At 44.5% G+C, this 57671-nt stretch carries 56 protein-coding genes, 1 tRNA gene, 1 rRNA gene, 1 other RNA gene and 1 pseudogene (1 of these 60 running past the window's edge); 28 read left to right on the plus strand and 32 right to left on the minus strand.

Going from position 1 to position 57671, the window contains the following annotated elements; genetic code table 11:
• Positions 1-107: 107 nt before the first annotated feature.
• The 7 genes from DX073_RS08795 to DX073_RS08825 form a co-directional block, all read right to left on the minus strand.
• Positions 108-1636: ribosomal RNA gene (locus DX073_RS08795) — 16S ribosomal RNA — on the minus strand.
• 402 nt (positions 1637-2038) lie between these two features.
• Positions 2039-2115, minus strand: a tRNA-Met gene (locus DX073_RS08800).
• Between the two features lie 77 nt (positions 2116-2192).
• Positions 2193-2646, minus strand: an RNA gene (gene rnpB / locus DX073_RS08805) — RNase P RNA component class A.
• Positions 2647-2894: 248 nt separating this feature from the next.
• Positions 2895-3595, minus strand: a protein-coding gene (locus DX073_RS08810) for an IS1 family transposase (protein ID WP_228707437.1) whose coding sequence is annotated in 2 segments (ribosomal slippage) — positions 2895-3247 and positions 3247-3595 — 702 coding nt in all. Because the reading frame shifts where the segments join, the coding sequence is not laid out codon by codon here.
• Between the two features lie 55 nt (positions 3596-3650).
• A complete protein-coding gene (locus DX073_RS08815; protein ID WP_115007575.1) occupies positions 3651-4220 on the minus strand; it encodes an SMP-30/gluconolactonase/LRE family protein in 570 nt (189 codons plus the stop codon).
• Positions 4207-4413 (minus strand): hypothetical protein, encoded by a 207-nt coding sequence (locus DX073_RS08820; RefSeq protein WP_115007577.1) that lies wholly within the window; start codon positions 4411-4413, stop codon positions 4207-4209. Before DX073_RS08820 ends, DX073_RS08815 begins: the two co-directional genes overlap by 14 nt.
• A 272-nt stretch (positions 4414-4685) precedes the next feature.
• Positions 4686-5018, minus strand: a complete 333-nt coding sequence (locus DX073_RS08825) for a hypothetical protein (protein ID WP_220186741.1) — start codon at positions 5016-5018, stop codon at positions 4686-4688.
• Between the two features lie 752 nt (positions 5019-5770).
• Here DX073_RS08825 and DX073_RS08835 point away from each other — a divergent pair.
• Both DX073_RS08835 and DX073_RS08840 read left to right on the plus strand, forming a co-directional pair.
• Positions 5771-6157 carry a hypothetical protein gene (locus DX073_RS08835; protein ID WP_115007581.1) on the plus strand — a complete coding sequence of 129 codons (387 nt, stop codon included), beginning with the start codon at positions 5771-5773 and terminating at the stop codon, positions 6155-6157.
• A 184-nt stretch (positions 6158-6341) separates the two neighbouring features.
• Positions 6342-6725, plus strand: a complete 384-nt coding sequence (locus DX073_RS08840) for an MBL fold metallo-hydrolase (RefSeq protein ID WP_115007583.1) — start codon at positions 6342-6344, stop codon at positions 6723-6725.
• Between the two features lie 62 nt (positions 6726-6787).
• Here the strand turns inward: DX073_RS08840 and DX073_RS08845 are convergent, their stop codons facing one another.
• The 4 genes from DX073_RS08845 to DX073_RS08860 form a co-directional block, all read right to left on the minus strand.
• Entirely contained in the window at positions 6788-7825 is a 1038-nt protein-coding gene (locus DX073_RS08845; RefSeq protein ID WP_258556830.1) for an IS110 family transposase, read from the minus strand.
• A 206-nt stretch (positions 7826-8031) separates the two neighbouring features.
• Positions 8032-8343: an ArsR/SmtB family transcription factor gene (locus DX073_RS08850; protein WP_115007585.1), complete on the minus strand. Its 312-nt coding sequence runs from the start codon at positions 8341-8343 to the stop codon at positions 8032-8034.
• 102 nt (positions 8344-8445) lie between these two features.
• Positions 8446-8946, minus strand: a complete 501-nt coding sequence (locus tag DX073_RS08855; protein ID WP_115007587.1) for an isochorismatase family protein — start codon at positions 8944-8946, stop codon at positions 8446-8448.
• 19 nt (positions 8947-8965) lie between these two features.
• A complete protein-coding gene (locus tag DX073_RS08860) occupies positions 8966-9814 on the minus strand; it encodes an MBL fold metallo-hydrolase (protein ID WP_115007589.1) in 849 nt (282 codons plus the stop codon).
• Positions 9815-9970: 156 nt separating this feature from the next.
• Between DX073_RS08860 and DX073_RS08865 the strand changes: the two genes are divergently transcribed.
• The 8 genes from DX073_RS08865 (at position 9971) to DX073_RS08900 (ending at position 18222) form a co-directional block, all read left to right on the plus strand.
• Positions 9971-10774 carry a WG repeat-containing protein gene (locus DX073_RS08865; protein ID WP_115007591.1) on the plus strand — a complete coding sequence of 268 codons (804 nt, stop codon included), beginning with the start codon at positions 9971-9973 and terminating at the stop codon, positions 10772-10774.
• Complete coding sequence (locus DX073_RS08870) at positions 10771-11727, plus strand: GlxA family transcriptional regulator (protein WP_115007593.1); 957 nt, start codon at positions 10771-10773, stop codon at positions 11725-11727. The genes DX073_RS08865 and DX073_RS08870 overlap by 4 nt, the downstream gene beginning before the upstream one ends.
• Before the next feature lie 82 nt (positions 11728-11809).
• The gene (gene parE / locus DX073_RS08875) at positions 11810-13702 is read left to right on the plus strand and encodes a DNA topoisomerase IV subunit B (protein ID WP_115007595.1); all 1893 of its coding nucleotides are present in this window, start codon (positions 11810-11812) and stop codon (positions 13700-13702) included.
• Position 13703: 1 nt separating this feature from the next.
• Positions 13704-15203: a tRNA lysidine(34) synthetase TilS gene (gene tilS / locus DX073_RS08880; protein WP_115007596.1), complete on the plus strand. Its 1500-nt coding sequence runs from the start codon at positions 13704-13706 to the stop codon at positions 15201-15203.
• Between the two features lie 46 nt (positions 15204-15249).
• Positions 15250-16092 (plus strand): pyrroline-5-carboxylate reductase, encoded by an 843-nt coding sequence (gene proC / locus DX073_RS08885; protein WP_115007598.1) that lies wholly within the window; start codon positions 15250-15252, stop codon positions 16090-16092.
• A 341-nt stretch (positions 16093-16433) separates the two neighbouring features.
• Complete coding sequence (locus DX073_RS08890; protein WP_228144909.1) at positions 16434-16931, plus strand: YggT family protein; 498 nt, start codon at positions 16434-16436, stop codon at positions 16929-16931.
• A 134-nt stretch (positions 16932-17065) separates the two neighbouring features.
• A complete protein-coding gene (locus DX073_RS08895) occupies positions 17066-17314 on the plus strand; it encodes a DUF2789 family protein (protein ID WP_115007601.1) in 249 nt (82 codons plus the stop codon).
• Between the two features lie 143 nt (positions 17315-17457).
• Positions 17458-18222, plus strand: coding sequence for a sulfite exporter TauE/SafE family protein (locus tag DX073_RS08900; protein ID WP_115007603.1), 765 nt, complete (start codon positions 17458-17460; stop codon positions 18220-18222).
• A gap of 58 nt (positions 18223-18280) precedes the next feature.
• Here the strand turns inward: DX073_RS08900 and DX073_RS08905 are convergent, their stop codons facing one another.
• The 8 genes from DX073_RS08905 to ileS all read right to left on the minus strand — a co-directional run bounded on the left by DX073_RS08905 (position 18281) and on the right by ileS (position 28158).
• A complete protein-coding gene (locus DX073_RS08905) occupies positions 18281-21400 on the minus strand; it encodes a S8 family serine peptidase (protein ID WP_115007605.1) in 3120 nt (1039 codons plus the stop codon).
• Positions 21339-21560: a hypothetical protein gene (locus DX073_RS08910; RefSeq protein ID WP_115007607.1), complete on the minus strand. Its 222-nt coding sequence runs from the start codon at positions 21558-21560 to the stop codon at positions 21339-21341. Before DX073_RS08910 ends, DX073_RS08905 begins: the two co-directional genes overlap by 62 nt.
• 426 nt (positions 21561-21986) lie before the next feature.
• Positions 21987-22754: a hypothetical protein gene (locus DX073_RS08915; RefSeq protein WP_115007609.1), complete on the minus strand. Its 768-nt coding sequence runs from the start codon at positions 22752-22754 to the stop codon at positions 21987-21989.
• Positions 22755-23026: 272 nt separating this feature from the next.
• On the minus strand, positions 23027-23569 hold the full coding sequence (gene lspA / locus DX073_RS08920; RefSeq protein ID WP_115007611.1) for a signal peptidase II: 543 nt from the start codon (positions 23567-23569) through the stop codon (positions 23027-23029).
• Between the two features lie 90 nt (positions 23570-23659).
• Entirely contained in the window at positions 23660-24421 is a 762-nt protein-coding gene (locus tag DX073_RS08925) for a DUF1963 domain-containing protein (protein ID WP_115007613.1), read from the minus strand.
• Positions 24422-24515: 94 nt separating this feature from the next.
• Positions 24516-24836 (minus strand): hypothetical protein, encoded by a 321-nt coding sequence (locus DX073_RS08930; RefSeq protein ID WP_115007615.1) that lies wholly within the window; start codon positions 24834-24836, stop codon positions 24516-24518.
• 60 nt (positions 24837-24896) lie between these two features.
• Entirely contained in the window at positions 24897-25259 is a 363-nt protein-coding gene (locus DX073_RS08935) for a hypothetical protein (protein ID WP_115007616.1), read from the minus strand.
• Positions 25260-25335: 76 nt separating this feature from the next.
• Entirely contained in the window at positions 25336-28158 is a 2823-nt protein-coding gene (gene ileS / locus DX073_RS08940) for an isoleucine--tRNA ligase (RefSeq protein WP_115007618.1), read from the minus strand.
• 182 nt (positions 28159-28340) lie between these two features.
• Between ileS and DX073_RS14325 the strand changes: the two genes are divergently transcribed.
• The 7 genes from DX073_RS14325 (at position 28341) to DX073_RS08970 (ending at position 33074) form a co-directional block, all read left to right on the plus strand.
• Positions 28341-28511 carry a hypothetical protein gene (locus tag DX073_RS14325; protein ID WP_181814411.1) on the plus strand — a complete coding sequence of 57 codons (171 nt, stop codon included), beginning with the start codon at positions 28341-28343 and terminating at the stop codon, positions 28509-28511.
• Between the two features lie 135 nt (positions 28512-28646).
• The gene (locus tag DX073_RS08945) at positions 28647-29219 is read left to right on the plus strand and encodes a c-type cytochrome (RefSeq protein ID WP_115007620.1); all 573 of its coding nucleotides are present in this window, start codon (positions 28647-28649) and stop codon (positions 29217-29219) included.
• Positions 29220-29561: 342 nt separating this feature from the next.
• Positions 29562-30389, plus strand: a complete 828-nt coding sequence (locus DX073_RS08950) for an HpcH/HpaI aldolase/citrate lyase family protein (RefSeq protein WP_115007622.1) — start codon at positions 29562-29564, stop codon at positions 30387-30389.
• 182 nt (positions 30390-30571) lie between these two features.
• Positions 30572-31057, plus strand: coding sequence for an FKBP-type peptidyl-prolyl cis-trans isomerase (locus tag DX073_RS08955; protein WP_115007624.1), 486 nt, complete (start codon positions 30572-30574; stop codon positions 31055-31057).
• A gap of 64 nt (positions 31058-31121) precedes the next feature.
• Positions 31122-31559 carry a hypothetical protein gene (locus DX073_RS08960; protein ID WP_147279712.1) on the plus strand — a complete coding sequence of 146 codons (438 nt, stop codon included), beginning with the start codon at positions 31122-31124 and terminating at the stop codon, positions 31557-31559.
• Between the two features lie 29 nt (positions 31560-31588).
• Positions 31589-32071: a hypothetical protein gene (locus DX073_RS08965; protein WP_115007629.1), complete on the plus strand. Its 483-nt coding sequence runs from the start codon at positions 31589-31591 to the stop codon at positions 32069-32071.
• A gap of 16 nt (positions 32072-32087) precedes the next feature.
• Positions 32088-33074: a WG repeat-containing protein gene (locus DX073_RS08970; RefSeq protein ID WP_115007631.1), complete on the plus strand. Its 987-nt coding sequence runs from the start codon at positions 32088-32090 to the stop codon at positions 33072-33074.
• Between the two features lie 10 nt (positions 33075-33084).
• On the opposite strand, the gene DX073_RS08975 is transcribed toward DX073_RS08970, so the two are convergent.
• The 3 genes from DX073_RS08975 to DX073_RS08985 all read right to left on the minus strand — a co-directional run bounded on the left by DX073_RS08975 (position 33085) and on the right by DX073_RS08985 (position 36652).
• Positions 33085-33858 (minus strand): lysophospholipid acyltransferase family protein, encoded by a 774-nt coding sequence (locus DX073_RS08975; protein ID WP_115007633.1) that lies wholly within the window; start codon positions 33856-33858, stop codon positions 33085-33087.
• 117 nt (positions 33859-33975) lie between these two features.
• The gene (ftsH, locus tag DX073_RS08980; RefSeq protein WP_115008315.1) at positions 33976-35862 is read right to left on the minus strand and encodes an ATP-dependent zinc metalloprotease FtsH; all 1887 of its coding nucleotides are present in this window, start codon (positions 35860-35862) and stop codon (positions 33976-33978) included.
• A gap of 157 nt (positions 35863-36019) precedes the next feature.
• Positions 36020-36652 carry an RlmE family RNA methyltransferase gene (locus DX073_RS08985; RefSeq protein WP_115007635.1) on the minus strand — a complete coding sequence of 211 codons (633 nt, stop codon included), beginning with the start codon at positions 36650-36652 and terminating at the stop codon, positions 36020-36022.
• A gap of 116 nt (positions 36653-36768) precedes the next feature.
• Between DX073_RS08985 and DX073_RS08990 the strand changes: the two genes are divergently transcribed.
• Positions 36769-37098, plus strand: coding sequence for a YhbY family RNA-binding protein (locus DX073_RS08990; RefSeq protein ID WP_115007637.1), 330 nt, complete (start codon positions 36769-36771; stop codon positions 37096-37098).
• Positions 37099-37303: 205 nt separating this feature from the next.
• Complete coding sequence (locus tag DX073_RS08995) at positions 37304-37912, plus strand: DOMON domain-containing protein (RefSeq protein WP_115007639.1); 609 nt, start codon at positions 37304-37306, stop codon at positions 37910-37912.
• A gap of 138 nt (positions 37913-38050) precedes the next feature.
• On the opposite strand, the gene DX073_RS09000 is transcribed toward DX073_RS08995, so the two are convergent.
• From DX073_RS09000 to metX, 3 genes are all read right to left on the minus strand, one after another.
• Positions 38051-38629 carry a tetratricopeptide repeat protein gene (locus DX073_RS09000; protein WP_115007641.1) on the minus strand — a complete coding sequence of 193 codons (579 nt, stop codon included), beginning with the start codon at positions 38627-38629 and terminating at the stop codon, positions 38051-38053.
• Between the two features lie 302 nt (positions 38630-38931).
• Entirely contained in the window at positions 38932-39549 is a 618-nt protein-coding gene (gene metW / locus DX073_RS09005) for a methionine biosynthesis protein MetW (protein ID WP_115007644.1), read from the minus strand.
• A 13-nt stretch (positions 39550-39562) separates the two neighbouring features.
• The gene (gene metX / locus DX073_RS09010) at positions 39563-40795 is read right to left on the minus strand and encodes a homoserine O-succinyltransferase MetX (protein WP_115007646.1); all 1233 of its coding nucleotides are present in this window, start codon (positions 40793-40795) and stop codon (positions 39563-39565) included.
• A 142-nt stretch (positions 40796-40937) separates the two neighbouring features.
• On the opposite strand from metX, the pseudogene DX073_RS09015 reads away from it, so the two are divergent.
• A pseudogene (locus DX073_RS09015) lies at positions 40938-41676 on the plus strand (IS1 family transposase).
• Positions 41677-41902: 226 nt separating this feature from the next.
• On the opposite strand, the gene DX073_RS09020 reads toward DX073_RS09015, so the two are convergent.
• Together DX073_RS09020 and DX073_RS09025 are read right to left on the minus strand one after the other, a co-directional pair.
• Positions 41903-42643: a hypothetical protein gene (locus tag DX073_RS09020; protein ID WP_115007649.1), complete on the minus strand. Its 741-nt coding sequence runs from the start codon at positions 42641-42643 to the stop codon at positions 41903-41905.
• Between the two features lie 90 nt (positions 42644-42733).
• The gene (locus DX073_RS09025; RefSeq protein ID WP_115007651.1) at positions 42734-44134 is read right to left on the minus strand and encodes an MATE family efflux transporter; all 1401 of its coding nucleotides are present in this window, start codon (positions 44132-44134) and stop codon (positions 42734-42736) included.
• 337 nt (positions 44135-44471) lie between these two features.
• On the opposite strand from DX073_RS09025, the gene DX073_RS15070 reads away from it, so the two are divergent.
• Positions 44472-45370, plus strand: a protein-coding gene (locus DX073_RS15070) for an IS630 family transposase (protein ID WP_404932932.1) whose coding sequence is annotated in 2 segments (ribosomal slippage) — positions 44472-44787 and positions 44787-45370 — 900 coding nt in all. Because the reading frame shifts where the segments join, the coding sequence is not laid out codon by codon here.
• Between the two features lie 143 nt (positions 45371-45513).
• On the opposite strand, the gene DX073_RS09040 is transcribed toward DX073_RS15070, so the two are convergent.
• A complete protein-coding gene (locus DX073_RS09040) occupies positions 45514-47037 on the minus strand; it encodes an alanine/glycine:cation symporter family protein (RefSeq protein WP_115007655.1) in 1524 nt (507 codons plus the stop codon).
• Positions 47038-47608: 571 nt separating this feature from the next.
• On the opposite strand from DX073_RS09040, the gene DX073_RS09045 reads away from it, so the two are divergent.
• The 4 genes from DX073_RS09045 to DX073_RS09060 all read left to right on the plus strand — a co-directional run bounded on the left by DX073_RS09045 (position 47609) and on the right by DX073_RS09060 (position 50355).
• Positions 47609-48277 (plus strand): LemA family protein, encoded by a 669-nt coding sequence (locus DX073_RS09045; RefSeq protein ID WP_115007657.1) that lies wholly within the window; start codon positions 47609-47611, stop codon positions 48275-48277.
• An 85-nt stretch (positions 48278-48362) separates the two neighbouring features.
• Positions 48363-49475, plus strand: a complete 1113-nt coding sequence (locus DX073_RS09050) for a TPM domain-containing protein (RefSeq protein ID WP_115007659.1) — start codon at positions 48363-48365, stop codon at positions 49473-49475.
• 24 nt (positions 49476-49499) lie between these two features.
• Positions 49500-50012 carry a TPM domain-containing protein gene (locus DX073_RS09055; protein WP_115007661.1) on the plus strand — a complete coding sequence of 171 codons (513 nt, stop codon included), beginning with the start codon at positions 49500-49502 and terminating at the stop codon, positions 50010-50012.
• 7 nt (positions 50013-50019) lie between these two features.
• Positions 50020-50355, plus strand: coding sequence for a hypothetical protein (locus tag DX073_RS09060; protein ID WP_115007663.1), 336 nt, complete (start codon positions 50020-50022; stop codon positions 50353-50355).
• A 268-nt stretch (positions 50356-50623) separates the two neighbouring features.
• Here DX073_RS09060 and DX073_RS09065 read toward each other — a convergent pair whose 3' ends face one another.
• Positions 50624-51436, minus strand: coding sequence for a Cof-type HAD-IIB family hydrolase (locus DX073_RS09065; RefSeq protein ID WP_115007665.1), 813 nt, complete (start codon positions 51434-51436; stop codon positions 50624-50626).
• Positions 51437-51542: 106 nt separating this feature from the next.
• On the opposite strand from DX073_RS09065, the gene DX073_RS09070 reads away from it, so the two are divergent.
• From DX073_RS09070 to DX073_RS09080, 3 genes are read left to right on the plus strand one after another with little or no spacing between them, the layout of a single operon-like run.
• The gene (locus DX073_RS09070; RefSeq protein WP_115007667.1) at positions 51543-51818 is read left to right on the plus strand and encodes an FAD assembly factor SdhE; all 276 of its coding nucleotides are present in this window, start codon (positions 51543-51545) and stop codon (positions 51816-51818) included.
• Entirely contained in the window at positions 51818-52222 is a 405-nt protein-coding gene (locus DX073_RS09075; protein WP_115007669.1) for a hypothetical protein, read from the plus strand. Before DX073_RS09070 ends, DX073_RS09075 begins: the two co-directional genes overlap by 1 nt.
• Before the next feature lie 9 nt (positions 52223-52231).
• Positions 52232-53704, plus strand: a complete 1473-nt coding sequence (locus DX073_RS09080; protein WP_115007671.1) for an NAD(P)H-hydrate dehydratase — start codon at positions 52232-52234, stop codon at positions 53702-53704.
• A 526-nt stretch (positions 53705-54230) separates the two neighbouring features.
• On the opposite strand, the gene groL is transcribed toward DX073_RS09080, so the two are convergent.
• The 3 genes from groL to DX073_RS09095 all read right to left on the minus strand — a co-directional run.
• Entirely contained in the window at positions 54231-55868 is a 1638-nt protein-coding gene (gene groL, locus DX073_RS09085) for a chaperonin GroEL (RefSeq protein WP_115007673.1), read from the minus strand.
• Positions 55869-55983: 115 nt separating this feature from the next.
• The gene (locus DX073_RS09090) at positions 55984-56286 is read right to left on the minus strand and encodes a co-chaperone GroES (protein WP_078273382.1); all 303 of its coding nucleotides are present in this window, start codon (positions 56284-56286) and stop codon (positions 55984-55986) included.
• Positions 56287-56386: 100 nt separating this feature from the next.
• On the minus strand, positions 56387-57671 hold the 3' portion of the coding sequence (locus tag DX073_RS09095) for an alpha/beta fold hydrolase (protein ID WP_115007676.1). It continues 191 nt past the right edge of the window; 1285 of the gene's 1476 nt are visible here — the last part of the coding sequence; the start codon falls outside the window, past its right edge; it ends in the stop codon at positions 56387-56389.

A 57671-nucleotide genomic window follows, 5' to 3' on the forward strand; every position in this document is an offset into this window, starting at 1 on the left:
ACCCCGCCTTATCAAGGCGGTGCTCTAACCAACTGAGCTATAGACCCAATTTAACTTACTTTACTAAGAACAACTTGTTGTGAATTCTTGCTAATCAGATAATTCGTTAAGGAGGTGATCCAGCCGCAGGTTCCCCTACGGCTACCTTGTTACGACTTCACCCCAGTCATCGACCCCACCGTGGTGATCGCCCTCTTGCGTTAGGCTAACCACTTCTGGTGAGATCAACTCCCATGGTGTGACGGGCGGTGTGTACAAGGCCCGGGAACGTATTCACCGCAGCATTCTGATCTGCGATTACTAGCGATTCCGACTTCATGGAGTCGAGTTGCAGACTCCAATCCGGACTACGATTGGCTTTTTGAGATTAGCATCACATCGCTGTGTAGCAACCCTTTGTACCAACCATTGTAGCACGTGTGTAGCCCTGGTCGTAAGGGCCATGATGACTTGACGTCGTCCCCGCCTTCCTCCAGTTTGTCACTGGCAGTATCCTTAGAGTTCCCACCCGAAGTGCTGGTAACTAAGGAAAAGGGTTGCGCTCGTTGCGGGACTTAACCCAACATCTCACGACACGAGCTGACGACAGCCATGCAGCACCTGTATCAGAGTTCCCGAAGGCACTAAGCTATCTCTAGCGAATTCTCTGTATGTCAAGACCAGGTAAGGTTCTTCGCGTTGCATCGAATTAAACCACATGCTCCACCGCTTGTGCGGGCCCCCGTCAATTCATTTGAGTTTTAACCTTGCGGCCGTACTCCCCAGGCGGTCTACTTATTGCGTTAACTGCGTCACTAAGTCTTCAAGAGACCCAACGACTGGTAGACATCGTTTACGGCGTGGACTACCAGGGTATCTAATCCTGTTTGCTACCCACGCTTTCGAACCTCAGTGTCAGTATGATGCCAGGAAGCTGCCTTCGCCATCGGTATTCCTCCAGATCTCTACGCATTTCACCGCTACACCTGGAATTCTACTTCCCTCTCACCTACTCTAGTCACCCAGTATCAGATGCAGTTCCCAGGTTAAGCCCGGGGCTTTCACATCTGACTTAAATAACCACCTACGCTCGCTTTACGCCCAGTAATTCCGATTAACGCTTGCACCCTCTGTATTACCGCGGCTGCTGGCACAGAGTTAGCCGGTGCTTATTCTGTGGGTAACGTCAGGGCTTGTGGGTATTAACCACAAGCTTTTCCTCCCCACTTAAAGTGCTTTACAACCAAAAGGCCTTCTTCACACACGCGGCATGGCTGGATCAGGCTTTCGCCCATTGTCCAATATTCCCCACTGCTGCCTCCCGTAGGAGTCTGGGCCGTGTCTCAGTCCCAGTGTGGCTGATCATCCTCTCAGACCAGCTACAGATCGTCGCCTTGGTAGGCCTTTACCCCACCAACTAGCTAATCCGACTTAGGCTCATCTATTAGCGAGAGCTAAAAGCCCCCTTTCTCTCGTAAGACGTATGCGGTATTAGCGTAAGTTTCCCTACGTTATCCCCCACTAATAGGCAGATTCCTAAGCATTACTCACCCGTTCGCCACTAATCCGTCTAGCAAGCTAGACTTCATCGTTCGACTTGCATGTGTTAAGCCTGCCGCCAGCGTTCAATCTGAGCCATGATCAAACTCTTCAGTTTAATCTTTGTTTTGCCTAATTGCTTAGGACTTAATTTGTTTTGGCTCATTTATCGTGTACGTTATGTACTTACTAGCAATATTTGATATTTTTAAAAATATCTGCTCATCGTGTAAATGAATTAACTTTGAGTATTTTTGCTTGATAAATGATAATTTTTGTATTATCTTGTATTAGCAAAAATCCACACAAGTTGTTCTTAGTATGTTTTTAAATAGTGCGTGATACATCGTCTGTATCATCAATCAAGGCTGACTATTTTATCACAATGGATTTTTATGTCAAGCACTTTTTTAAAAATTTTTAATTTAATTTTCAACAATGCTTTATTGTCAGCGGAAATTACATTATATGATAATTTAAAATTAAGTCAAGGACTTTTTTAAATTCTATTAAGGTAATTTGGTGGCGATGAAGAGACTTGAACTCTTGACCTTACGATTATGAGTCGTACGCTCTAACCAGCTGAGCTACATCGCCGTTACAGGGTGCGAATTATACAGATGCTTTTATCTGTTGTCAACACCAATTTTAAAGAAATTTTCATTTTTATAAAAATAAATGGCAAACCGATAAGCCGGATTCTGTCGTGGACAATCATTCATCTAGACGCACAATCACTCATGCGTTCAAGCAACCTACCCGTATCCTAAGCGGGCAACTCATTGGATACCTATTTGGTCTTGCTACACGTGGAGTTTACCTCGCCATGAACTGTTGCCAGTCATGCGGTGGGCTCTTACCCCACCGTTTCACCCTTACCCGACCACTCAACCAAATATTCTTTAAAATTATAATTTTTGAATTTACAATAAACACTTGGTTGAGTGGTCGGGCGGTCTATTCTCTGTTGCACTGGTCGTAGGCTTTCGCCCCCTAGCCGTTAGCTAGCACGTCGCCCTATGTAGTCCGGACTTTCCTCCCTCCGACCACTTAATTTGACTAACATTTATCATAATATTAACTTTAAATCAAATTAAGTGGTCAGACGGTGATTGTCTGGTCTGCCTTTTTTATTCTAACACATTTTTATAAAAATATGTCAAATTTTCATACACAACTTGCAGAGCCTAAAACACCAATCATGTATGACGATTATTTGTACTTATACTCGCAACCTAGAAAGATTGCTAAAATTTGCAATACTGTGATAAGATAGCTAACAGACAGCTCATCAATGTTATCAATAATTATGGTTGCTTTAGATTTATTGGCACGATTCTTGCTTTGAATTGAATAAAATTTTGGGCATTGTTAAACTAAAATACATAATTCAAAGTTCCATTCCACTTAGCAAACAGTAAGTTCAAAGTGTTTTCTATCATTTTCTCGGATTTAGAATAACATTTTGATTTTCTTCTAAATCTTGCTGTGAAATGCCTAATGAGACTATTATAGCCCTCTATGGTAAAAGTTTGAGCTTTGCTTGTCATATGTTTTGATTTTGGAATGACTTCAAGGTAAGATTTCCAGTAGTCACTACAAAACAGTTGAATGTTATGGATATTCAATTGATTGTAAAGCTGTTTAAAGGTGTTGGTGTCTCGTCTGCCACAAACAAAACCTAAGATTTGTTTTGTTGTTCTGTCAATGGCAACCCAAGTCCAGCAAGCGTTTTTTTATGCTTGGTGTAGCTATGAATCTCATCAAGCTCAACGATATCTATCGCTTGATTGCTATCTTGTTTAATTTGATGTTGTTCACCAAGTTTTTTAACCCATTGATAGACTGTGCCATAACTAATACCTAATATGCGACCAATTGAGCGAAAGCCCAAACCTTCTAGATACATATTGATTGCCATTTGCTTGGTTTCTTCGCTTTTATGATGCGTTGGTTTATGTACCGAAAAGTAATGATTGCAACCTTTGCACTTATAGCGTTGTCTGCCATTGTTAAAACCTGCTTTGACAAAGTGTTTGTGCTTACATTTAGGACAACTATCAAATGTTTCGTTCATTGGTTTTTACTCTATATGGTAAAGTATTGAGCTATTTTAACTTATGTATTTGTTTTTAACAATACCACTTTTTCATATGGGCGACATAGATAAATTTGCCGTCTTTAGAGAGTTCAATGCCGTTGTTGCCGTTAAATTCGGTGCCTTGCAATTTTTCAAAGGCTTGTGATTTTGGTGTCCAGCGATAGACCGCCCCTGTGGCTTTGCCTGCAAACATTTCATCAAGCGTGTTGTCGGGGTGCATCATCACGGTGGTATAAATTGAGCCGTCCGCCCCTGATACCACTGCATTACCTGCTAAATATCTGCCCTTGTCGTCTTTGGGCATTGGTATATTGCCAAGCCAAGTGATGGTTGGTGTGGCGGTATTGGCATTGACTTCAAAAATTTCAATGGTTTCACGGGTAATGTTTTGGTCAAAACCATTGTGATTAACCGCATACAAAAGCGATTTGCCACCGCCAATCGCACGAATGCTCAAACCATGAATTTGCATTTCATCGGCGTGCGGTTGTGGCTGGCCGTTTTTAAATTGGGTAGAAGGTTTATCGGCTTTTGGAGCAATGAGCCTTTGAGTGGTTTTGCTTTGGCTGTCAATCAAATACAAACCGCTATGGTGCGTCATGCCGCTTGCGATAATCCATTTGGAATTGGGGATTTGCACCAAATCTTCGGGGGCTGTTTAGGTTTTCAATGTAGTTTAATTGAGCAACTTCTTTGGCGTTGTCAATGCTGATGAGTTTGGTCAGATTTTGCCCTGCGTGCTTGGCTGCTTGACTGGTTTGGTCGGCAAGCTGATCAATCGGCGTACACGCCACGCCCAATGTGGCAAGGGTTAGGGCAAGGGCGGTGCTGTCGAATTTTTTTTCATAAAATTTCTCTTTAAAATAAATGGAATGGGCGTATTATAAGATTTTATAATTGGCAATGGAATGGCGATTTTCGGGAATTTGGTTTTCGTTTTTGGAAAGATTATTTTTAGGCTGCCTGAAAATTTATGTTCTTAGCACCCCAACCATTTTTATCCACCCATCAAACACCTGCGGGATTTTTAAAATTTCCCCTTGTTCAAAATAATAGCGATGACTTTCTAGCGCAATGGTGGCAAAAATATGGGCTTGATAGTCCCATTTTTATCGTCAGATTTTATCCGTTTGGCGTGGGCGATAAAGGCGTTTTTTAATAAAGCGTGTATATCGTCATACAAATGATGACGGAGTGTTTTGATTTTCCAAAGTGCCAAAACGAGCCGTCTTTTTTCCAATAAGCGGTTGCCAATGATTTGCATAAATCGCACCAAATTATCGCTTTCAAAGCGTTGTTTTAAAATGCTTTGATATTCGACTTTGATTTGTTTAATCAATTTGCCCGCCAAATCGCTTTTGCCTGAATAATAATGATAAAAAGTCGTGCGGTTAATCAAGGCTTTTTCAATAAACTTCCTGCAAAACCCCGAATTAAAGAAAACCGTTATGGTTCGACAAGCTCACCACGAACGGTTTTTTCTTTTTTCAAATTATACCTACATTTTTATAATTTTATCTGTATATCCTGTTAAATACAAGGATTTTTGATATTTTACTTGTTTTTATTGACATATGTTTACTAAAACTATATAATGGGTAAATTTTAGTTAATTTATAGGGATTGATAATGGCTCGATTTTTCACAGTCTTATTGATGGTACTTGGTTTATTTGTTTTATCTTTTTCTACAACTGCTCACGCTTGTAAGAGAAATTGTAAACCAAGTCCATCTACGCAAAGCACAACAAATCAAAATTCTACCACACCAGCCTTTGCAAAGAGCTTAAAAACTATTAGATAGGCACTACGCAGATAAGGTTACTCAAAGTAGCTTAGCAAAAGATAAAAATACTGTTGTTAATAGAAAAATTGTAAATGTTCCTATTGATGTGCAAGCCATTAGAACTGGAAAAGCAAAATTCATTAACAATCAGTTTCATATCAATGGTAGGATTTATGGTCATCACGACGGAACTTTATTTCCAGTATCTGGTAATGGGTTTTATTTATTAAATAGAATTGAATACAAAACTTTGGGTGTGTACAATCAATTAGGTAATAATGATAGGTCTGAACAAATATTGAACAATATGAAGGTAGATAAAGCCACAAAAGATAAGGTTTTAAGAATATATAGAGAGATTCAATAATGATAGATATTTTTGTAGATAGCAAATATGACACCAATCAAGCAAGCAATTTAATGATGAATTTGTTTGAATTGGATAAAAGCAAGATAGTTGTTTGTCGGGCTGATGAACTAGATAAAATTACTGTTTCTGATGATATTTCTTGCTTATGTGTTATGTCAGATGTTAATGGAGATGTAAGTTTTCTGTTATCATTGCACATTATTGAGATGGATTTTGAATTATTTGTTCAAAAATTAAGTGATTTATCCGTTGTATTTCAAAATACCTTCTTTATTCCTTGTGATGATTTCAATGGTTATTTTAAAATACACAATAAATCAGTAGAAACCGTTTCTCTTGATGAAGAGCATTCTGATGGTAAGTTTGTCTATTTTGTGAACTAATCCAAATCAATCTGTAAAAACCTTAAACCCAAATCATTGATTTGGGTTTTTTTATTTTCAAATTATGCATACATTTTTCATATTTTATCTGTATATCCTGTTAGATACAAGCATTTTGGTGTTTGTGGTGGCGTAAATTTATTTATAAAATAAACGCATCACTTAATTTTAAGGAAACACAAAAATGATTAAAGTGCATTGCCTAACGACAGGTTGGGTACAAATTAAAATTCATCATCAACTGGCACGCTTTTTTGCTCGCTCTTTGCGTGTGCTTGATGTGCTGACCGATACAAAATGGTCGCCAAAATTGCCGATTGGTTGCTGGTTGATTGAATACGATGAGGGCTTGATTTTGGTGGATACGGGCGAAAGTAGCCGTGCTAATGACAAAGGCTATCAGCCGTGGTGGCACCCGTTTATGCAGTTTTGCAAACGCCGTGGTGTCAAGCCTAGCGAAGAAGTGGGCGAAGTGCTAAAAGCCAAAGGCTTTGACCCATTAAAAATAGACACGGTGGTGATGACCCATATGCACGGCGACCACGCAGGCGGATTGCCCAATATGTAGCAACTGTATCCCTAAAGAATACAGTACCACCAACCCTCATTAACTTTGTTGGCTTGTGGATGTTACTTAACGCTAAGATTAAGATGATAATCCGCTTGCCAAACACTGTCATTTCTAACAATGGCGTTAATGACGATTAGGAGTTTACGCATACAAGCGTTGATGGCAACTTTAAAGGGTTTGCCTTTGCCTATCAAACGCTCATAAAACTGTTTAAATTTGGGTTCATATTGTCTTGCCACATTGGTGGCATTGTATAAGACATTACGAACCGATTGCCTACCCCCTTTGCAATGGCTCTTGTATTTAAGTGTGCCACTTTCTTTGGGGTGTGGGGCAACGCCCACTAAGGAGGCGATTTCTTTATTGCTTAATGTACCAAGTTCAGGTAACATTGACATCAAGGTAGCGACAGTAACACCACCAATCCCCTTGATGTCTTTAAACTTTTTTGTGGTGTCATCAAAATGTTTGCTTAGGGTGTCGATGTCTTGTTCTAACTTAGCAATCTGTTCATCAAGGTAAGCAATGACTTGTTTAACACTCTCAAGCTGACTTTGATGAATTTGCCAAATACGGTTCTTTTCTTGTACACGCATTGCCACAAGCTGATGACGGCGTACTACCAATGCCTCTAAGCGTTCTTGCTCTTCGCTTGGTGGGACATAGAGCAAATGAGTAAGTTTGCTCTCATCAAGACTTAAAAACTTGGCATAAAGAGCAAGCATTTTGGCATCTTGGTTATCTGTCTTAGCATTAGAATAAGACTTAGCAAACTGGCTGGTTTTATTAGGATTGGCAATCACCACATTAAAGCCTGATTGATACAGGGCTTTGGCAAGGGGGATTTCTAATCCGCCTGTACTTTCAAGTACTACCAAAGCTAGGTTTGTGCCTGCATTGGTATTAAGATAAGCCATCGCTTGTTTGATGTCGCCCCCAGTGTTTGAAAAGGTTTTGGTTTTATCCTTACAAGAAAGTGATACCACAAAGACCTTTTTGCCCACATCAATGCCACAGTAAATGGGTTCATTGGGCTTGTTCGCTACATTGGTTTTGGTTTGCTTGGTATTTTTGGTTTGTTTAGCATTATTCATCATTAACCTGCCTTGTATTCGGTTTAGAGTCTATCAACTGTACGGTTTTGATTGATGAAAGGTTATCCACTCTTAAAGCTACGACACGAACTTAATCTTGGGTGGTTGCCCTTATGGTTCTAAGGTGCGTACAAGATGTGGATAACGGGTTTTTGCTTATTATACCTTAAAAGGGGGTATACAAAGGTGCGTATTACGCACCTTACGCATTACTCGGACAATATTTTTTTCATCAATTCAACGAGTTCGCCCATTTTTTCAATTTCATCTTTCATTGCCAAACTGTAAAAGCGTTCTTTGCCGATTTGTTCTACGCTGACGGCATTGGCAGAAAGCATAATTTTCAAATGGTGTGACACCGCAGGGCGAGACAAATGCAGATTTTCGGTAATGTCATTGACTCTCATCGCCCCATTTTCCAGCAATAATTTCAAAATCAAATGGCGGTTTTCGTCCGAAAGCACGGTAAAAATGGGAATGCAGTCTTTCATTAACTGCATTGCGTGGGTAATATCGGTCATTTTGGGCTTATAAGTTTAAAAATTTGGACTTATTATAGGCGGTTTTGGGGGAAAGTCAAGAAAAAACACCGCCTGCAATGTGCAAACGGTGTCTTTATCAATTTAAACCACTTCAATCCACGCTCTATCCGCCAACGCCCCAAGTGCGATTTGATGAATCAGCTCGGTCGGTGCGGTGCAAAGGCTTGATAATACAAGGATTTTATAGTCTTTGGCAAAGGGTGAAAGGGCGGTATGGGTAACGCAGTTTTGAGTCATAATGCCACAAATGTCCACTTGTTCAATGCCATTTTCTTGTAAGATTTCAAGCAAATTGGTGTTTAAAAAACTGTCAGCGTGTCTCTTTTGCACCAAAGGCTTATCCGCCAAAATGCCCGCAACCGATGAATGCAGTTCGGTACCGTGCGACCCTTCGGCAAACAATGGATAATCTTTTGCCATTAAATGCTGAACGCCAATGACAAGCTCTCCGTTTTGCTCGGCAGTTTTGGCGTAATTGGCGATGTTTTGAGCGATGGTGTCCACATTAAATTGGTCAAATTTGCCGTTTGCGGAAGCAAAGTATTCGTTTTGTACATCAATCACTAAAAGTGCGGTTTTCATAGGGCTTCTCCACTAAAAATTATTTTAATTCAATCACTTGCCCGTCAGCAGGAATGATGACTTTATCGGTGAGTTTCTCGCCAATCACAAATTTACGCATATCTTCACGGCTTACCGCATTATGATTGGTGGTGTCCATATGCACGGTGATGAGCTTGGCGTTTGGGGCGATTTGGCTTGCCTTTAATACATCAGCTGTCCCCATAATAATGCCGTCCGCAATGCCGTTAATGCGAGCAAAGCCCGTATTCATGACCAAATATTCAGGCTGATATTTGTGCAAGGCTTTATTCACATCAGCCGTCCACACCGTATCTCCCATAATGTAGGTAGTTTTGTGTCCGTCTTTTTTGATGACTACGCCCATTGCTTCGCCCAAAAGCTGTGCCATTTGTGGGTTGGCGTACATTTGTTCTGTGCCGTGCGAACCGCCTGTTTTGTGGAGTTCCACCCCATTAAATACCGATTTTTCGTGCAAAACTTGTACATTTTTAAAGCCTTGCGAGCGGATAAGTTTGGCAGCGCTTTCATTTTGCACAAAAATCGGCAAATGTTTGGGGATTGCTTTTTGGGCGGTTTCGTCCCAATGGTCTTCGTGGGTGTGGGTTACGATAACTGCGTCCACGCCTTTTAAAATCTCATTGGTAGACATCGGCAAATCAACCAAGGGCATACGCAAATGACTGTTAAAAGTCCCCGCAAAGCCCGCCATCGCTTCTTTTTTGGCAAAAAATGGGTCTATCAAAAAGGTTTGTCCTGCATACTCAATTTTGGCGGTAGCATTACGAATGTGCTGATAACCATCAAGGGCAAAAGCTGATAAGCTCATTGTTAAGGCAAGAGCGGATAAGGCAAGTTTTTTTAGCATTTTAAAGCTCCAATACGGTTAAGATTGGTGCGTATTTTAAAGAATTTGGGGCTGTGCTAAAATAGGCAATATTGCCAATCAACACAAGGATTTTGCCATTTTTATTTTGATGTGAAAATGGTATAATAAATCCATATTTTTTCGCAAAGGAACAAAATGAAATTTCTATCCTTTAAAAAAGTCCCCTATTTGTTGGCAATGGTATCACCTTTGTTATTTTCACAAAATAGCCACGCCGATACTTGCAAACGACCACCGAATAAACACAAACTTGATTATATTTCTTGTCCTTATGAAGGATTTTCTGTTGCTGAAAAGGGCGACAAATCAGGATTTGTGGATTTATCTGGCAATCTTGTCATTCCGTTGATTTATGATGATGTGGATTTATTTAGCGATGGTTTGGCGAAAGTTGAAAAAGATGGAAAAACTTTTTTTATCAATTATCAAGGCGATATTGTCATTCAAATTCCCAATAACATAGAAGTGATTAGTGAATTTAAAGAAGGATTTGTGGTTGTTAAGCAAAATGCCAAAATTGGCTTTATGGATAAAGCGGGTCAAATTGCCATTGATTTTCAATATGATAATGCGTCAGATTTTAGAGAAGGTTTGGCGGTTGTTGTGATGGATAATAAAAGCGGATTTCTTGATAAAACAGGAATATTGGTGATTCCATTTCATTATGATGAAACCACTAAATTTTTTAATGGCATTGCCAGTGTAAGAATTGGCAATCAATGGGGAGTAATCAATGCCAAAGGCGAGCTTGTTATTCCGATGATTTATGATTTTATTAGCGATTTTAAAGACAGTGAAACAACGGACGCCAAATTAAATGGCGAATGGATTAAAATTGACAAACAAGGCAATATTATCAAAGACAATACAGAATTGCAAAATTTTGACCAAGGTATTCGTCATCGAAAAATTCTTGAAATCTTGAATAAAAAGCAATGATTTTTAGCAACCAACCGCCAAAACTCATCCTTTACGCCCAAAACGGCTGTAATGATTTTGTCTTTAACATTCCCTTTTCACTATTTCAAGCCACTTATCAAGGACAAAAACTGTTTGATTTTGGGGTATGTAGCGACAATGGTAAGGCGATTTTTAGCGAATTTGGGGCAAAAATTGCGGCAGGTGGCGATTTGTCGCTGTTAGACAAGGCTGACATCATTGTCATTAGTGGCTTTGTGGGCGATGTACCAAATGCCAAATTATGCCAAAAATTACAAACCGCCCACGCACAGGGCAAAAAAATCATTGGGCTGTGTTATGGCACTTTTGTGCTTGCTTTTGCTGATATTTTGCACGGCAAAACGGTAGTAACCCATTGGGCGGGCGAACAAGCATTTAAAGAAAAATTCCCAAATATTCAATTGGATAGCAACCGGCTTTATGTTGATGACGGCAATATTTTGACATCGGCAGGGGCGTTTGCAGGGCTAGATTGTTGTTTGTATTTTATTCGCACGCTTTATGGGGCAAAAGTTACCAATGAACTGGCTCGGCACTTGGTCTCCGCTCCATACCGTGTGGGCGGTCAAGCCCAATTTAGCGACATCTCGCCAATTAGCCACGCCAAAGACGAAAAAATCAATGAGTTATTGCAATTTTTAAGCGACAATTTGGCGGACAATCATAAATTAGACGATTTGGCAAAACGAGTACATTTATCAACACGCAGTTTTGCTCGCTATTTTAAAAACGCCACCAATATGACTTTAAGCCAGTGGCTGACCGCCAAACGCTTGGCAAAAGTGCAAGACTATTTGGAAAGCACGGATTTGCCGATTGAAATCATCGCAGATAAGACAGGTTTTGGCACGGCAAGTAATTTACGAATGCAGTTTAAGGCGTGTTTTGGTGTCAGTCCGCAAAGTTTTAGGAAGAGTTTTGGGGCTAGCTGACTGGCAAGAATTTTAATCATCAAATTTAAATATCTGCCAAAATCGGTTACAATACCCCCTTTTTACCATTCATAAAAGCACAATGACCAACTACACCACCCAAAACCTAGAAGTCCTAGAAGGGCTAGAACCTGTCCGCCGTCGCCCCGGTATGTACACCGACACCACCCGTCCCAACCATCTTGCCCAAGAGGTGATTGATAACTCGGTGGACGAAGCGTTGGCAGGACACGCCAAGCACATTACCGTTACCCTGCACGCTGACGGCTCGCTGTCGGTGCTCGATGACGGACGGGGTATGCCCACCGACATCCACCCCGAATTCAAGCAATCAGGCGTGGAGCTTATCTTGACACGCCTGCACGCAGGGGGCAAATTTAGCACGGACAATTACGCCATTAGTGGCGGTCTGCACGGTGTGGGCATCAGCGTGGTCAATGCCTTATCCAAGCGGGTGGACGTGGTCGTGTGGCGTGATGGGGTGGAATATGACATGGCGTTTGAATATGGCACGCCTGTGAGTACATTGAATAGCAAGCCTGCTCCAAATAAGAAAAAACGAGGCACGCAGGTGCGTTTTTGGGTAGATGAGCAGTATTTTGACAACCCAAAATTTGCCATCAAATCCTTAAAACACAACCTAAAAGCCAAAGCGGTGCTATCAGCAGGGCTAAAAATTGACTTTGTGAGTGAGCCCGAACCGTCCGACAGCGAATCGTGGCAATACACAGACGGCGTGGTGCAGTATCTCACCGAACAGCTTGGCGAGCTTGCCATTATCCCTGAGGTGCCATTTTATTTTAGTCAAGAGCCGACAGGGGGCGAACGTGGTGGAGCGACTTTTGCGATAGCGTGGCTACCTGAATCAGGCACGCCCATCACGGAAAGCTATGTGAACCTAATCCCCACCGCACAAGGCGGTACGCACGTCAACGGGCTACGCACAGGCATTACGGACGCACTGCGTGAGTTTTGTGAAATTCATAGTCTGTTACCCAGAAACGTCCGCCTAACTGCTGATGACGTGTGGGACGGGGTGAATTTTATTTTGTCTTTAAAATTTGCCGAGCCACAGTTTAGCGGTCAAACCAAAGAACGCCTATCCAGCCGTGAAGCGTCCCCACTCGTGCAAACCCTTGCCAAAGACGCATTTAGTCTGTGGTTAAATCAGCACCCCGACACCGCCAAAGCCATCGCCGAGCTTGCCATCACCAAAGCAGGTAAAAGGCTCAAATCCGCCCAAAAAGTCGCCCGCAAAAAAATCACCCAAGGCCCTGCCTTGCCGGGTAAATTAGCCGATTGTAAGGGCGAATTTAAAGACGGAGCGGAGCTGTTTTTGGTGGAAGGCGACAGTGCAGGCGGGTCTGCCAAACAAGCCCGAGACCGCCATTTTCAGGCGATACTGCCCCTGCGTGGTAAAATCCTAAACACATGGGAAGTCTCACACGACACCGTGCTGTCTAGCCAAGAGATTCACGACATCGCCATTGCCATAGGGGTAGACCCAGCAAGCGACGACCTATCCGAATTACGCTATGACAAAATCTGTATCCTAGCGGACGCAGACAGTGATGGGCTACACATTGCCACGCTTATTTGTGCGTTGTTTGTCAAGCATTTTCGCTCGCTTGTGGAAGCGGGGCATTTGTTTGTCGCCATGCCCCCACTGTATCGCATTGACATTGGCAAGGACGTGCATTATGCCTTGGACGATGATGAGTTAAATGCCATTTTGAAAAAAACAAAATCCAAAGGCAAACCGCAAATTACCCGTTTTAAGGGTTTGGGCGAGATGAATCCTGACCATTTGCGTGAGACGACCATGAATCCCGATACTCGCCGTTTGGTACAGCTTGACATTGATGATTTTGTGAGTACCAGCAGTGTGATGGATATGCTACTTGCCAAAAAACGAGCGTCCGACCGCAAGGCGTGGCTAGAAAGCAAGGGCGATTTGGCGGATTTGGCGGTATAAGATGACCGCTTGCCCCATTTTGTCCGCCTTGTCCGCCCTAAATGACGTGCCTTATCCTTTATATGTGGCGTGTAGTGGTGGGCGAGACTCGCTCGCTCTGGCGTATGGCTGTTATCTGTTGTATCAGCAGGGCAGATTGGACAGGCTACCCACGCTACTGCACGTTCATCACGGCATACAACAGGCAAATGACGACTGGGCGAGACTGGTGGGAGCGTGGGCAGACGAGTATGGATTTGACTGGCAAATTTTGCCTTTAACCCTTGCCAAAAAAACCGAAACATCAGCACGCACCGCCCGTTATCAAGCACTCATGGGGGCGATGGTGGACGATGGCGTGCTATTGGTGGCGCATCATGCCGATGACCAAGCCGAGACGGTACTTATGCGACTCATCAACGGGGCGGGCGTGCAGGGCTTATCAGGCATGAGAGCATGGAGCGCCAAAACCGTACAAGGGCGGACAATGAACCTACATCGCCCCTTGCTCGGCGTATCTCGGCACGAAATTACGGCATTTGCCCACGCCCACGCCTTGCCCTATGTGGACGACCCAACCAATGACACAACCGACAACGCTCGCAGTCTTATCCGTAACGACATCTTGCCACGCCTGACCGCCCTAAACCCCAAGGTTCGCCAAAACATCGCTCGCACCGCACATCTGATGAATGACGCTCACGCACTCATCAGCGAAACGGTATTTGAATTGTTTAAGAAATGCACCCTTGATACGACCCACACGCCTTTTGTGGGCTGTTTGGACATTCATGCATTACGCACGCTGTCGGCACATGAGCAGTCGGCGGTGGTGCGGTTTTTTGTGCAAGCGGATAATCCCCTACCGCCCAGTTATCAGACCGTCAGCGACACCCTAGCATTGACCGCTCGTGATGATGGCGACCATAGCACAGAGATTTTTTGGCAAGGCAGTGATGGCGATGACATGGGTGGTAATGGCAAGGCGGTGGTGCTATGCCGTTATAAAAATACCCTGTACCGCTATCATCATGAGCTGTGGTTGTTATTACAAGATGAGATGAGCGATGACAAAATCGCCCTAAATTCCTCTAAAATTATCCTAAAACAAAACACCACATTTGCCATTTTTATGGATTTTCATGATGGTTTGCGTGAATTGTTGATGGATAAATCGGCTTATATTCGACCTGTTCGCCGTGATGAGCGGCTGCGGATTTATGAGCCGTATGCGGATAAGGATGGCAAAACCCAAATCGGCTTTACCAAATTAAGTGGTAAAAAACTCTACCAACGCCTAAGCATTCCCACATGGCACCGTGCCAATCTGTGGGGGCTGTATGTTCATGATGAGATGGTACTTGTGATGAGCATGGATAAGTGGTGGCTGACTGACAGTGCTATGTTCCATGCCTTGCGTGGGGCATTTGATGATGGACGGTGGGGGCGGACGTTGTTGGCGGTGGATAAGGCATGGGACATAGGGCATGAAAGTTTTGCACAATTAGGGCATTTCATGTAAAATGGCGGATTGGTTAGAATTTTAAAAAGGGCGATGGCAGGGCAATATGACAGACTTTCACGCATTACAAGACAAAACGGTGGTATTCATCGGTGGCGGTAATATGGCAGGGGCGATGATTGGGGGGTTATTGACCGCCAAACGTTGCCACGATTTGACCTTAACCGTTGGTGTATCAGACAAAAATGCCGATAAGCGAGAACGGTTCGCCAGTCAAGGCGTATTGACCGCTACGCCTGACACCGCCCATGAGCTGATAACCAAGGCGGATGTGGTGGTGCTTGCCGTTAAGCCCCAAGTGCTGATGGACGTTGCCCTAAGCCTTGCCCCATATTTGGCGGATAAGCTCGTCTTGTCAGTATTGGCAGGCGTGCCATGTGCGACACTCCAACGAGCCTTAGGCTGTAGACGTGTGGTGCGTGCCATGCCAAACCTACCGTCTGCGGTGGGGGCAGGGGCGACAGGGCTGTATGCCGATGAGACGGCAAGCTCGTCCGATAAGGACGTGTGCGAAGCGGTCATGACAAGCTGTGGCGTGGCGGTGTGGGTGGACGATGAGACCAAACTGCACGCTGTAACGGCGGTGGCAGGCTCTGCTCCTGCGTACTTTTTTTATGTGCTAGAACACATGACCGCCCAAGCGGTGGCGATGGGGCTGACTGCCGATAACGCTCATCGTTTGGCGGTGCAAAGCATGATAGGGGCAGGACTGCTTGCCAAAGATGGCGACCCACAGGCACTGCGTATTAGCGTAACATCAAAAGGCGGAACGACCGCACAGGCATTGGCTTCGTTGGAGCGTGATGACGTGGGCGGTGCGTTTGGGCGGGCGATGGTGGCGTGTTATGACAGAAGTGTGGAGCTGGGTGGGTTATTTGATGATAAATAATTAAAATTATGGTATTGTTAACCAACCATACCTTTGGGTAGGTTTGTAGGGGCAAATCACATTTGCCCTGTGATAAAGTGTTGATTTTTGGGCGAATGTAATTCGCCCCTACACGTCCAAATTTTAAAATATATCTTTATTGAACAATACCGATTTTTCATTTAAAAGGTGCGTGGTACGCACCTACCATACTAAAATTTAATCACAATTTGCCAATATTATTTAACCCACATCATTTTAACAATGACTGATGATAGAAACTACCACTTATGAATGAACCGATTACCATTATTTTTAATGTCGTTGTCAATTTTGCCTTAATCATTTGTTTTTTAAGGTTTATGTTTCAGTTCGCTGAGATTGACCCTAAGCACCCTTATGCCAAAGTTACCTACATGCTCTCGGCAGTGGTTACGCTGTTTGGGCGGATTTTTCCTGACTTGGGTAAGGGGCGATTTAGTACATCGGCGGTGGTGCTGATGCTACTTTTGACCTTTATCAAGATTGCAGGCATGGCGAGTATTTTGGGTAAGCCCATGACCCCGCTTGTACTGTTTTTTAGTGGCAGTTTGACGGCGATACTCTCGCTCATTGATATGTTTCAGTATATCGTGTTTGCGTCGGTCATTCTAAGCTGGGTCATCATGCTGTTTCAGGTGATGCACCCACTCATGGAGCTTATCATGCAGATGGCAGAGCCGATTGTCGCCCCATTTCGCAAAATCACGCCCAATCTGGGCATGCTTGACTTTTCGACATTGGTTGCCATTTTGGTGTTGGCACTTTTGGAGATGGGCATTCGCATTGTGGGCGGTAATATCTTGTCGGCATTGGTGTAGTTCTGCTTTTTACATTTATATAAAAATCAGCACATAAAACACACAATATCAAGCCCAAATTTTGTTAGAATTAAAAACAAGTTTAAGGACTTACCATTCATTTATATTTACTTTGGACTATTTTGGAGAATACCATGTTAGACAATGCCGAACACACCATGAATGACCTATTTGCCCAGCTCGGTTTGCCAAACTCGGATAGCGAGATTGATACTTTCATTAAAAACAATCAACTGCCTGAGAATGTGACATTGGCAGATGCCCCATTTTTAGATGAGCAACAAAGTATGTTTATTCGTGAAGAATGGAAGCTAGATGCAGTTTGGTCGCTTGTTATTGATGAGCTAAATGCAAGACTGCATGAAGAAAATAAACCTGCCTAAACTCATACAAAAAGGCTTGAAAGCACCGCTTTATGCGGTGTTTTTCGTTTTTGGAATAAGCAATGACGTATCGTGCATATTACTTTTTGGGTAAAGTTTGCGATAATTGCCCACGTTTTTATGATTTGGAATAAGGGCAGTTCATGCTATCACAATTTGATAATAATGATTGGATTATCATTGTTTTTTTTGTACTTGGGGCGTTGTTGCATGGTGTGGCAGGATTTGGCTATCCCATTGTTGGCACCGCGATTATTGCCAGTTTTTATCCGCTTAAAATTGCGGTGGCGATGGTTATTGTGCCGTGCATCATTCTAAATCTCATCATGCTTCGCACGGGTGGGGGTATTATCGCCAACATTATCAAATACAGTAAAGAGTACTTTTGGCTGTTTGTGATGAGTTTTTTGGGTGGCTTGGTTGGGGTGCGACTGCTTCTGCTGTTTCCTGATAGCTATCTAAAAATATTTTTAGGTCTGACGCTCATTGTCTATATTATTACCCAATACAGCAGATTTAGAATCACCTTTAAAAAAGACAAAGTCACCATGGCGGTGGCGGGGTTTTTGGTTGGGGTTATCGGCGGTGTTACCAATGCCATTGTGGCGTTTTTGATGATTTATCTTATCGGCACAGACCGCACCAAGCATGAGATGGTGATTGTCAATAACATGAGTATTTTGATTACCAAAGTCATTCAGCTATTTACCTTGACTCCGCTCATCATGGCATTTAGCCAAAAGCAGATGGCTATGCTTGGAATCGTGATCGTGATTTCTATGCTGTTTGTCTATTTGGGTTCAAAGGTGCGTAACAGACTCTCTCAAGAAGTCTTTGGTCATGTCATCTCGGTCGTGCTGTTTGTGCTTGGGGTATATGCGCTGTGGCAGGGGATTCGGATTTTGTGATAAAATCTTTAAAACAAAAACGGTTCAATTTGAACCGTTTTTGTTTTGCTGTCATGGCTTAGAAACGACTGCTTAGGGTAAGCTGTACACGGTCGCCGTCAGATTTTTCACTTTTAAAATAATCATAATCTAGGCTGACACGGTTTCTTGGGTCAATCTGATAGCTGGTACCAACGCTGGCTTGGATTTTGTCTTTGCCAGTCTCCCATGCATCAAAGGTTACATCGGTATTGGTGCCTGAGTAAGCACTGGTAATCGTTGCGTCTTGTTCAAAAGCGTTGTCGTATTGCAGACCTGCTTGGACTTGCCATTGGGGGTTAATTTGGTACTCGGTATCCACGCCAATGGTGCCTTGCCAACGAGTGGCGTCAATGTCTTTGACCATCACAACACCGTCATCAAAGTGGGCATTGTCATGCTGATATTGATGGTAGCTAACCCCGATATAAGGCTTGATGCTGGCATTGGGGCTTAGGGCGTATGAAGTGCCAAGATGGACACCGCCAGCATAGAGCTGACCATTATACTTTTGTTTGTTATGAGTGTTGTTTTTGGCGTTACTGCCCAACACACCTGCTTTTGCCCATAGCGTACCTTTGGCGTTATTGCCCACATCACTATTAACACCCACGGTTAGAGTGGCGACATCTGTCTCGATGTTGTGGTTGGTACTGCCGTTTTGCTCGTCCAACTCAAGGCGACCTAGGTCAAGCTGTAAGCCTAAGCCAAAACGCTCACCTGTTTTTGCCACGCCAATGCTTTGGTTGCGGACTTCACGCTCGCTTTGACTGCTTGGCAGGTCTAGCTCATATTCTTGGTAAGTGCTCTCTAGCCATACACCGTTGGCGGTGTTTGCCATGTTTTTGGCAAAATTGGTCGCTTGGGTGCCACTTTGTTCGATGGCATGAACGGCGTTATTGGCATAAAATGCAGGGTCAAGTCCAAACAGAGCTTCGTTGTACTTATTGCCAATGATGGCAGGCGTGCCAGATGTGCTAAGCAAGGATTTGTTGGTTGCTAAAGACATTGTGTTAGCAAAGTCTGTCGCAAAGGCTTTCTCGCTACCAGTCAGTGTGCCTGCATTGTCTTTGGCATCTATCTCGCTTAGCACTTTATCTAAATTTTGCTCAACTTTGGTGCGTCCGATACTGGCAGTGGTGGTGCTACCCATATTGCTTAGTTTGTTACGTTTGGCACTCACCACCACATCAGTTTTGGTGGTGGCGTCAGGCGTGGTCTTGCCGTCGGTACCAACCTTGCCGCTATATTCGGTCTTGATGATGCTAAATAGAGCATTGCTGGATTTGACGGTATCAAAAGTACCGCTTAGCTCACCTGCTCGTAGTACAGTGGTTTTTGAACCTGTCTCTTTGATCAGTGGTTCGCTTTGCTTGACTTCATCATATAGGTCAAGCGTGCCGTCCAGAGTGGCTTTTTCGGTGACGGTCAAAAGATTGCCAAATTTGGCTTTAAAGGTACTGTCATTATTCATGGTGTAGGTGCCACGAATGGTTAGGTTGCCTTCGTTATTGACCGCCCCGCCAGTTTGTCTGACATTGCCTGTTGTGCCATAGCCTGTCAGTTCGCCACCTGTGATATTGATGACTGAGTTGCCGTTATCGCCATTAATTTCAAGGGTGCCATCAGTAATGACGGTGTCGCCCTTGTAAGTGTTATTACCTGTTAGGATAAGTTTGCCATCGCCTGCTTTGGTGAAGCCATGGTTGCCTTTGATGTTGTTGGAGAAGACAGATACGGTGTCTTTGCCTGTGACATCTAACATGATATTGTCCCAGTAAAAACCACCATAGCCTTGGGTTGCAGCGATGGTGTCTAGTAGACCCCAACCGCTTTCATGAGTGATGTTTTTGCCACCGATATTTTTGACGATGGTGCGATTCTGCCAAGGTGTGTCAACTGCTTGAACGATAATTTTATTGCCTTTGTCATCTAAAGCTTCATAAGCTGGTCGGTCAGGATTGATTTCTGACTCTTTGACCTCTGCAAGTGTTAAGAATGTGGCATTTCGTGCTTTTAGGTCGTCAAAATCTTGGGCGGTACTCAAGAGGGTCTGTACCAGATTTTCATTTTTCATCCAAGGATAAGCCCCTTTGACGAGTAGAGCGGCACCCGTAACACGAGCTGTGGCAGGCGATGTGCCTTGATATGTGACTTCTGTGCCATCGTTGTCATGATGGGATGTGGTGGATGTGGCAGAAAGACACCATTCGGCCGCATCGCCACAGTAGTTGGCTTCGATAAAGTCTTCACGAGGAGCGGAGACCGCCAAAAAGCCTTTTTTAAAGTCAGGATTGAGTTTGGGGATTAATCGCTCGCCAAAGGTGTTGTTTTTGTTTTCATTGCCCGTGGCGTGAATGAGTAGGGCATCATTTTCGAGGATGAGTTCATGAATGGATTGAACTTCCTTGTATGAGCTGTTTTTGGTATCACCATTGGGTGTGGCAGTCATGGCATCTTCAAGCCAGACATTGTCACTTTGACCAGGTTCAGGGATGTAACCCCATGAGTTGTTAAAGATTTTAACCCCATGATCCTTATTTAGTTTATGCATGGCAACAAATTCATCTCCATTACCTAAATCACTATCTGTATACGAATAAATGGTGGCATTGGTCATGCCATTGTTACCTGCAATAATCGCTGCCATGTTAGAACCGTGAGAATCTTTGGGTTTTGACATCATATAAGGTAAATTCATGAAGCAGTCGTAGTTACTGCAAGCAACCAGATTATTGCCACTGAGTTTGGCTCCTGCCAAGTTAGGGTTATCAGGGCTGATGCCGCTATCAATGACACCGACAGAGAGCTTGGTGGTGTCAATGGATGTTTTTAACTCTGTGATTTTTTTGGCATATTCATTTTGATTGACACCATAAAACGCGTTGGTTTTATTCTCAACAAACTCCCCTTCAGGGCTAACCCTGTCCATACTACTATAGCCTGCAATGGTGTCTTGGGCAGGTGTGGGCTGGGCTTTGACCAATGAGTCATTGACCTTGCGAGTATGGTCAGGCTTGGCTTTTTTGATGGTGTCATCGGATATGGGAGCAACATAAGCCTTTGCTTCTGTCGTCTCTACCTGTTTACTGACAGCTTCAGTTTGTTTTTTTGATGGCTTGGGCAGATGCCAGTGCTTCTTCGGCTTTTTTGATGGCATTTTGGGCGGCGGTTACAGCTTCGTTATTTGCACTAACGGTTTTGGCATCTGTCAGTGCTTTTTGGGCATCTGTCAGTGCTTTTTGAGCTTTTTGTTCAGCATCTGCCGCTTGTGTTTTGGCGGTATCAGCGTCTTTTAGTGCTTGCTCGGTGGTGATCAAAGCATTTGCTTGCTTGGTGGCATTGTCAGCAGTTTTTTTGGTGTTGTCAAGATTGCTTATTAGCGTGTTTGCGGTATTGGCAATGCCAGTTGCGGTGTCTTTGATTTGCTTGATTTTGGCATTATTTTGATTATCTTGTTCGGCTTGATATTTGTCAAGTGTGCTTTGGGCTTGAGCGATGACAGCTTCTGCTTTTTCTTTGGCATCTGTGGCTTTTTTGGCAGTGTCATTGGCATTATTTAATGCATCTTGGGCTTTTTTAATCGCTTCTTGATTGCCTGTAGCTTTAGCGGTGTCAAGTGCTGTTTGTGCTTGTTTGACCGCTTCTTGGGCTTTATCTAGAGCATTTTGGGCGGTTTGCTCTGCTTTTTTGGCTTGGTCAATGGCAGACTGAGCAGTGTCAGGATTACCTGCTTGAGTTTTTGCTTACTCAGCTTGGCTATCGGCATTATTTAGCTCGGCTTTTGCTGTGTTGGCGGTAGCGACCGCTTCATTGGTTTGGGCGTTGGCTTTTTCGATTTGCTTGGCAATCTGCTGACTTGCATTGTCGCTTTTAGTTCGCTCGGCTTGCTTGCGTGCATTTTGAGCTTGCGTGCGAACATTTTCAGCGGTGTTTATCGCCTGCTTGGCATCCTCTACTGCTTTTTGAGCTTGGTTGATGATGTCTTGATTGGCACCAATTGCTTTGGCATCTTTTAGGGCTTGCTCTGCTTCGACAAGAGCGGTTTCGGCGTTATTTAGAGCGGTGTTAGCCTGCTGATAAGCAGCGTTGGCTTGATTGATGGCGTTGTCAGCAGTGGCAGGGTTTGATGCTTGGCTCTGTGCTTCGGTGGTTGCTTTTTGAGCTTGTGTTAGGGTGCTGTTAGCATTACCAACGGTTTGGCGAGCCTTGTTGATTTTATCAAGGGCAGCTTGTTGAGCTTTTTGTTTGGCTTCGGCTTCTTGACGTTCTTTTTCAAGACGCTCTGCTTCTTTACGTTTGGCTTCCTCTTCTGCTTTACGCTTAGCCTCTTCCTCAGCCTTGCGTTTGGCTTCTTCTTCGGCACGAATAATGCTTGGGTCGGCAGTATTTTTGATGAGATTGGCATGATGTGCGACATCAACATCATCATCAATGGCACAACCAGTTGCTGCCATGGCGACAAAGCAAGAGACAGCAAGGGGTTTTAGGATAAAAGAATGGTTGGGTTTCATGCGATTACCTATGAATATAAAAAGGGGGGTGTTCACAGGTAAATTGTAACATTTTTAAATCAGTTTTGTAAAAAAATGTGCGTTTTTTATAAAAAATTAGACAAGCGGTGGTTTTTGTTATACCAGTGAGATAAACATTGTCCATCTGATTGAAAAATAAGCAAAAACAAGTAAAGATAAAATAATGGCACTGATAAATCCATTCGTCAAACGCTTGTCAAATAAAGGCATTTTTAAAATAAAGAAGGTAAATAAGCTGTTTGTTTGATTTGTCACGATACGCCATTTTTGCGTTTACTTTCAAAAAACAACATATCCCACACTACAAGTGCCATGCCACCCATAATCGCCATATCCGCCACATTAAACACAGGATAGTGCCAAACATCATACCAATGAATATGAATAAAATCAATCACATAGCCATATAAAAAGCGATCAATAACATTACCAATCGCCCCGCCTAGCACCAAAGCAAGCCCCAATGCCAACACTTTGGCACTTTTTGGAATTTGGCGAAGATAATAAATAATAAAAGCGGAGACACCAATACCCAAAAGAGCAAAAAAATACTTTTGCCAGCCGCCTTGATTGGCAAGAAAACTAAATGCCGCCCCACGATTATACGCCAGCGTCCAATTGAATATTGGCTCTATCACAGGCACAGAATTAAATTCGGTAACGAGCCATTTTTGAAAACCGATTTTGGTCATTTGGTCAATAATTAAAACGGCAAGGGCAAGGATATAATAACCAAAGGCGGATTTGCCATTTAATTCTAAGTTGGAGGTTTTGTTTTGGGTGTTTTCTGACATAATCAATTTCTTAAAGTTTTAAATGGTAAGGTGCGTATTACACATCATTTTTTGGGCTTTGTATTTTAAAGGGTGCGTAATACATACCGTTTAACAAAAATCATAATATAAAACCCAATCGCCTTTATCATTTCTAGCAAACATTAAGCTACCGCCATCCACGACATTAAACCTTGCTTTATCATCGCTTGAAATTTGAAACATAAATTTGCAATCATTTTCAAATTCCACCCCCGATTGACAAAAAGACGGATAACCACCAAATTTATGATGATGACAATGATTATCTCCAACTATATCGTCATAATAATCCAATATATCGCAATCGTCTTTTTCTTCATCTCGCTCTTCATCATAATCATTTTCTAATTCACAAATTTCATCTTCCAAATCACTTGGCACACCGCCCCCGTCCCAAAGCGGAAAATCTTGTTCTTTAAAAGAAAAACTCAATGGAAATGGCTTTGGCGTGCCTTGCTGTTCATATTCGTATTCCACCAATTCATCATCAGCCGTATATTCACGAATAAGCCAGCCATTACCATTTGTTTCATAAACACTTGGTAATTCCTCGCCCACAAAAACCGTAAGCCAAGTAATGTGCTTTAATTCATCAGGCACAAAAGGCAAATTAGGCAAATAAAATTGAGCCAATGGATAAAGCGGTTCGCCATTATTATCAGTAACTGGTTTGGCTTCATCAGCTTTACACAAAAATACTCGCCCTATCCAATTTTCAGTTCTTTCGCCCGTTGGTTTAAAACCACCTGTTTGAAATTCGGTAATTGGCTTGGCAAGTTTGTTTTGAATTTCAACAATTTTGGCTTGAATAAAATCTGATTTTTCGCTCATTTTTAATTCCTAATTGGGTTAAATAAACGGTGCGTATGACACACCATTTAAAATAAAATATCACTCATCGCTAATTTGATAATAGGTTTGTTTTTCAATTTGTGTGGATAACCAATAGGCAATCAAAAAAACAACAAAATATAATAATATTTTCAATTATTTTATTGACTTGAAAATCAAAAATGAATTGCACAATCATCATTAAACACAACAAAAGCACCAAACCAACCAAACCCCAAGCATATTGCACAGGAAAAATTTTGTTTAATTTTTGCTCGCAATGCGGACAATGAATACTAGGTGTTGGCGTAAATTGATAAGACTTTAATTTTCCTTCAAATGGTTTTTTGATTAAGGTTTTGGGTACAAATAAATTTTGACAATTTGGGCAAGGATATTCAACTTTGGTTAGCATTTTTATTTACCTCCCCCAATAATTCTGATTGATTGGCAATAACGGTGCGTAATATGCACCTTACGGATTATCTTGGCAATTCAAAGCTATTAAAATTTTTGCCAAAATACCAACAAATACCGCAATAGATAATCCCAAAAACACCTGATTTTGCGTTAAAAAATAAATAAAGGATAACATCAAACTAATAATAACGCCAATCCCACAATAAATATAAGTATCCTTATGGGTATCTACTGTAATATCACTAATTTGAGCAGGTTCTTTATTAAATGCACCAGTTGATACACCTATAACGATAATAATGATTTTGATGATTGCCAGAGCAACAATTAACTGATAACGATTAATAACATCAGATAAAGCCAATCCTGCAAGTATAAATGCGGTAATCATTAATAATACCAATGCAAATTTTTTCATATTTATCCAATGCAATCCTTACAGTTAGCGTTATTCTAAAACGGTGCACAAACAACCTTACACACCGTTTTTATGATTAAGCAAACTTCCGCACTTCCCCCGCCCCAAACGCATTTTCCACGCATCTTGGGCAGATGTCGCCATGCTCGGCAACCGTTCCCACGCTTGGTAGGACGTGCCAGCAACGCACGCATTTCTCGCCTGTTGCAGGGGCGACTTTGACACTAAGCTCATCGCCTTTGGCAAGCGTTACTTGACTTGTGATAAACACAAATCGTAGCTCATCGCCCAATTTGGCAAGCGAGCCGTATGCCTTGTCATCAGCGACAATGTCAAGGCTTGCCGACAGACTGCTGTTGATTGTCTTGTCGGTACGGGCGTTATCCATTGCTTTATTTGCCACTTCTTTGACTGCCAAAATCGCTTGCCAATCTGTGTCCGTGATGTCATCAAGCACCACGCTTGGCAATTCATACCACTCTTGGGCAAAAATGTAGCCGTCCGTGCCTTTTAGCACTTGCCACGCTTCTTGGGCGGTAAAGGATAGGATTGGGGCAATCCAACGCAAAAGGGCGTGAGCGATGTGATAAATGGCGGTCTGTGCCGAACGGCGTGCCTGTCCGTCCGTCTTAGAAGTATATTGGCGGTCTTTGATGATGTCAAGATAAAATCCGCCCAAATCCTGCCCACAAAAGTTGGTAACCAATTGACAAACTTGGTGGAAGTCCATGTTGGTATAAGCGGTGCGAATCTCGCTTTGGACTTGGTTTGCCTTGTGAATGATGTATTTGTCAAGGCTGATAAGGCTGTCTGCTGGCACAAGGTCGGTATTTGGGTCAAAATCATCGGTATTGGCAAGCAAAAAGCGAATGGTGTTGCGGATACGGCGATACATATCGCTCACACGGTCAAAGCCTTCTTTACTCACCGCCATTTCGTAGCGGTAATCGGACGAACCAACCCACAAGCGGACGATGTCAATGCCGTATTTTTGGGCAAGTTCGGCAGGCTCAAAGCCTTGGGTATTGCCTTTGGATTTGGAGAGTTTATAGCCTTTTGCGTCCACGGTAAAGCCGTGCGTTAGGACTTGCTTATAAGGCGGACGACCGTACACGCTTTCGCTTACCAGTAGCGATGACTGGAACCAACCACGGTGCTGGTCGCTCCCTTCGAGGTACAAATCGGCAGGATTGGTGAGTTCATCACGATTGGCAAGTACGCTAAAATTGGTAGAGCCTGAGTCAAACCACACGTCTAGCGTGTCGGTGGATTTGACGTAGTTTTGGCTGTCGGTGTCATCAAGAAAATCACTAATCGGAGCATCAAACCACGCTTCAATTCCGCCTTGTTCTATTTTTTGGGCGACCTTTTCAATTAAGGTGGAAGTGTCAGGGTGCAACTCGCCAGAATCTTTGTGCATAAAAAAGGCAATCGGCACGCCCCAAGTGCGTTGGCGTGAAATACACCAATCAGGGCGACCGTTCATCATTGATTCAATGCGGTTTTGTCCCCATGACGGTGTCCACACCACGTCTGGAATGTCTTTTAAGGCTTGTTCACGCAGTCCTTTGGCTTCCATAGAAATAAACCATTGGGGCGTGGCACGGAAAATAATCGGCGTTTTGTGTCGCCAGCAATGCGGATAGCTGTGCGTGATTTTCTTGTGGTCAAGTAGGTGTTCGCTTTCTTGCAGAGTTTCAATAATTTTGGGCTGTGCCTTGTAAATATGCTCGCCCACAAAGACTTTGGCTTCGTCCAAATACACGCCATTACCGCCCACAGGATTTTCGGTGGGTAGGTTGTTGGCACGCCCCACATTATAGTCGTCCACACCGTGAGCAGGGGCGGTGTGCACAAGCCCCGTACCGCTATCGGCAGTAACGTGTTCGCCTGTGATGAATGGCACTTGGCGGTCGCTGATAAGGGGGTGTTGGGCTTTTAGGGCGGTTAATTCTGAACCTTTAACACTTGCCACAATCTCATAATTTTCTAAATTGACATTTTTGGCGAAATCTTCGGCTAGGTCTTTGGCGACAATAAAATGCCCTTTTTCGCTTTTGACAATCGCATAATCAAATTCAGCGTGGGCGGTAATGGCTTGGTTGGCGGGCAATGTCCAAGGGGTTGTCGTCCAGATGACGGCTTGCAAATTGCCTGTTAAATTAGCAGTGGCACTCAAAGCATCACGATTAACAATATCAAAGCCCACATAAATGGCATCGGATTTTTTGTTGTCATATTCCACTTCCGCTTCCGCAAGGGCAGAACCGCAGTCCAAGCACCAATTAACAGGCTTCATACCACGGACGATATGCCCGTTGTCGTAGATTTTGCCAAGCGTGCGAACGATGTCGGCTTCGGTTTTAAAATTCATCGTCAAATACGGATTGTCCCAATCACCCAGCACGCCAAGGCGTTTAAAATCCGCCTTTTGTAGCTCAATTTGGCTCATCGCATAATCTCGGCACGCTTTGCGAAATTGCGTAGCGGTAATCGGCTCGCCATTTTTATCCGCTTTGGGCGGTTGCCCCACTTTACCAAACTCATTTTCTACTTTTTGTTCAATCGGCAAGCCGTGGCAATCCCACCCTGGCACATAAGGAGCGTCATAACCATCCAAGGTTTTGTATTTGACGATGATGTCTTTTAGCACCTTGTTTACCACATGTCCTAAGTGAATTTGACCGTTGGCATAAGGGGGGCCGTCGTGTAGGACATATTTTTCACGCCCTGCACGGGCTTTGCGGATTTGTCCATACACATCGTCTGCGTGCCATTTGGCAAGCCAAGCGGGTTCTCGTTTTGCCAAATCGCCCCGCATGGGAAAAGGCGTATCGGCAAGGTTTAGGGTGTTTTTGTAGTCGGTTTGGGCTTGGTTTTGGGGGGTGTTTTCGCTCATTGTTTGGCTCGTAAATTTAAATAAAAATGGTTAATTATAGCCCAATTGGGGCGATTTATAAAGTGTTTTATTAAGTGTGAATGGGCTAAAATTTGACTTTTTAGGAGGAGTTTGGTAGATTGAGATACTATTTTTGGCAACTTGATAATAATGAAACAATTTAGCAGAAAAAGCATTTCAAAATGGACAAGGCATTTTGTGCCATCATTTTAGGATATTTTGGGATTATAAAACAAGATTATGATAATCCAATCATTGCTTTTGTTGCCATTTATATGGTGTTGGAAAGTTTGTATTATTTTTGGCAATTTTATAAAAAGAATGATACGATTAAATTTGATGATAAGTTTTAACAATTTTCTATTATAATTCTCATTCCCATTTATAAAATTCGTCAAAAATTCATCTTTACAATTTTCCGCTTTAATTCCTTACAAAAATTCGGTATATTAGTAGGATAATTATCAGCTAACTTGCAAGGTTATCTTATGAAAAATCCCAGCAAAACCCTATCATTATTATTGGCAAGTGCCTTATTTTTGACCGCTTGTGGTGGCGACAAATCTAGCGAACCCGCCCCAAAAGCCGAGCCTAGCACCCAAAAAACCGCCCCTGCCCAGCCGACTGACACTACCCCCAAAGCCGATGAAGTCGCACCAGAGACCGCCGAGCCTGTCGGGACAGACGACTCCAAAGCCGATAAAGTAGCAACCACCGACTCTGCCACATCTGATAAGACCGACAAGGGTACAGTTGAGACCGCCCAAGTGGATAATGCCGAACAAGCGAACACCGCCCCCGCCCCAGTACAGGCTCTCTCTATCGCCGAAGGTAAGGCGCGCTATGAGAAAACTTGCAAAATCTGCCACGAGCAAGGACTGTTAGACGCCCCCAAACTCACCGCCAAAGCCGACTGGGCGAAACGCTTGGATAAGGGCATAGACACCCTGCACAAGCACTCCGCCAAAGGCTTTGGTAAAATGCCAGCACAGGTTGCAGGGGACGTTACCGAAGCCGAAGTATATGCGGCGGTGGATTATATGGTAAGTCAAGTTCAGTAAATCGATGTTTATCGGATAGAATATCATTTATCCGATAAATTTAATAAAATATCACTGATTGTAATATCAATAAATCATATTGAAATAAAAACCCAATTTTGTTATTGGGTTTTTATTTGCCATTAATTCATTGAGTTTCTAATCCACTCGTGTCGTTTTCTTTTATAATTTTTTTCGGTTGCGTATTCTTTATTATTCCCTATTAATATGGCATAGGCAAATTCCATGTTTGCCATACTTTTTGTCAAGTGATGATGTGTATTGTTTTATGTCAATTTGCAAAAATAAATCATCCCCACTATAATAAATGACAATACATTTAATTTGCAAAAGGGTTTTATCATGCTTGCCTATCTATTCGTCCCTGCCACGCACCCCAAACGTATCATTAAAGCCCTAACCGACTCTGCCATAACTGCCCACGTCCATGCCATCATCATCGACCTAGAAGACGCCGCCGCCGACTGCTCGCCTAATGATGTGCGTGCTGAACTTGATGACTTGCTCGGCACTATGGAGCAAACACAGACTACGCCAGAGCTGTGGGTGCGGATACATGGGGCGTCTCATGGCGAGTTTCGTTTGGATTGTGAATGGGTGCAGTCCCACGACATCATCAGCACGGTGGTACTCCCCAAAGCCGATAACGCCCAGCAGGTCAGCCTCGCCCATGAGCTGACGGCTCGCCCCATCATTGCCATGATTGAGAGCGGGCAAGGCGTGCTAAATGTCGCTTCTATGGCAGGTGTAACAGGGCTTGTGGCGTTGAGCTATGGCTGTTTGGATTTATTGACATCGCTAGGGATTGGCAGGCATACATCGGCAGAGGTAGTTATGCTTGACAAGGTGCGGTGCGAGCTGGTGTTACACTCGCAGGCACATGGGCTAAATGCTCCGATTGAGACGATTTATCCCGATTTTGGCGATGATGACGGCTTTGCCAGATGGCTTACGCACGCTCGTGATTTTGGTTTTGGTGGCTGTCTTGTCATACACCCCAAGCAGTTGGGTGTGGTACAGGCACACAAAGTGCGTGATGGCGATGTCGCCTTTGCCAAAAAAGTGCTATCTCATCATCACGCCACAGGGCAGGCGGTGTTCGCCATCGATGGACAAATGGTGGATTTGCCCGTGATTGCTTGGGCGAGAAGGCTACTTGGTGAAGACTGATTACCAAAAGGTATAGTCTGCCAACTTTGAAACAATACTGCGTCAAACTCGCTCGTAGTACTACTTGTACAACTTCGCTCGTTTTCCTTGTCTTATTTCAAATTTGTTTGACTATATTGGCGATTTTACTATACATGGGGCTTTGTGGTAAACTAGCCCCACTTTTATTTTGGAATTTTAACATGAACATTTTACCCAGCGAAGAGATTCGCATTACAGACGGTAGCACCGTTTCGCTACATTTTGAAGTCAGCCTACCAAATGGCACAGTCATCGATAGCACCTTTGGGCGAGATGAGCCTGTAACCTTGACGGTAGGCGATGAGAGCCTACTGGCAGGCTTTGAGCAGGTACTCATCAACCTAAAAGCAGGCGACACCCGCACCGCTCATCTACCGCCAGAACAAGCCTTTGGCGAATGGAATGGCGAAAACGTACAGACCTTTCCCCGCACCAAATTTAGCTTATCCGAGCCAAATCCTGTGGTCGGTATGATGATGGAATTTGCCGATAAAGGTCAAAATACCTTGGCGGGGGTAATTTGCCATGTTGATGATAATGAAGTCAAAGTGGATTTTAATCACCCTTTGGCAGGGCAAGATGTGCTGTTTAAGGTGCAGATTTTTAAGGTTACACCAAAGGGACAAATGGCGATTGAGCTAAAATGAGCGACAACGCCCAATCTCAAAAAAGCTCGGTTATGGTGTCATTGCCATACAGGTCATCATCTTTTTGCTCTTTGTAGATGACAAGGCGATGACGCTTGGCATTGGTGCGATGATGGCAAGTTTGTTTTTTGCCCATGACAAATCCGACACCGTCAAATTTGGTATTTGGGGCGTGATTGGGCCGTTTGTTGTTTATTATTTTAATTATGGCTTGTATACTTATTCTCGTACACCTGCCAAAACGGTTTGTGGCACATTCAAAGAGTTTTATCAAAAGAGTGGATTTAAAAGGCAGGATTTGATGTTGTCGATGTATGCCACAGATGAGCAAAAAGTTTATGACTTTATGCACATTCATCGCTATCACGAACATACCGACTTTTTTAAAAATCGTTATGATAAAAATGAGTCGATTTGCGTGGATTATATCCCCATGCCAGCATTTACCCTTTTTTCGCCCCATGTATTAAAAGAAGTGCGAATTATGAATGATAAGAAATAACATCAACCACAGCAAAAGGGATATTTGTCATGTCATTTTTCAGCACAGAACATCAGCCATTTGCTATCGCCCTTATCGCCTTAGCTGTTATCATCTCAATACTTGTTGGCGACGCATTTTTTATCATCTTGGCGGTGGTGTTTTTGGGTGTGGCGACCGCACAAGGCAAACATTTAATCATAAAGATAAGTATCGGAGCATTGTCGACTACCGTTGTGCTTTATTATTTATTTTTTGGTTATTACTGGACAAGCCACGGCAATATTCATCAAGTTTGTGGGCAACTTAACAAAATCGAACATCGCCCTTTGGGCAAACAAAGTGTGCTAAGCCTGTATCTTGATGACTCAATGAGCCAAAAATCGTATCGCTTTGACCGCCTTGACAACTGGCATAGGGATGATATTTTTCGCCCGTACAAGGCAGGCGATGTGATTTGTGTCAAGTACACCAAATCGCCCATTTTGACCCGTACCTATCCCCATATTTTGATAGACATACAGCCCAAATGACAACCTAGGACAACCCATGAAAAAGCCACTCATCGCCTTATTCACCCTGCTCACACTACCGCAAGCGTGGGCGTTATCCATAGAGCCTGCCGATTGGGGCGATTTTCGTTATGATGAAAACGTGGTTTGTTCAACGTCCGCAGAAAACAGCAACATATTCGGCGTTGTCAAAAAACACGGCAAATATGGCATGGCGGACAGCACAGGTAAAGTATTGTTACCGCTTGAATATGATGACGGAGCGTGCCTAAGTGGTCATATCACTTTATCAAAACAAGGCAAATGGGGTTTGGTCGACGCTCATCAGCGTGTGATAGCACCTTTTATTTTTGATGAGCGGGTTTGGGCATTTAATGGCGTGGATAAAGTCATTATCACTGATGAGCGTGATGATGGCATATATTCGGCGGTGTATGGGGTAGATGGTAGGGTCTTGCTGGATTATCAGCGTGGTAGGCTAAATTTTGCGAGCGATACATTGATGTACTTTGACAGTCATGACAGACAGCAGGGTTTTATGGATACACAGGGCAATATCATCTTGATGGGGCGTTATGATTGGGTAAAGCTACTGGACGATAAAGCAGGCGATGAGCGGTTTTTGGTGAGCGTGGATAACCAAGCCATGATGATAGACCGCCACAAAAACGTATTTACACAAGACTATGACAACATGGAGCCTTTTGATGAGCAAGGCATATCAAGAGTTCATTTAGATATGAATGGTCACAGTAACGTTGGCTTTGTAGATAGACATGGCAAGCTGATTGTTAGTACGTTGGCATCTCCTAATACGTTTGATAAAGAGATTAGCGGTCATGAATGGCAACTACGCACGGACGGTGGGCGGTGTACGCTATTTTTGCAAGACCTTGCAGGGCGAGCAGTCAACAACCCAAAATTTCCTGATAAACCCTGTCGGCTACTTGCCACGCCCAACCAAACACCCAGTCAAGAACCCACACCAACGCATGGGTTGTGGGATAGGCTCTGGCGTAGGTAAAAGGGGATTATTAAGCCTTTAACACCCGTCTATGTAGCTGTGCTAAGCCGTCTTCCATCGCTTTTTGTAATAGTTCGGTCAGCTCAACACGGGTCTTATCTTCGGGCAAAATCGGTGCAAGGGGCAACACATACGCCTTAACCCCATCGCTGTCTGCCACTCGTCTTAGGCTCTCTGCCATCGTGCGTTTGTCATAATACGCACAGTCATCTGACAATGTACCGTCTGCATTGACATAAGCAATCACCATAGGACAAATGGGTAAGCCTGTATCCATGCTTGCTTGTAATAATTTGCCATGGATTTTTTTGATTTGTTTGCCGTCTGTGGTGGTCGCTTCGGGGAAAAATACCACCGATGAACCGCCACGCAAAAAGTCAGCAATTTGACGTGCCACACCGTCAGCGTCCCCCGAACCACGCTTGATAAAGAGTGTTCCGCCTGCTTTGGCAAGTTTGCCAAAAATAAACCACTCGCCAATCTCCGCCTTTGATAAAAAGAACACAGGAGCGACCGATCCCACCACAGGAATATCCAGCCAAGAGATGTGATTGGATACCCATAGCCCGTGTGTCTGTGGCACAGGCTCAACTTGCACGACTTCCACACCAAAGGAATTGACCATTTTACGGCAAAAGATTTGGATGTATTTTGGCAAAACATCTCTGGGCGGTGTTTTAAATGCCCCAATACGTCTGGCGGTAGCAAAGCCCCCCACCAAGGTATTACTCATGCCTGCGATGATTTTGGTGCGTTTTAGTTGTTTATTTAAAAAATTTGTCATAAGATTATCATTGTCAATTAAAAGGCGTATCGTATAAGAGTTTGAGTAAAATTGCAAGTGTTTTTGGTAAACATTAATGCACAAAAAACCGCCTTAGTGTTTAAGACGGTCTGTAAATCAAGCACTCGGCAAAGGCGGTGGCAATTCGTCATTTTTGACGATATTCACCGTTGGCACTTCATGCTGATATTCTTTTGGCTCTCGTGGCGTCTCGCCATTCATGATTTGCAAGAACTGCTCACGGTCAATCGTCTCCCACTTCATCAGTGCGTCCACCATGGCGTGCATCTTGTCGTGATTGTCATCAATGAGCTTATACGCCACATCGTACTGCTCTTCTAGGATGCGGCGGACTTCTTCGTCCACTTTTTGTTGGGTAGCCTCACTGATAGTACGGCTCGCCCCACCAAAATATCCGCCTTGCTCTTCGTCTTCATAGACCATTACGCCAAGTTTGTCGCTCATGCCATATTTGGTAACCATGGCACGGGCAAGTTTGGTCGCACGCTCAAAGTCGTTGGACGCTCCTGTGGATTTGCGATTGATAAAAATCTCCTCAGCAATCCGCCCGCCAAACAAGATAGAGATGTCGTTTAGCATTTTATCGCTATAACTGCTCACCGCATCTTGCTCGGGCAACTGCCATGTTACCCCGAGTGCCCAGCCACGGGGCATGATGGTTACTTTGTGTACAGGGTCGGTAAAGGGAAGTAGTTGGGCGACTAGGGCATGACCTGCTTCGTGATAGGCAGTAGCACGGCGTTCTTCCTCACGCAGCACCATGGATTTACGCTCAGGCCCCATATAGAGTTTGTCTTTGGCATCTTCAAAGTCGTTCATGTCCACGCTCATCTTGTTGCGACGGGCGGCAAAAAGAGCGGCTTCATTGACAAGGTTGGCAAGCTGTGCCCCGCTAAACCCTGGGGTGCCACGAGCTAGGGCATTGACGTCCACACCAATGGTTTGGGGGAGCTTTTTAAGGTGTACATTTAGGATTTGCTCACGACCTTTGATGTCTGGCAAGCCAACCGACACTTGACGGTCAAAACGACCAGGACGAAGTAGGGCTTTATCTAGCACGTCCACACGGTTGGTTGCTGCAATGACAATCACGCCGTCATTGCCTTCAAAGCCGTCCATTTCCACCAAAAGTTGGTTTAGCGTTTGTTCACGCTCATCATGACCACCTCCCATGCCCGAGCCACGATGACGACCCACCGCATCAATCTCATCAATAAAGATGATACACGGGGCGTTCTTTTTGGCTTGGTCAAACATATCACGGACACGGCTTGCACCCACCCCAACAAACATCTCCACAAAATCCGAACCCGAGATGCTAAAAAACGGCACTTTGGCTTCGCCTGCAATGGCTTTGGCAAGCAGTGTCTTACCTGTACCAGGAGGACCCACCATAAGCACGCCACGGGGAATGGTCGCCCCAAGTTTGGTGAATTTTTCTGGGTCTTTTAAGAAGTCCACAATTTCAACCACTTCTTGCTTGGACTCTTCACACCCTGCCACATCGGCAAAGGTAACTTTGATTTGGTCTTCTGAGAGCATTTTGGCTTTTGATTTACCAAAGCTCATGGGGTTACGACCACCCATGCCGCCACCGCCAGCACCGCCACTCATGCCACGCATGAACAGCCAAAACAGACCGATGATGAGCAAAATCGGAAAGGCTGCAATGAGTAGCTGAGTACCCACGCCTTGACGCTGTGGTGCTGCCCCTTCTACTTCTACGTTATGCTTGCGAAGTAATGGCATTAACTCGGTATCGTCTAGGGCAGGGCGGATGGTCTCAAACTCTGAGCCATTAACCTTTGTTCCCGTAATCTCTTCGCCGTCAATCTCAACTTTTTGGATTTGACCTTCGGCGACTGCCGTGACAAAGGCTGAGTACTTCATGTCATCAGCCTTGCCTGAACCACGGTCGAGATTACTAAATACCATGACTACCACGGTGATAATCACGAGCCATAATAGAATGTTTTTTGCCATGTCGTTCACAAAGGGTTTCCTGTTTTTGGCGTTTGATACAACTTTGATTGAAAATTTAAAAATTGGAAAATGGGGCAAATCGTGCAATTGTTCACACAAAGAGACATTGCTTTTAATAAGGCTTATTATCAATAAATCAAGCCCTAAATTTGGATGATTATTTTATCGCCACCCAAAACATCTCTTTGGAGCGGGGACGACTTGCCTTGGGTTTGATGCTTTTGATTTTGCTAAACTTTTTTTGCATGTCAGCACGAAGTTCGGGCGAACCTTCGCCTTGGAACACTTTCATGATTAACGCACCGCCTTCGGGCAACACTTTTAGAGCAAAATCCACCGCCAGCTCACACAGATACATCATGCGTGGCATGTCCACTGCTGACATGCCAGACGTGTTGGGAGCCATGTCCGATAACACCACGTCCACACGTCGTCCGCCCACTTCATTCATGATTTTGTTAAAGACTTCTTCTTCTCTAAAATCGCCTTGAATAAAGGTAACATTCTCCAAAGTATCCATGGGCAAAATATCAGATGCGATCAAAATCCCGTCATCGCCCACAAGCTGTCCTGCCACCTGCGACCAGCTACCAGGGGCAGAACCTAAGTCCACCACGGTCATGCCTTTTTTGATAAGAGAAGTTTTTTCGTTAATCTCCAATAACTTATAAGCCGCTCTGGCACGATAGCCGTCTTTTTGGGCTTTTTGAACATAATAGTCGTCAATATGCTCTTTCATCCACGCTTTCGATGATTTGGAGAATTTTTTGTTGGTAATGCGAGTTGCCATTGGTCGGTGTTGATGAATTAAAATAACTGCTTAGTTTAACATTTTTATGAGAAAATTTGGTATATTTTTGTTATAATGAACATTAATTTATTTAAAAACCTGTTTTGAGACATTTTATGGCAAAACCCAATTTTAACAACCTATCTAACGACACCCTAAAAGAACTACGGGGCATCGGTCATCGTCTAAATCCCATCATCATGGTGGGTGGTAATGGCTTGACGCCCACGCTCATCGAAGAGACCGCCCGTGCCCTAAGTGACCACGAACTCATCAAAGTAAAAATCCCAGCAGGCTCATCAGATGAACGCAAAGAATGTGCATCCGCCCTAGCCGATGCCACAGACAGTCAAGTGGTGCATCATATCGGGCGTATGGTGCTACTGTTTCGTAAAAATGACGAACCTAACGACAAACTGTCTAATTTGGTAAGATTTGGTTTTTAGGAATTCAACAAAAGGGAATGTCATGAATTTTGGTATTGTTAATTGAGTATACTTTTCTAGAAAGCCGTTCGTGGTGAGCTTGTCGAACCATAACGGTTTTCCTAGACTTCGACAAGCTCAGTCCGAACGGAAAACCTTAAAATCTATCTTTATTTAACAATACCTGAATTTTTTTACCGCAAATCCCATTGATAAACTGTTTAGCTTGCTGTCGCTGTCACACTTTACCGAGTTTTATTATGATGATAATTCGGTCATGCAAAGAGAGCGGTTGTTTGTATTGCAAGACCTGCAAAATGCCCAAAAAAACAAGCCTGCCCCCAAAGTTCATACCTATATCAGTGAAGACACGCACGGGGGTAAGCATGTGATTAACATGAGTTTTATGATTGAAAAGGTGGACGGACTGAATTTTGCCAATTATCATGATGATAATATCAAGCGTGCCGATGGGCTGTGGCAGGAGACCTGCCTAGAATGCTTTATTGGTTTGGCAGATGGCGGTTATATTGAGATGAACATTGCTCCTGATGGACGTTATGCTCTGTATCATTTTAGCGATTATCGTACGCCCGCTACGCCCATACAGACCGATAAAGTGACTCTGTCGTGGCGTGCCGATGATAATGATAACGTGCTGGTATACGAGCGTCATGTCAGTCTTGATGTGTCAGCCGTGGCGGATTTGTTGCCCGAGCAGACACTCGTCAACCCATGTGCGATACTAAACATCAAAGGTGATTTGCATTACTTTGCTGTCAGTTCTGCCCCTGTGCCTGATTTTCATGATAAGGCATTTTGGCAAAAATGGTAAACGTATAAAATGGTGAGTATATTTTGATTAAAACTTAGGGCGGTAGCCCAAAACTGAACTGGATTTTCGTTTAAATTGAAGTCGCATTTAAAAAGCCCACGCATGATGTCATGGGCTTTTTGGTGAGTGGGTAAATGATTATTTGATGGTAAACCAATCATTGGCACTGGTTTTGGCTTTTTCGATGTCGCTTGATGATAGGTTTAAGGCAAGCTGACCGATTTTGGCTTGGGCTTTATCACGAATGCCGTTATCAAGCATACCGTCACGGCTAGATAGGTCATACCATTTGTAGGCATCCACATAGCGTTGCTGTTTTTCATCAATCATTGCAAGTGCATAGCTGGCACGGTTGTCGCCCAGATGAGCGGCACGTTCTAGCCATTTGCGACCTTCACTCATGCTGGCTTTGACACCTTCGCCACGCAGATACATGAGTCCTAGGTTTAGCTGAGCAGGGGCGATGTCTTTTTGGGCAGCTTGGGTGTACCAATGCACGGCTTTGGCAGGGTCTTTGGCAACGCCTTCACCTTTTTGTAGGCGTTTGGCTAAGAAAAATTGGGCGTGATGGTTGCCACTGCTTGCTTGACTGGCAAGTGATGAGATGTCCATAATCTCAAAACGAGAGACATCAAGCGGTACATTTGAGATAAGTTCAGCGTTGGCAATACCTGCCAAAAGTAGGGTGGATAAAATGCCAAGTTTTAAACGTTTCATGATGACGACCTGTGGTTGAGAGCTTTGTTTAAATGGATATATTAAAATACCAAATCAATCCTTTATCATACCATTAATGAGTGATAAACTCAATTTTTTCATTGGTGAAACATGTCAAATTTTGTAACATCATTTATCAGTTATTTGATGGTGTTTGCTGGTTAAAATGTAGGGCGTGCCTGCTTTTGGTATTTGCAATGACAAACAAGATTTAGCCATTTTTTCATGCAAAAATTGATTAAGATTGTCAAATTTTCATCTTATTTTGTAAAAAAATGTTATCCATGGTAGGCATGCCCTAATTAACCTTTGGCAATCCGAAACACCGCCACATCCGCCAAGAGATTGGGGGCTTTTTTGACGGCTTTATCACGGACAAAGGCAGGGATTTTGGGGTTGGGGTTGTCCCATAGGGCGACCGTGTCCAAAATTCGAATGTTGTTGTCGTGGCACAGCCGTTCAAAGTCCTTAAAAGTGCAAAGATGAATGTTGGGCGTGTTGTACCATTGGTGGGGCAAGGTCTCACTCATCGGCATGATGCCCTTAATACCAAGATAAATGCGGTTTTGCCAATAGGCGAAGTTGGGAAAAGTAACAATACCAAATTTGGCAACCCTTAGCATATCATTGAGTAGGGTTTCGGGATTTTTGACCGCTTGCAAGGCACGAGCCATAACGACTGTATCAAAGCTATTATCAGCAAAGCGAGCCAAGCCGTCATTTAGGTCTTGCTCCACGATGTTTAGCCCTTTGGCAATGCCTTCATTGATTTTGTCGGGGTCAATCTCAATGCCATAGCCAAACACGCCCAGACGCTCTTGCAGGTGAGCCAGTAGCGTGCCGTCCCCACAGCCCAAATCTAGGACTTTTGAGTTGGGTTTTATCCATTTTTCGGCAAGTTGGTGGTCGATGTTATTCATGAGTTTCCTTGTTTTATTGTCTTGCCAATTGTGAAATCTCTTGGAGTGTGATGTCGCCTGTTTGTCGTTTGATGACAGGGGCGTTCAAAAATCCTCGAACGGCAGTCGTATAACGGGGAATGTCAAATAAAAATGAGTCATGCCCATGCGGTGCATCCACATTGACAAAGCTCACTCGTTTGTCGTTCGCCATTAAAGCGTCCACAATCTCAACCGACCGCTCGGGCGTGAACCGCCAATCGGTGGTAAATGAGACGATGAGAAATTGGCATTTGGTGCGGGCAAGCGTTTGTTTTAAGGCTTCTTTTTCATCCAGTTCGTCCGAGGTGTAATCCCGTGTCGGGTCAAAATAGTCCAGTGCTTTTGTCATGAGTAGATAAGTGTTGGCATCAAAATTTTTGCTAAACCGCTCGCCTTGATAACGTAGGTAGCTTTCTACTTGAAATTCCACGTCAAAGCCGTACATGAATTTGCCAGACTTCAAGTCCCGCCCAAACTTGGCTTTCATCGCCTCTTCGGTGATGTAAGTGATATGCCCCACCATGCGAGCGAGTATCAGCCCACGTCTGGGGTAGGTGCCGTGTTTGAGATACCAGCCGTCATGAAAATCGGGGTCGGATAGGATAGACTGGCGAGCCACTTCGTTAAAGGCGATGTTTTGGGCGGATAGCTTGGGCGTGCTGGCAATGATGACGGCACGCTCTAGGCGGTCGGGGTAATCCACCGACCATTGTAGGGCTTGCATACCGCCCATGCTCCCACCCACGATGGCGTGCCATTTGTCAATGCCTAGGCGGTCTGAGAGCATGACTTGGGTTTTTACCCAGTCTTTTATGGTGATAAGCGGAAAATCCGCCCCCCAAATCTCGCCTGTGGCAGGATTGAGTGTCGTAGGGCCTGTGGAGCCGTGGCATGAGCCGATGTTGTTTAGGCACACCACAAAAAATCGGCTCGTGTCTATCGCCTTGCCATTGCCAATCAGGTTATCCCACCAACCTGCTTTGGCATCGGACTCACTATGATAGCCTGCGGCGTGGTGTGAGCCTGATAGGGCGTGGCAGATTAAAATGGCGTTGGACTTGTCGGCATTTAGCTCGCCATAAGTCTCGATGACTAGGTCAAATGACGGCAACACCCGCTCGCATTCTAGGGTCAATGGCTCATCAAAATGCAAGGTTTGGGGCGTTACGATACCAACAGATGTCGGGTCTAAATGGGGGGCTAAGTAGGGGGGTGCTTTGTCCACGTTATTGCTCTTTTTTTATTTTTAAAGCTATATTTTAAGGGCAAATGCTAGGATTGGCAAGGCATAAAAGAAAAATCGGCATCGTTCAAAACCCATACCCAAGCTAATACCCACTCCACAACAACCAAAGACCAAACAGCTCATGACACCCTTAGATTATTGCCCAAAATGTCAGTCCAATCACATTGTTAAAGCAGGCTTTGCTTATGGTAAACAAAGATACCAATGTAAAGACTATAAATATCACTTTACCGTGCTTTATAAAAGCAACAAAAAAGATGAAAGTGTTAGAAAGCTAGCCTTGTCATGTATCTTGAAGGTCTGGGTTTTCGTGCCATAGGTCGTGTACTTGGTATTGGGTATAGTACCGTGTACTATTGGGTTAAAGAACTTGGTGTTAAACATCAAGACATCTACAATGCCAATTTAACCCAAGACAATGAACAAATTAACATTGTAGAGCTTGATGAAATTCACAGTTACAGCAAGTTTAAAAAAACTACTGTTGGAGCCCGATTGTCATTAGTAGAGACACCAAACAAGTCTTAGGTTTTGTTTGTGGCAAGCGAGACAGTAAGACCTTTAAGAGATTATACAACCAACTAAATACACCTAATATCAATCTGTTTTGTAGTGATTACTGGAATGTTTATGCAGATGTCATTCCAATCCATAAGCACTTATAAAGCAAAAAATAAACCTTTACTGTTGAAGGTTATAACAGTGGGATAAGGCATTTTCTTGCAAAATTTAAACGCAAAACCAAGTGTTATTCCAAATGCCAAAAGATGATAGAGAACTCACTGAACTTACTGTTTGCTAAGTGGGATGATGGGCTGAGTTACACCCAAGAAACTTTAAAATTACTACAAATACAATGATGTGTGGACGTAGGGGCGTGCTGAGCACGCCTTGTATGGTAATATCATCAAAGGGTGTGCAGAGCCAACCCCTACAAACCCGTGGTAAATATCAAGTTGGTTGGGTGTATGTATAGTTGGTGAACAATGCCGAAATTAAAAAGCAAATAGAAAATAGCCGTGCAATAACATGGCTATTTTTTAATGGACTGGCAAATGATTTGGGTATTAGGCTATCTTCCACAACTTATTTATCCGCAGGGAATGCCTGTGGTTGGGTGTTGGGCTTGCTGTTGGGTGGTGGGGCAAATTTTGGTGCGGATTCATCATCAAGGCGAACTTCATAGATGGCGGTGCCGATAACGCCTGTATTGTCTATGGAGCCTCTGTCCGAATGATTGGCGTAGCTGTGTTCGGGCTTACCAAAGGTAAAACTTGCCACGGCACTGTCGTTTTTACGAAAGCCTTCGATGAGCAGGGTGGCGTGCGGGTTTAGAATATAACTACTGCCATGCACCGAAGCACGCTCGCCTGTGATGACATTTAGCCCATCCACGCTGGCGATAATGGCATAAGTGTTGTCGCTGGTGTTGGTGTAGCGTAGGGTGTATTTTTGCCCTTCGGTGGCACTTAGGTAATAATCGCTGTTTTCTCGGGTGATGGGTAGGGTATTGCCGTTATCATCGGTAAAGCTGAGATTGACTTTGCCATGATGAAGCGAGACGCTGTTTAAGGTTTTGCCTGTGAATGCTTTGGCGGCGTAGCGAACGACATTTTGGTCAATGGGATCATCACTTAGGTAAGTGACCGAGACGTGTTTAGAGGGCGAGCGAATCTCATCGCCCCATGTCGTCCCGAGCTGTTCATTGGCGTGGATATCAGCATTGGCACTGGCAGGGGTGGCATGGTCGCCCCCTGAGTGACCACAAGCAGTCAGTAGGGTGAGAACAAGAGCAGTGCCAACTGGGATAAGTGCGTATGATTTCATAAGCAGTCCTACGTGATGGGCGGTCATCCCTAAAACGGGGGTATTGCCCTTAAAACAGTTGTGCTACTATGCCTGATTTTTAAAAATTTGTCAATGCACCATGCTCACCATGCGTTTGCTATACCGCTCCAAATACCAACCCAAAAACACCGCCGCCACTGCCAGTGAGATGACCAGTGCCGTCCAAAAACCATAAATGCCCATGCCCATATAAAACGCTAACACAATACCAGGCAGTAGCCCACAACCCCAAAATGCAATGATGTGGATTATCATCGGCACGGTGGTTACTTTATAGCCACGCAAGGCATAGCTTGCCACGCATTGCACCGCATCGACCAGCTGAAAGGCGGCGGCATAGAGAATGATGGCGGAGGCGATGGCAATGACTGCCGTGTCCTTGGTGTAGAGTGTTGCCAGCTGTTCTCGCCCGATGACCAAAAAGGCAGCGGTCAAAAATGAAATGGCGACCGCACCTGACAACGCCACGCCACTGCTATAACGGGCAGACTCAGGTTCACGCTGACCCATCGCCATGCCGACCCGCACGGTGCTAGCAACCCCTAAGCTTTGGGGTATCATAAAGATGAGTGAGGTGATGTTGATGGCGATTTGTTGGGCGGCGACGTAGTTTTCGGTGTTGCCGTCCAGCCTTGCGACCAAAAACATGATACAGCTAAATAGGCTCACTTCAATAAAAAATGACAGTCCGATGGGTATGCCAAGTTTGGTGATGTCGCCAAAGAGCTTGATGTCGGGCAGGCTAAATTTGTCCATTAAGCCAAATTCATGAAAATATCTGTCTTTGGCGATGTATATGCCAAGGATGATGGCGTTTAGCCAAAAGACGATGGCGGTTGCCAGTCCACAACCTGCACCGCCTGGGGCGGGCATGCCAAATTTGCCATAGACAAAGACGTAGTTTAGGGGAATGTTGGCAAAAAAGCACAGCCAACTGACAATCATGATAACTTTGGGTTTGTTAAGACTGGACGCATAAGCGTGCAAGGTGCGATGTATCATGGCGGCAGGCATGGCAAGTCCGATGAACCACAGATACTCTTTGGTAACGGCAAGGGTGTTGGTGCTTAGATGACCAAAATAATGCTCAAAGGGCAGTATCGCCGCCCAAATCAGCACCATGCCAATCACGCCCATGAGCAGTCCATACCACAGTCCTTGCCGTCCCAGCTCACCAATGTCGCCTGCCTTAGCATCGCCCTTGTTAACCGCACCATACTGCTGGGCAATCAAGGGATTTAGGGCGGTCATTACCCCAAGCAAAGTGATATAGATGGTAATAAACAAACTGTTTCCCAATCCGACCGCAGACAAGTCTTCTTTGCTGACACTGCCTGCCATGACCGTATCCACAAAGCCTGTCCCAACTTGGGCGATTTGGGATAAGAGCATGGGCAGGGCGAGTGTGGCGAGAGCGATGAACTCTTTTTTATAATCAGCAAAGCTGTGGCGGTTTAGGTTTAGGAGCATGGCAATTTTTCAAAAAGCATATTTTACCATAAAACGTTGCGTTGTGGTTTTGCCTTTTAATGGTGATGTGTTAGCATTAAATAGACGTACTGCGAAATAAAACATGTATACTTACACGCCCTGATATTTTCCAAGATTTTAAAATTGCAAAATTTTGTAAAATCGTTATATGTAGTGGTTTCAATATGTTTTAATCGCAATCATGATTAGGACGTGCCTGCCTTTTATAATACAACTTAAAATTTAGAGTGTTTATGGGGAATATATAACCAACAAACCTTGAAACAACACCAATCATCCCCATATCTCCATCACCATTCACTAATCACTACTTCAAATGGCTTATTCACTAGAAATCAGACAAAAAGCCTTGGCTTATTATGACAAATGCAAGAACATTGACCTTGTTATGGAAGCTTTTGGTGTATCAAGACACACCGTGTTTCGTTGGAGACGACAACTTAAAGAAACAGGCAATTTGTCTTGTAAAAAACCCACCAACAGACCCAGAAAGTTTGACAGAAAAGAGCTTCTTGCTTACGTAGAAGCAAATCCTGACAAATACCTACGTGAAATTGGTGAAGTATTTGGGTGTAGTGATATGGCAATCCATAAAGCACTCAAAGCAATGAACATTACTCTTAAAAAAAGACCACAACTTACTTCGAGAAAGACCCAAATAAAGTCAAAGACTTCCAAGACAAATTAACACAACTACAAGCTACGTCCAAACACGGTTATGAGCTTGTCTATATAGATGAGACAGGCATTGGCACTTATCTACACCGTACTCATGCAAGAAGTCTAAAAGGTCAAAGAGCCTATGATAAAGTCAGTGGCAGACGCTATCAACGAGTCTCCTTAGTGGCAGGACAAATAGGGGGCAAAGCCAAAAACTTGATTGCTCCACTCATCTACAACAATACAATGACAAGTGCTTTGTTTGAAACGTGGTTTGAACAAATGCTACTGCCTTGTCTTAACAATCACACCAAACAAACAGGCAAGCCTTGTATCATCATCTTAGACAATGCAAGATTTCACAGAATGAAACACTTGCAAGAGCTTATCAATAACACAACATACAAACACATCATCTTACCATTACCACCTTACTCATCCAAGCTAAACCCAATAGAGCAAACTTGGGCAACGATTAAAAGATGGCTTAGAAGTCATTTGTCAGAGCTTGATACAATCGAAGAAGGTTTGAAGTGTTATTTTGGGGTTTGGTGAGTATAATGTTTTCCTTGAAAAACGTCGACTCCCCACTTTTTTTAAACAGACTTTTTCATTGCAAATACAAAAGGCGGGCACGCCCTACATTATGGCAATAAAAAAAGGGCATTATCCGCCCCTTTTTTTGTGTTGTTTTTGGATTATTGACCGTTTTGCTTGTCATTTTGACGCAGACGCTCTTCCCAAAATGTGGCGTTTTTGATGCCAAATTTGGTAGGGTCAAAGACAATCTTGCCACCCGCCTTACGCTGTGCTTCATAGTCGGCAAGCATTCGCATGGTAACCCGAGATCCCATAAAGAACATAATCAAGATACCGATGATGTTGAGCCATGCAGTCATACCCACGCCCACATCGCCCCATGCCCAGATAGCCCCAGCACTGTTCAACGCACCGTAGCCCACCATGATAAGAATGATGACTTTGGCAATCATCAGCCCTGTTTTTTGGGCTTGCTTACCCAAAAATCTAGACAAATACACCACGTTAATCTCAGCAATGTGATAGTATGCCAAAATCGTGGTAAAGGCAAAGAAGAAAATAGCAATGGCGATAAAGTAGTTACCAAATACTCCAAAAGTTGTCTCTAATGCCATCTGGGTAAAGGCAGGTGTGCCAATCTCAACGCTAGGGTCAATGTTTTGGACAATAAACTGTCCTGCTTCAAGCGTGCCTTGGACGTTGTAGGTGCCCATGGTCAAAATCATAAAGGCAGTTGCCGTACATACCACGAGTGTGTCCACATAAACAGAAAACGCCTGCACAAGACCTTGCTGAGATGGGTGGTCAACTTCGGCAGCCCCCGAGTGGTGTGGACCTGTACCTTGACCTGCTTCGTTTGAGTACACGCCACGCTTAACACCCCAACCAATCGCCGCCCCAAAGCCTGCCATTGGGTTGAAGATGTCGCCCATGATAAGCCCAAAGACCGCAGGGATTTTGTCAAGATTCATGACCATGATAAGTAGGGCAAGCACGATGTAGCCGACAGCCATAAATGGCACAACAATCTCAGCAAAGCTTGCAATACGCTTGATACCGCCTAGGATAATCACGCCCACCGCAACCACAACAACCGCCATGACAGCGATGCGTAGCGTGCCGACTTCTAGCCCCAAGAAATTGACCAAGTTGCCTTCGCCTGTGATGCGAGTTACCGCACTGGCAACGCCGTTAGCCTGTACCCCAGGTAAGAAGACGCCACACGAGATAATCATCGCCACCGCAAAGAGAATGGCGTACCATTTTTGTCCCAAGCCTTTTTCAAAATAATAAGCAGGGCCGCCACGGTATTGACCTGTGATGGGGTCTCGCTCTTTGTAGATTTGCGATAATGTACTCTCAGCGTAAGCGGTGGACGCTCCCAAAAATGCCACCACCCACATCCAAAACACCGCCGAAGGGCCGCCAAAGCCGATGGCAGCCGCCACCCCTGCAATGTTACCCACGCCCACACGGTTGGCAAGTGCCACCACAAATGCCTGAAAGGACGAAATCCCGTCATCGCTTTTGGTTTTACTAAATACAAGGCGTACCATCTCGCCAAACAGACGTAACTGCACAAAACGGGTCATGATGGAATAAAATAGCCCTGCCCCAAGACACAGATAAATCAAGGCAGGACTCCAAATAATCCCGTTTAGCCAATTAACAATCTCATTCATAGTCATCGCTCCCTATGCGTTTGCAATCATGACAAATAAAAAGTAAAATTAACGCTCAGATTAGCCGATTGATTTGGCAAAACAAACCGCAAGCAATTTGTCCATATCTAAAAATCCAAAGCCATCAATCAATGAGAATTTTAAGCTAAGATACGTTAAATAAAAGGCAGTAGTCTAAAAAGTATGCCAAACTAGTTTTCCGTTCGCCCTGAGCCTGCCTGCGGGTAGGAAAACCGTTAGGTTTCCCAAGCTCGCCACGAACGGTTTTCTTTGTAGCATACTTTTTGAACCAGAGCCAAATAAAAATTTTAAGTTTTCACAATTTGCCATACTTTTTTAAAAAAATCTACAATTTTTTAATGTTTTTTACAATTTTTTGGTTTTATTAAGTTTTTTTATTTATATTTTTAAGATAAATTTAATATAAGACAATGGCAAAAACCTTGTCAATTCCAATTATTTATCTTGTAAATGCCAATTATTCAAAGACAAGCTACATTTTTTTACTTGCATTTGACAGACAAATCTTTATTATAAGCATGACTTTTATTTTATATTCAAAAGGCAATTTATGAAAAAATTCATCACATCAGCCCTGCTTGCCAGCACTTTGACCCTATCAGGTTGTGGCTATAACAACTTACAAGCCCTAGACGAAGACACCAACGCCAAATGGTCGGAAGTGGTGAACCAATACCAACGCCGTGCCGACCTTGTGCCAAACCTTGTGGCGGTCGTGGAGCGTTATGCCGAACACGAAAAAGAAGTCTTGACCGAAGTCGCCCAAGCCCGCTCTCGTGTCGGTAGCGTTCAGCTGACCCCTGAGACCCTAAACGACCCTAATGCCATGAAGCAATACCAAGAAGCTCAGGCAGGCATGACGTCCGCCCTATCTAGGCTTATGATGGTAACCGAAAACTACCCACAGCTCAAAGCGGACGGTATGTTCCAAGACTTGCAAGCCCAGCTAGAAGGCACCGAAAACCGCATTACGGTGGCTCGTAATAACTATATCCAAAGCGTGCAAGGCTATAACACAACGGTTCGCCAGTTCCCAACCAATCTAACCGCCAAGGTGTTTGGTATGCAGACCAAAGCCAATTTTAGCGTAGAAAATGAACAAGCCATTAGCACTGCACCGACCGTGAATTTTGGTAATAATAACAATAATGCCAATTCAGGCTCAGCAACGGCTACTGCTGGGGCAAATACAGGTTCGGCAACCGCCACAGCTCAATAACCTTGCGTGTTTTGCAGGGGTAAGTTACATTCGCCCTTATTCCCTTTATAAAATATTCGTTAAAATTATCATAAAAAGGCAACCCATGACCCCAATCACAACCCGTTATCGTTCATTATTTGCCACGCTTGGCATGAGTGTAGTGCTTGGGGTCGGGGTACCTGCTTTTGCCAACAACACGGCAACTGCTACCGCCCCCAATTCTGAAAACACCGCCATAGCAACCGCTACCGCCCAAAGCGAAGGGCAAGCGGTGGAGAATTTGATTGTTTTAAATGAATTAAATAAAGCCAAAAATCAAGCCCAAAATCAACAATCCCAAAATCAAGCCCAAGCAGATAGCCAAACCCAATCTGCACCACGCCAATCCACCGCCCCTGCTGTTGCTCATAATAAGCTGATTTTAAATAACCCCGTTGTTGATGAAGCACACATCTTGACCGCCAGCGAAAAGGCTCATTTGGAGACTCAGCTAAGACGGATTTATGATGACGGTCTGGCTCAAATGGCGGTGGTGATTGTGCCAACCACAGACGGCATGGATATTTTTGATTATGCCATTAATGTAGCGAACCGTTGGCAACTTGGGCAAAAAGACACCGATGAAGGCATTTTAATGGCGGTGGCGATTAATGACCGCAAATTGCACATCGTTACGGGCTATGGCGTGGAAGGTGTGTTGCCCGATGCGATTTTGAACCGCATTATCCGTGAAGACATCACGCCCAGTTTTAAGACAGGAGCATACGCTCAAGGCATATCGGCAGGGATTGCACGCATTGACGAGCGGCTACGAGCCGACCCCGAGACCCTTGCCCGAGCGGACGCACAGCAGGTAAGTGCCGATGAAGAGATTAGCGTGGTGCCGTTTTTTATTTTTGCCATGTTTTTTGGTACGGTGTTAAGCGGTGCTTTGGGGCGGTTTTTGGGAGCGAGCGTGTCCACAGGTGGTTTTGTGTTACTGGCGACTTTGTTTGGCGTGGGGCTACTGACCGCCATTGGAGCAGGCATTTTGCTTTGGATATTGCTCATTCTTGGCGTGTTTTCAAATGGCGGACGGCGTGGCGGTGGCACTTATGTCGGCGGGGGCGGATTTGGTGGCTCTGGTGGGGGCTTTGGGGGCGGTGGTTTTGGCTCTGGTGGCTTCGGTGGAGGCGGTGGCGGATTTGGCGGTGGCGGAGCAGGTGGCTCTTGGTAATTAATTGAAAAACAAGGATAAAGCATGAGACACATTCCCCAAAAAAGCCCAGCACGCCTGTTTCGCCAGATTGTTTTTGTGCCATTTTTGCACAATCGCTGGCTGACTGCCGAACTCAAAATCGCCCTTGCCGAGCGTATCGCCCGAGCCGAAAAAGGTCATCGTGGTGAGATACGCCTTATCATCGAAAACCATCTGCCAGTCGGTATTGCCTATGACAACGACTGTCGTGGGCGTGCCTTACAGCTTTTTGGCGAATATGGCGTATGGGACACCGCTCACAATACAGGCGTGCTGATTTATGTCAATCTGTGCGAGCATGATTTGGAGATTATTGCCGACCGCGGCATTGACACCTATGCCTGCGATGATTGGCAAAATCTTTGCCAAAATACGCTCACTTATTTTAAAAAAGGCGACATGGCGGACGGTTTGGGGTGGCTGATTGATGAGATTGGACGACTTTTGAACCAATATTTTCCTTGTGATGACATAAGTGGCAATGAATTACCTGATAATGTGGTGTATCTAAGGTAGGTTAAGAATGAACGCAACACAGCTTTTTATCGGACTTATCGCACTACTCATTGGGCTGTTTGTCATCGCCCTAATCAAGCCCTATTTTGCCAAAAAGCCTGCCAGTATTGATGATTTTAAACGTGAGCTTGGTCGGCTACTACCCAGTCATGACCTAATGATAAAACACGGTTCGCAGTCTCGTATCATCGTAAGCCTAGACGGCATTCAAAAGGCGATTGTGATTATGGATAAGCCAAAAGCGGACTATGTCATGGGTGGCTTGCCGATTTTTACCACGGATAAAGTGGGCAAGTTAAAACCCATTGCCAATAAAATCGGGGCGAGTGTGGTGGTGAATTAACTTAATTTGCCTTTATGGAGATTTTTTAAAATAAAACAATGCTTACTTCATTTTCAACTTAAAATGGTAACTTATTGATTGTTCCATAATTACTTTTTGGGTTTTAGGTTTTTGAGTTGTAGGGGTGAATCATATTCGCCCTTGATAAACCAATCACTTATATAAAAGTTGAGAATGGAGATGCTTTAAAAAATTTATAAAATCATCAATGCTTGCCAAGCTTAAAAAACCTACCAATGATAAAACCCACCAATGCATTAGATGTGCCCTAAATCACCCCCAAAGCCACAAGCCCCCTAAGTATCCCATCGTCATCATGGCGTGGGCAGACATAGTCCGCCACCGCTTTTAGGTTGGGGTGGGCGTTACCCATTGCCACGCCAAAGCCGACTGATGAGAGCATTTCGATGTCATTTAGCCCATCACCAAAGGCGACAGCGTCCGCCATGGATAGACCCAGTGCGTCCAACACCGAACGAATGCCCCGAGCTTTTGAGCCGTCCTTATCCAAAATATCCACCCCAGAGATGTGCCATCGCACGGTTTTTAGGTCGTCTCTTAGGGCGGATGAGAGCTGAGCGGTGTGGTTATTTTCATAAAATGCCAGCATTTGATAGACGGGTGTGTTCATGTCAAACGACTCTGCCACACGATAGGGGATGTGTAGTGATGTTAAGGCTTGTACCATGTATTCATCGGGGCTGACTGTAACAATCTCATCACGGGTCATGTAGCCGTGGGCGATACGCTCGCTTTGCAGGTAGGCGGTGGTGTGGGTCAGCTGAGCGTGCGTCAAGGGAAAATGGGTCAGGCATTTACCCTGATACTCGTTATACTGCCCGTTAATCGTCACAAAAATGTCAATGCCAATCTCGTCGATAAGCTCATTAATACAAGGTGGAAACACACACAGACCACGCCCTGTGGCGATGGCGACCATGATACCACGCTCTTTTAGGGCGTGCAGGGCGGTTTTGGTGCTGTCTAAAATGCGATTTTCGTGTTTGATGTAGAGCGTGTCATCGATGTCAAAAAAGACGATTTTGGGGGCGATGGGAGTGGTGGCAGGCGTGGTGTTCATGTGTGTTTTTCATTGAAAATTTACCTATTTTATGCAAAAATAACCAGATTTGCAAATCTTACTGATTTGTGATGATTTCAACCTAAAAAACACCAAAAGGCAACCCATGACCACACTCGATTTAGAACCGACCTTACACCAACGCCGTATCATCTATCAAGCTCGCCGTGGCTTAAAGGAGCTTGATTTTTATATTGACCCCTATGTCAAAAATCATTATCTGACCGCCAGTGAACAAGAACAGCTTGCCTTTGAGCGACTACTAGAACACGAAGACCCTGATTTGTTGCTGTTTTTTTTGGGGCAGGCAAGTCCTGATGATGCCGAGATAGGCTCACTCATTGACAAGATAAAAGCACTAAGACGCACCCAGTCACTCTGATGTTTATTGATACTGCTGTCGCTCAAGTCGCTCATGACCTACCCATCAAGGTTGGTGTGCTTATCATCACGCTGTTGTTCATGGCGGTGATGGGTATGCCGTGGTGGCAGTCTGCCATGGTGGGCGTGTTGTGGGCGGTGTGCCTGTGGATGGATAAAGTGCGTGCCATCCCGATACATGAGCTGTCCGCCCATGCCCCTGATGATGTGTGGTATCTGGGCATGTATGAGGGGGTGGATAGGCAGGTATGGCAGGCGTATCTGTCGGATGTGGTGGTGATGGGGCGAAGGGTGACGATGACGTTTCGTGTTGTTGTGCCGTTTGAGATAACGCACCGAGTAACCATTCATCATCGCATGGTGTCAGAGCAGGATTTTCGCCGATTGGCATCACTAAAAATATAGGAAGAGCCGATGACCACGCCCATTTATACCGCCAAAGCTGTCAAAGACTGGGAGGGTCGTTGGTTTGCAGATGGTAACAGCTCGTTTGGTCTCATGAAACAGGCAAGTCTTGCGTTATGTTTACAAATCATTGATTTTATCCATAAAAACAACATCGCCCAAGCTGACATCATCGCATGGTGTGGCGTGGGCAACAATGGTGGGGATGGCTATCTGACGGCAAAATATCTGGCAGAGAGACTGGATAATAAGCATTTTAATGTACAAATCATCGCCCCAAATCCGCCAAAAAGTGCGGACGCTGTCCGTGCTAGGTCGCCATGTACAGGCATGCCAATGTGTGATGATGTGGGCGGTGTCATTCGCAAATTTGAAAAAGTGATACATCTGGACGCGTTGTTTGGCAATGGGCTAGACAGAGAGCTTGACAAAGCATATCAAGACATCATTCACGCCTTTAACGTTCAAACAGGCACCAAAATCGCCCTTGACGTGCCAAGCGGTCTGCACCCTGATAGGGGTATTCCCATGCCTGTGTGTGCGGACGTGGATATGACCTTGTGCGTGATGGGGTTAAAAATGGGGCTGTTTGTCGGGGTGGCAAAGGATTTTGTGGGAAAAGTCATCAATCTGCCCTTGATACCGCCTGATGATGAGCTGTCGGCGGTGGCGTATTTATCGGATAAACCAAAACCACCCACACGCCAAAGTACCGCCCACAAAGGCGACTTTGGTACGGTGGCGGTCGTGGGCGGTCATCGGCGTATGGGTGGGGCGGTCATCATGGCAAGCCAGATGGCGATGAGCATGGGGGCGGGGCGAGTGACGGCAGTCTGTCATGCCATGCACCACAGTGCCATGCTGACACGCTCGCCCAATGTCATGGTGGCGGACATTGATGAGATGAGCGTGGGGGACTTGGTAGGATTTGACCGTGTGGCGTTTGGCATGGGGCTTGGGCGTGATGCGTGGGCAGAGATGGTTTTTGATAAAGTCATGGATGGGGTGGTTCATCATGCCTTTGATAGGGTGGTGCTGGATGCTGATGCGTTGTACTTTTTGACAAAAAATCCATGCAAATTGCCCAATCATGTCATCTGTACGCCCCATTCGGCAGAGTCGGCACGTCTGCTTGGCGTGAGTGTGGCGGACGTGAATAATGACAAACTAGACACGCTGTACCGTTTGCATGAGCGGTATGGTGGGCAATGGGTCATCAAAGGGGCAAATACGCTCAGCTTTGACGGCATAAGGGTGCAAGTTTGCCCATTCGGTAATGCCTTTATGGCAACCGCAGGCATGGGGGACGTACTGGCGGGTATGCTTGTTGGGGCGGATATGAGCGTGCATGACGTGGTGGCGTGGCATGCTCTTTTGGGTGATAGGCTTGCTGATGGGGCGATGTTTGGCATTCATGCGTGCGACATGGCGGATGTGGCAGATGAGATGGCTTGGGTGGGTGAATCAGACAGGGAAAAATAGACAAAAAGTCAAGGTTTCACAGACAGGATAAAGCAAATATAGTCTGCCAACTTTGAAATAATACTGTGTCAAACCCGCTCGTAGTACTACTTGTACAACTTCGCTCGTTTTCCTTGTCTTATTTCAAATTTGTTTGGCTATATCATCAAAAAATTGGCAAGTGATTGTTTTTACTTGTCATTTTTTATGACTAAAATCTACCAAAAATTTATCCCCAAAAGCTGTGGATAAGATTGTGGATAACTTTGTAATTTTATGTGAAAATGCTGTAATGATGGGCGATGGCGGTTGATTGATTGAAATTTATACATAATTTTATAAAAAATAATCTATTTAAAATCAATAACTTATAAGTATGAATTTGCTTAGATTTTGATAGATTGGATATTTATCGTAAAATGTTTCACGCACCATTAAGAATAAAACACCCTGTGGATAAGTGTGAATTTTTGACATTTACCAAAGATTTGACCAAAAAAATCCTGCCATAACGACAGGATTTTTTGGATAGCTAGTAGCTAGGAGATTACATCATTCCGCCCATGCCACCCATACCGCCCATGCCAGCACCCATATTAGGGGCTTCTGGGGCAGGTTTGTCGGTAATCATCACCTCGGTGGTAAGCATAAGACCTGCCACGCTGGCGGCATGTTCTAGGGCTGAGCGGGTTACTTTGGCAGGGTCAAGAATGCCCATCTCAATCATATCGCCATACTCGCCTGTCGCTGCGTTGTAGCCATAGTTGCCAGAGCCGTTTTTAACTTGGTTCACAACCACGCTTGCCTCATCGCCAGCGTTGGTGACGATTTGACGAAGTGGGGCTTCCATGGCACGGCGTAGGATATTGATGCCTGCGTTTTGGTCGTCATTGTCGCCTTTGAGCTCAGCCAATGCAGACAACGCACGCACCAGGGCAACACCGCCCCCTGGTACGATACCCTCTTCTACCGCCGCACGGGTGGCGTGTAGAGCATCATCAACACGGTCTTTTTTCTCTTTCATTTCGGTTTCGGTAGCAGCACCGACTTTGATGACCGCCACACCGCCAGAGAGTTTGGCAACACGCTCTTGCAGTTTTTCTTTGTCATAATCAGACGTGGACTCTTCGATTTGACGTTTGATAGATTCAACACGGCTGTCAATTTGAGCTTTGTCGCCTGCTCCGTCCACAATCACAGTGTTTTCTTTACCAACGGTGGTTTTCTTGGCTGTGCCTAGGTGTTCAAGGGTAGCAGTTTCAAGAGACAAGCCCACTTCTTCTGAAATCACCACACCGCCTGTCAAAATGGCAATGTCTTGGAGCATGGCTTTACGTCTGTCGCCAAAGCCAGGGGCTTTAACGGCACACGTTTTTAGACCGCCACGCAAGTTGTTTACCACCAAAGTTGCCAACGCTTCATTTTCCACGTCTTCGGCGATGATAAGTAGCGGACGGCTGGTTTGCATGACTTGTTCTAGTAGTGGCACAATCTCACGGATATTGGCAATCTTTTTGTCCACAAGCAGGATAAAAGGATTGTCAAATTCACAAGTCAAGCTGTCTTGCTTATTGGCAAAGTAGGGGCTGATATAGCCACGGTCAAACTGCATACCTTCAACGACTTCTAGGGTGTCTTCAAAGCCAGAGCCTTCTTCCACGGTAATCACGCCTTGCTTGCCGACAGTTTTCATCGCCTCTGAGATAAGCTCGCCAATTTTGGTATCAGAGTTGGCTGAAATTGAACCTACTTGGGCAATCGCTTTAAAGTCATCGGCAGGGGTAGATAGAGCGTGGATTTGCTCAACGGCAACACGGGTTGCCTTGTCAATGCCACGTTTTAAATCCATAGGGTTCATGCCAGCAGCGACAGTTTTCATGCCCTCTACTAGAATGGCTTGGGCAAGTACGGTGGCAGTCGTTGTGCCGTCCCCTGCTACGTCATTGGTTTTTGAAGCCACTTCACGGACAAGCTGAGCACCCATGTTTTCAAATTTGTCTTCAAGCTCAATCTCTTTTGCCACGCTCACGCCATCTTTGGTAATGGTTGGGGCTCCAAAAGACTTGTCAATCACCACGTTGCGACCTTTTGGCCCTAGGGTAACTTTGACTGCGTCTGCTAGGATATTGACACCGTCAATCATTTTTTCACGGGCGGATACGCCAAATTTTACATCTTTTGCCATGTTTATTCTCTCTTAGATTTTTAAATTAAAATGGTAATGGGTTTTTGAATATAGGACGTGTTTTTTACACGGGCGTGTTCAACACGCCCCTACATAATCATTGCAAATAGTTGGATTATTCAAGCACGCCAAGCACATCAGATTCTTTCATGATGAGCAACTCTTCGCCGTCTACTTTGACGGTTTGACCTGCATATTGACCAAATAGCACTTTGTCGCCCACTTTGACATCTAGGGGGCGTACGCCACTTGAAAATAGACTAACGTTGTCCACAAGCTGACCGTTACCCACGGCAATCACTTCGCCTTGTTGCGGTTTTTCTTGGGCAGAACCAGGGAGCAGGATACCGCCTGCGGTTTTTTGCTCTTCTTCGGTACGGCGAACGACAATGCGGTCATGTAAAGGACGGATTGGCATAAAATTTCTCCAAATTTATTTTAAACTTACCGTAAAACGGATTAGCCCAAAAATGGCGGTTACTTAAAAATTTTTCAAGGGGCAAGGGCAAAATTTTTCATCACGGCTTGGCACAAAACAAGAGTTTATCGCCAAAATCGCTCTTAGGGTCAAGCAAATAACGGCTGACATAGTCGTCCACACAGGCATTTGTGCCAAACAAGCTCACCGTATGACCGTACTGCCCTGATAGCACAATCAGTGGGTCGTCAAACTTTTTTGCCATCGTCATTGCATTGGGCAAGGGCGTGGCAAGGTCGTATTCATAAGAGACAAAAAGTAAGTTGGGTGTGTCATCATTGACCAAATTTTCATTTAAATCGTCCGTTGCCGTCCACTGCCAATAATAGCAAGAATCTAGATATTCATCGTCAGGGCGAGTTTTGTAATTGTCAAATTGGCTTTGGTTGTCAATGGTTTTGGCGGATTTGATGTAATCATCTTGGCTAAGTTTAGGGGCGGAGTCGGCACAGTTGATGATGGATAAAGCGTCCGAGCTAAAACTTTTTTCGCCAATTTTGGCAATGAGCTTTTCAAAGTCATAAGTGTTGGTTTTACCCTGTATTAGCTCATCAAACATTTGGTGCATTTTTTGCCAAGCGGTTTCATCGTTCATACTCTCGCCAAAAACACCTATCAGTGCCTTTTGGTCAATGATTTTGCCGTCTTTGTCTTTTAGATTTTTTTGGGTGATGGCGTTTAAGGTGTCCAAAAAGGCTTGGTTTGGTTCTTTATTTTTGTCAAAGACACAAGGGGTTTGGCAGGCTTTCATAAAGCCGTCAAAGGCGATTTGGGCGTGTTTTTGCTGGTTAAATAAAATGGTTTCTAAGTCTTCTGCCGTATCCACCACGCCATCTGCCACGCCTGCTCGCAGGTGGGTCGGATAATGCTCGGCGTATTTGGCAACCAGTTTTGTGCCATAAGAGTAGCCAACCATTGACCAAGTGTCATTGTGCAAAGCCTTGCGAATGCTGTCCAAATCCATCACCACTTCTTTTGAGCTGACAAAGGGCAAAATGTCCGCCCCTGTATGCTTTATGCAAGCGTCCATATAGGCTTTGGCATTGCCCTCTTCTTCTACCCCACCGCAGTCAATGGCAGGATTGGAGGGCTTAACCCCTCGTGGGGCATAGCCTAAGATATGAAAACGCTCTTTGATGGCTTGACTGTATTCATCAGACTCCATCGTTGTACTCATATCAAGGCTATGACCGCCCGGCCCGCCGTTTAGCAAGAGCAAATCGCCAATAATGTCATCGCCTGTGGCTGGCAGGCGTGTCAAAGGAATGGTAAAGTGCTTGCCGTCAGGCTTGGCATAATCCACAGGCACAGATAAAGTGGCACAT

Origin of the sequence: Moraxella lacunata (genome assembly GCF_900453205.1) — a bacterium.
Lineage (GTDB): Bacteria > Pseudomonadota > Gammaproteobacteria > Pseudomonadales > Moraxellaceae > Moraxella > Moraxella lacunata_B.

Coding starts and splice junctions, on each gene's coding strand:
- DX073_RS08815 (WP_115007575.1), bottom strand. CDS start 4,220: ATGACGCACCATAGCGGTTTGTATTTGATTGACAGCCAAAGCAAAACC.
- DX073_RS08835 (WP_115007581.1), top strand. CDS start 5,771: ATGATAGATATTTTTGTAGATAGCAAATATGACACCAATCAAGCAAGC.
- DX073_RS08840 (WP_115007583.1), top strand. CDS start 6,342: ATGATTAAAGTGCATTGCCTAACGACAGGTTGGGTACAAATTAAAATT.
- DX073_RS08845 (WP_258556830.1), bottom strand. CDS start 7,825: ATGATGAATAATGCTAAACAAACCAAAAATACCAAGCAAACCAAAACC.
- DX073_RS08850 (WP_115007585.1), bottom strand. CDS start 8,343: ATGACCGATATTACCCACGCAATGCAGTTAATGAAAGACTGCATTCCC.
- DX073_RS08855 (WP_115007587.1), bottom strand. CDS start 8,946: ATGAAAACCGCACTTTTAGTGATTGATGTACAAAACGAATACTTTGCT.
- DX073_RS08860 (WP_115007589.1), bottom strand. CDS start 9,814: ATGCTAAAAAAACTTGCCTTATCCGCTCTTGCCTTAACAATGAGCTTA.
- DX073_RS08865 (WP_115007591.1), top strand. CDS start 9,971: ATGAAATTTCTATCCTTTAAAAAAGTCCCCTATTTGTTGGCAATGGTA.
- DX073_RS08870 (WP_115007593.1), top strand. CDS start 10,771: ATGATTTTTAGCAACCAACCGCCAAAACTCATCCTTTACGCCCAAAAC.
- parE (WP_115007595.1), top strand. CDS start 11,810: ATGACCAACTACACCACCCAAAACCTAGAAGTCCTAGAAGGGCTAGAA.
- tilS (WP_115007596.1), top strand. CDS start 13,704: ATGACCGCTTGCCCCATTTTGTCCGCCTTGTCCGCCCTAAATGACGTG.
- proC (WP_115007598.1), top strand. CDS start 15,250: ATGACAGACTTTCACGCATTACAAGACAAAACGGTGGTATTCATCGGT.
- DX073_RS08890 (WP_228144909.1), top strand. CDS start 16,434: ATGTTTCAGTTCGCTGAGATTGACCCTAAGCACCCTTATGCCAAAGTT.
- DX073_RS08895 (WP_115007601.1), top strand. CDS start 17,066: ATGTTAGACAATGCCGAACACACCATGAATGACCTATTTGCCCAGCTC.
- DX073_RS08900 (WP_115007603.1), top strand. CDS start 17,458: ATGCTATCACAATTTGATAATAATGATTGGATTATCATTGTTTTTTTT.
- DX073_RS08905 (WP_115007605.1), bottom strand. CDS start 21,400: ATGCCATCAAAAAAGCCGAAGAAGCACTGGCATCTGCCCAAGCCATCA.
- DX073_RS08915 (WP_115007609.1), bottom strand. CDS start 22,754: ATGAAACCCAACCATTCTTTTATCCTAAAACCCCTTGCTGTCTCTTGC.
- lspA (WP_115007611.1), bottom strand. CDS start 23,569: ATGTCAGAAAACACCCAAAACAAAACCTCCAACTTAGAATTAAATGGC.
- DX073_RS08925 (WP_115007613.1), bottom strand. CDS start 24,421: ATGAGCGAAAAATCAGATTTTATTCAAGCCAAAATTGTTGAAATTCAA.
- DX073_RS08930 (WP_115007615.1), bottom strand. CDS start 24,836: ATGCTAACCAAAGTTGAATATCCTTGCCCAAATTGTCAAAATTTATTT.
- DX073_RS08935 (WP_115007616.1), bottom strand. CDS start 25,259: ATGAAAAAATTTGCATTGGTATTATTAATGATTACCGCATTTATACTT.
- ileS (WP_115007618.1), bottom strand. CDS start 28,158: ATGAGCGAAAACACCCCCCAAAACCAAGCCCAAACCGACTACAAAAAC.
- DX073_RS14325 (WP_181814411.1), top strand. CDS start 28,341: ATGGACAAGGCATTTTGTGCCATCATTTTAGGATATTTTGGGATTATA.
- DX073_RS08945 (WP_115007620.1), top strand. CDS start 28,647: ATGAAAAATCCCAGCAAAACCCTATCATTATTATTGGCAAGTGCCTTA.
- DX073_RS08950 (WP_115007622.1), top strand. CDS start 29,562: ATGCTTGCCTATCTATTCGTCCCTGCCACGCACCCCAAACGTATCATT.
- DX073_RS08955 (WP_115007624.1), top strand. CDS start 30,572: ATGAACATTTTACCCAGCGAAGAGATTCGCATTACAGACGGTAGCACC.
- DX073_RS08965 (WP_115007629.1), top strand. CDS start 31,589: ATGTCATTTTTCAGCACAGAACATCAGCCATTTGCTATCGCCCTTATC.
- DX073_RS08970 (WP_115007631.1), top strand. CDS start 32,088: ATGAAAAAGCCACTCATCGCCTTATTCACCCTGCTCACACTACCGCAA.
- DX073_RS08975 (WP_115007633.1), bottom strand. CDS start 33,858: ATGACAAATTTTTTAAATAAACAACTAAAACGCACCAAAATCATCGCA.
- ftsH (WP_115008315.1), bottom strand. CDS start 35,862: ATGGCAAAAAACATTCTATTATGGCTCGTGATTATCACCGTGGTAGTC.
- DX073_RS08985 (WP_115007635.1), bottom strand. CDS start 36,652: ATGGCAACTCGCATTACCAACAAAAAATTCTCCAAATCATCGAAAGCG.
- DX073_RS08990 (WP_115007637.1), top strand. CDS start 36,769: ATGGCAAAACCCAATTTTAACAACCTATCTAACGACACCCTAAAAGAA.
- DX073_RS09000 (WP_115007641.1), bottom strand. CDS start 38,629: ATGAAACGTTTAAAACTTGGCATTTTATCCACCCTACTTTTGGCAGGT.
- metW (WP_115007644.1), bottom strand. CDS start 39,549: ATGAATAACATCGACCACCAACTTGCCGAAAAATGGATAAAACCCAAC.
- DX073_RS09020 (WP_115007649.1), bottom strand. CDS start 42,643: ATGAAATCATACGCACTTATCCCAGTTGGCACTGCTCTTGTTCTCACC.
- DX073_RS09025 (WP_115007651.1), bottom strand. CDS start 44,134: ATGCTCCTAAACCTAAACCGCCACAGCTTTGCTGATTATAAAAAAGAG.
- DX073_RS09040 (WP_115007655.1), bottom strand. CDS start 47,037: ATGAATGAGATTGTTAATTGGCTAAACGGGATTATTTGGAGTCCTGCC.
- DX073_RS09045 (WP_115007657.1), top strand. CDS start 47,609: ATGAAAAAATTCATCACATCAGCCCTGCTTGCCAGCACTTTGACCCTA.
- DX073_RS09050 (WP_115007659.1), top strand. CDS start 48,363: ATGACCCCAATCACAACCCGTTATCGTTCATTATTTGCCACGCTTGGC.
- DX073_RS09055 (WP_115007661.1), top strand. CDS start 49,500: ATGAGACACATTCCCCAAAAAAGCCCAGCACGCCTGTTTCGCCAGATT.
- DX073_RS09060 (WP_115007663.1), top strand. CDS start 50,020: ATGAACGCAACACAGCTTTTTATCGGACTTATCGCACTACTCATTGGG.
- DX073_RS09065 (WP_115007665.1), bottom strand. CDS start 51,436: ATGAACACCACGCCTGCCACCACTCCCATCGCCCCCAAAATCGTCTTT.
- DX073_RS09070 (WP_115007667.1), top strand. CDS start 51,543: ATGACCACACTCGATTTAGAACCGACCTTACACCAACGCCGTATCATC.
- DX073_RS09075 (WP_115007669.1), top strand. CDS start 51,818: ATGTTTATTGATACTGCTGTCGCTCAAGTCGCTCATGACCTACCCATC.
- DX073_RS09080 (WP_115007671.1), top strand. CDS start 52,232: ATGACCACGCCCATTTATACCGCCAAAGCTGTCAAAGACTGGGAGGGT.
- groL (WP_115007673.1), bottom strand. CDS start 55,868: ATGGCAAAAGATGTAAAATTTGGCGTATCCGCCCGTGAAAAAATGATT.
- DX073_RS09090 (WP_078273382.1), bottom strand. CDS start 56,286: ATGCCAATCCGTCCTTTACATGACCGCATTGTCGTTCGCCGTACCGAA.